Annotated in this window: 49 protein-coding genes and 1 riboswitch (1 of these 50 cut by a window edge); of the genes, 26 read left to right on the forward strand and 23 right to left on the reverse strand. The window is 62.6% G+C overall.

Annotated features, from left to right (window positions below; all coding sequences use genetic code 11):
• Nucleotides 1-228 precede the first annotated feature (228 nt).
• From ACT6VE_RS07290 to ACT6VE_RS07300, 3 genes are all read right to left on the reverse strand, one after another.
• Nucleotides 229-876 carry a MarC family protein gene (locus ACT6VE_RS07290; RefSeq protein WP_444797950.1) on the reverse strand — a complete coding sequence of 216 codons (648 nt, stop codon included), beginning with the start codon at nucleotides 874-876 and terminating at the stop codon, nucleotides 229-231.
• A gap of 165 nt (nucleotides 877-1,041) precedes the next feature.
• A complete protein-coding gene (locus tag ACT6VE_RS07295) occupies nucleotides 1,042-3,201 on the reverse strand; it encodes a mechanosensitive ion channel family protein (protein WP_444797951.1) in 2,160 nt (719 codons plus the stop codon).
• A 49-nt stretch (nucleotides 3,202-3,250) separates the two neighbouring features.
• Nucleotides 3,251-4,498 carry an alpha/beta hydrolase gene (locus ACT6VE_RS07300; protein ID WP_444798255.1) on the reverse strand — a complete coding sequence of 416 codons (1,248 nt, stop codon included), beginning with the start codon at nucleotides 4,496-4,498 and terminating at the stop codon, nucleotides 3,251-3,253.
• Nucleotides 4,499-5,104: 606 nt separating this feature from the next.
• On the opposite strand from ACT6VE_RS07300, the gene ACT6VE_RS07305 reads away from it, so the two are divergent.
• The 3 genes from ACT6VE_RS07305 to ACT6VE_RS07315 all read left to right on the forward strand — a co-directional run bounded on the left by ACT6VE_RS07305 (nucleotide 5,105) and on the right by ACT6VE_RS07315 (nucleotide 8,733).
• Nucleotides 5,105-6,211 carry an HlyD family secretion protein gene (locus ACT6VE_RS07305; RefSeq protein ID WP_444797952.1) on the forward strand — a complete coding sequence of 369 codons (1,107 nt, stop codon included), beginning with the start codon at nucleotides 5,105-5,107 and terminating at the stop codon, nucleotides 6,209-6,211.
• Nucleotides 6,201-7,226 (forward strand): DUF2955 domain-containing protein, encoded by a 1,026-nt coding sequence (locus ACT6VE_RS07310; RefSeq protein WP_444797953.1) that lies wholly within the window; start codon nucleotides 6,201-6,203, stop codon nucleotides 7,224-7,226. The genes ACT6VE_RS07305 and ACT6VE_RS07310 overlap by 11 nt, the downstream gene beginning before the upstream one ends.
• Before the next feature lie 316 nt (nucleotides 7,227-7,542).
• Entirely contained in the window at nucleotides 7,543-8,733 is a 1,191-nt protein-coding gene (locus ACT6VE_RS07315; protein ID WP_444797954.1) for a DUF3095 domain-containing protein, read from the forward strand.
• A gap of 35 nt (nucleotides 8,734-8,768) precedes the next feature.
• On the opposite strand, the gene ACT6VE_RS07320 is transcribed toward ACT6VE_RS07315, so the two are convergent.
• The gene (locus ACT6VE_RS07320) at nucleotides 8,769-9,245 is read right to left on the reverse strand and encodes an Lrp/AsnC family transcriptional regulator (protein WP_444797955.1); all 477 of its coding nucleotides are present in this window, start codon (nucleotides 9,243-9,245) and stop codon (nucleotides 8,769-8,771) included.
• A 103-nt stretch (nucleotides 9,246-9,348) separates the two neighbouring features.
• On the opposite strand from ACT6VE_RS07320, the gene ACT6VE_RS07325 reads away from it, so the two are divergent.
• Nucleotides 9,349-10,560, forward strand: coding sequence for a diaminopropionate ammonia-lyase (locus ACT6VE_RS07325; protein ID WP_444797956.1), 1,212 nt, complete (start codon nucleotides 9,349-9,351; stop codon nucleotides 10,558-10,560).
• The gene (locus ACT6VE_RS07330) at nucleotides 10,557-11,726 is read left to right on the forward strand and encodes a M20 aminoacylase family protein (protein ID WP_444797957.1); all 1,170 of its coding nucleotides are present in this window, start codon (nucleotides 10,557-10,559) and stop codon (nucleotides 11,724-11,726) included. Before ACT6VE_RS07325 ends, ACT6VE_RS07330 begins: the two co-directional genes overlap by 4 nt.
• Nucleotides 11,727-11,811: 85 nt before the next feature.
• Here the strand turns inward: ACT6VE_RS07330 and ACT6VE_RS07335 are convergent, their stop codons facing one another.
• The 5 genes from ACT6VE_RS07335 to ACT6VE_RS07355 form a co-directional block, all read right to left on the reverse strand.
• Nucleotides 11,812-12,528 (reverse strand): ABC transporter ATP-binding protein, encoded by a 717-nt coding sequence (locus tag ACT6VE_RS07335; protein ID WP_444797958.1) that lies wholly within the window; start codon nucleotides 12,526-12,528, stop codon nucleotides 11,812-11,814.
• Complete coding sequence (locus ACT6VE_RS07340; RefSeq protein WP_069062629.1) at nucleotides 12,525-13,343, reverse strand: ABC transporter ATP-binding protein; 819 nt, start codon at nucleotides 13,341-13,343, stop codon at nucleotides 12,525-12,527. Before ACT6VE_RS07340 ends, ACT6VE_RS07335 begins: the two co-directional genes overlap by 4 nt.
• Nucleotides 13,340-14,644, reverse strand: a complete 1,305-nt coding sequence (gene livM, locus ACT6VE_RS07345) for a high-affinity branched-chain amino acid ABC transporter permease LivM (RefSeq protein ID WP_444797959.1) — start codon at nucleotides 14,642-14,644, stop codon at nucleotides 13,340-13,342. Before livM ends, ACT6VE_RS07340 begins: the two co-directional genes overlap by 4 nt.
• Before the next feature lie 11 nt (nucleotides 14,645-14,655).
• Complete coding sequence (locus ACT6VE_RS07350) at nucleotides 14,656-15,573, reverse strand: ABC transporter permease subunit (protein ID WP_069062631.1); 918 nt, start codon at nucleotides 15,571-15,573, stop codon at nucleotides 14,656-14,658.
• Between the two features lie 81 nt (nucleotides 15,574-15,654).
• On the reverse strand, nucleotides 15,655-16,770 hold the full coding sequence (locus ACT6VE_RS07355) for a branched-chain amino acid ABC transporter substrate-binding protein (protein ID WP_444797960.1): 1,116 nt from the start codon (nucleotides 16,768-16,770) through the stop codon (nucleotides 15,655-15,657).
• Nucleotides 16,771-17,097: 327 nt separating this feature from the next.
• Here ACT6VE_RS07355 and ACT6VE_RS07360 point away from each other — a divergent pair, with 327 nt between their 5' ends.
• From ACT6VE_RS07360 to ACT6VE_RS07385, 6 genes are read left to right on the forward strand one after another with little or no spacing between them, the layout of a single operon-like run.
• Complete coding sequence (locus ACT6VE_RS07360) at nucleotides 17,098-19,179, forward strand: hydantoinase/oxoprolinase family protein (protein ID WP_444798256.1); 2,082 nt, start codon at nucleotides 17,098-17,100, stop codon at nucleotides 19,177-19,179.
• 11 nt (nucleotides 19,180-19,190) lie between these two features.
• A complete protein-coding gene (locus tag ACT6VE_RS07365; RefSeq protein ID WP_444797961.1) occupies nucleotides 19,191-20,849 on the forward strand; it encodes a hydantoinase B/oxoprolinase family protein in 1,659 nt (552 codons plus the stop codon).
• Entirely contained in the window at nucleotides 20,846-22,057 is a 1,212-nt protein-coding gene (locus ACT6VE_RS07370; protein WP_444797962.1) for a pyridoxal phosphate-dependent aminotransferase, read from the forward strand. Before ACT6VE_RS07365 ends, ACT6VE_RS07370 begins: the two co-directional genes overlap by 4 nt.
• Before the next feature lie 12 nt (nucleotides 22,058-22,069).
• Nucleotides 22,070-22,876: an NAD-dependent epimerase/dehydratase family protein gene (locus ACT6VE_RS07375; RefSeq protein ID WP_444797963.1), complete on the forward strand. Its 807-nt coding sequence runs from the start codon at nucleotides 22,070-22,072 to the stop codon at nucleotides 22,874-22,876.
• An 8-nt stretch (nucleotides 22,877-22,884) separates the two neighbouring features.
• Complete coding sequence (locus ACT6VE_RS07380) at nucleotides 22,885-24,078, forward strand: NAD(P)/FAD-dependent oxidoreductase (RefSeq protein ID WP_444797964.1); 1,194 nt, start codon at nucleotides 22,885-22,887, stop codon at nucleotides 24,076-24,078.
• 17 nt (nucleotides 24,079-24,095) lie between these two features.
• Nucleotides 24,096-25,781, forward strand: a complete 1,686-nt coding sequence (locus ACT6VE_RS07385) for a thiamine pyrophosphate-binding protein (RefSeq protein ID WP_444797965.1) — start codon at nucleotides 24,096-24,098, stop codon at nucleotides 25,779-25,781.
• A 24-nt stretch (nucleotides 25,782-25,805) separates the two neighbouring features.
• Here the strand turns inward: ACT6VE_RS07385 and ACT6VE_RS07390 are convergent, their stop codons facing one another.
• On the reverse strand, nucleotides 25,806-26,537 hold the full coding sequence (locus ACT6VE_RS07390) for a FadR/GntR family transcriptional regulator (RefSeq protein WP_444797966.1): 732 nt from the start codon (nucleotides 26,535-26,537) through the stop codon (nucleotides 25,806-25,808).
• A gap of 42 nt (nucleotides 26,538-26,579) precedes the next feature.
• The gene (gene ydiJ / locus ACT6VE_RS07395; protein WP_444797967.1) at nucleotides 26,580-29,627 is read right to left on the reverse strand and encodes a D-2-hydroxyglutarate dehydrogenase YdiJ; all 3,048 of its coding nucleotides are present in this window, start codon (nucleotides 29,625-29,627) and stop codon (nucleotides 26,580-26,582) included.
• 97 nt (nucleotides 29,628-29,724) lie between these two features.
• Between ydiJ and ACT6VE_RS07400 the strand changes: the two genes are divergently transcribed.
• The 7 genes from ACT6VE_RS07400 (at nucleotide 29,725) to nrdF (ending at nucleotide 35,984) form a co-directional block, all read left to right on the forward strand.
• Nucleotides 29,725-30,474 carry an SDR family NAD(P)-dependent oxidoreductase gene (locus ACT6VE_RS07400; protein ID WP_444797968.1) on the forward strand — a complete coding sequence of 250 codons (750 nt, stop codon included), beginning with the start codon at nucleotides 29,725-29,727 and terminating at the stop codon, nucleotides 30,472-30,474.
• Nucleotides 30,467-31,210, forward strand: a complete 744-nt coding sequence (locus ACT6VE_RS07405; RefSeq protein ID WP_444797969.1) for an SDR family oxidoreductase — start codon at nucleotides 30,467-30,469, stop codon at nucleotides 31,208-31,210. Before ACT6VE_RS07400 ends, ACT6VE_RS07405 begins: the two co-directional genes overlap by 8 nt.
• Nucleotides 31,211-31,225: 15 nt before the next feature.
• Complete coding sequence (locus ACT6VE_RS07410; protein ID WP_444797970.1) at nucleotides 31,226-31,420, forward strand: hypothetical protein; 195 nt, start codon at nucleotides 31,226-31,228, stop codon at nucleotides 31,418-31,420.
• 311 nt (nucleotides 31,421-31,731) lie between these two features.
• A riboswitch (cobalamin riboswitch) is annotated at nucleotides 31,732-31,949 on the forward strand.
• Nucleotides 31,950-32,196: 247 nt separating this feature from the next.
• A complete protein-coding gene (gene nrdH, locus ACT6VE_RS07415) occupies nucleotides 32,197-32,418 on the forward strand; it encodes a glutaredoxin-like protein NrdH (RefSeq protein WP_444797971.1) in 222 nt (73 codons plus the stop codon).
• Nucleotides 32,419-32,428: 10 nt separating this feature from the next.
• Nucleotides 32,429-32,836 (forward strand): class Ib ribonucleoside-diphosphate reductase assembly flavoprotein NrdI, encoded by a 408-nt coding sequence (gene nrdI, locus ACT6VE_RS07420; RefSeq protein ID WP_444797972.1) that lies wholly within the window; start codon nucleotides 32,429-32,431, stop codon nucleotides 32,834-32,836.
• Complete coding sequence (gene nrdE, locus ACT6VE_RS07425; RefSeq protein ID WP_444798257.1) at nucleotides 32,833-34,980, forward strand: class 1b ribonucleoside-diphosphate reductase subunit alpha; 2,148 nt, start codon at nucleotides 32,833-32,835, stop codon at nucleotides 34,978-34,980. Before nrdI ends, nrdE begins: the two co-directional genes overlap by 4 nt.
• A gap of 14 nt (nucleotides 34,981-34,994) precedes the next feature.
• On the forward strand, nucleotides 34,995-35,984 hold the full coding sequence (gene nrdF / locus ACT6VE_RS07430) for a class 1b ribonucleoside-diphosphate reductase subunit beta (RefSeq protein WP_444797973.1): 990 nt from the start codon (nucleotides 34,995-34,997) through the stop codon (nucleotides 35,982-35,984).
• A 279-nt stretch (nucleotides 35,985-36,263) separates the two neighbouring features.
• Here the strand turns inward: nrdF and ACT6VE_RS07435 are convergent, their stop codons facing one another.
• From ACT6VE_RS07435 to ACT6VE_RS07480, 10 genes are all read right to left on the reverse strand, one after another.
• Nucleotides 36,264-36,470 carry a hypothetical protein gene (locus ACT6VE_RS07435; protein ID WP_444797974.1) on the reverse strand — a complete coding sequence of 69 codons (207 nt, stop codon included), beginning with the start codon at nucleotides 36,468-36,470 and terminating at the stop codon, nucleotides 36,264-36,266.
• A 41-nt stretch (nucleotides 36,471-36,511) separates the two neighbouring features.
• Nucleotides 36,512-36,748: a 30S ribosomal protein S21 gene (rpsU, locus tag ACT6VE_RS07440; RefSeq protein WP_069062647.1), complete on the reverse strand. Its 237-nt coding sequence runs from the start codon at nucleotides 36,746-36,748 to the stop codon at nucleotides 36,512-36,514.
• Nucleotides 36,749-36,784: 36 nt separating this feature from the next.
• On the reverse strand, nucleotides 36,785-37,072 hold the full coding sequence (locus tag ACT6VE_RS07445; RefSeq protein ID WP_444797975.1) for a cold-shock protein: 288 nt from the start codon (nucleotides 37,070-37,072) through the stop codon (nucleotides 36,785-36,787).
• A gap of 131 nt (nucleotides 37,073-37,203) precedes the next feature.
• Complete coding sequence (locus tag ACT6VE_RS07450; protein ID WP_069062649.1) at nucleotides 37,204-37,413, reverse strand: cold-shock protein; 210 nt, start codon at nucleotides 37,411-37,413, stop codon at nucleotides 37,204-37,206.
• Nucleotides 37,414-37,712: 299 nt separating this feature from the next.
• Complete coding sequence (locus tag ACT6VE_RS07455) at nucleotides 37,713-39,761, reverse strand: putative bifunctional diguanylate cyclase/phosphodiesterase (protein ID WP_444797976.1); 2,049 nt, start codon at nucleotides 39,759-39,761, stop codon at nucleotides 37,713-37,715.
• Nucleotides 39,762-39,884: 123 nt separating this feature from the next.
• Nucleotides 39,885-40,955, reverse strand: a complete 1,071-nt coding sequence (locus tag ACT6VE_RS07460) for a DUF2218 domain-containing protein (protein ID WP_444797977.1) — start codon at nucleotides 40,953-40,955, stop codon at nucleotides 39,885-39,887.
• Nucleotides 40,952-41,821 (reverse strand): ABC transporter ATP-binding protein, encoded by an 870-nt coding sequence (locus ACT6VE_RS07465; protein WP_444797978.1) that lies wholly within the window; start codon nucleotides 41,819-41,821, stop codon nucleotides 40,952-40,954. The genes ACT6VE_RS07460 and ACT6VE_RS07465 overlap by 4 nt, the downstream gene beginning before the upstream one ends.
• Complete coding sequence (locus ACT6VE_RS07470) at nucleotides 41,818-42,855, reverse strand: FecCD family ABC transporter permease (RefSeq protein ID WP_444797979.1); 1,038 nt, start codon at nucleotides 42,853-42,855, stop codon at nucleotides 41,818-41,820. Before ACT6VE_RS07470 ends, ACT6VE_RS07465 begins: the two co-directional genes overlap by 4 nt.
• A gap of 2 nt (nucleotides 42,856-42,857) precedes the next feature.
• Nucleotides 42,858-43,871: a FecCD family ABC transporter permease gene (locus tag ACT6VE_RS07475; protein ID WP_444798258.1), complete on the reverse strand. Its 1,014-nt coding sequence runs from the start codon at nucleotides 43,869-43,871 to the stop codon at nucleotides 42,858-42,860.
• 26 nt (nucleotides 43,872-43,897) lie between these two features.
• Nucleotides 43,898-44,896, reverse strand: a complete 999-nt coding sequence (locus ACT6VE_RS07480; protein WP_444797980.1) for an iron-siderophore ABC transporter substrate-binding protein — start codon at nucleotides 44,894-44,896, stop codon at nucleotides 43,898-43,900.
• A 301-nt stretch (nucleotides 44,897-45,197) separates the two neighbouring features.
• On the opposite strand from ACT6VE_RS07480, the gene ACT6VE_RS07485 reads away from it, so the two are divergent.
• Entirely contained in the window at nucleotides 45,198-47,342 is a 2,145-nt protein-coding gene (locus ACT6VE_RS07485) for a TonB-dependent siderophore receptor (RefSeq protein ID WP_444797981.1), read from the forward strand.
• A 43-nt stretch (nucleotides 47,343-47,385) separates the two neighbouring features.
• On the opposite strand, the gene ACT6VE_RS07490 is transcribed toward ACT6VE_RS07485, so the two are convergent.
• Together ACT6VE_RS07490 and ACT6VE_RS07495 are read right to left on the reverse strand one after the other, a co-directional pair.
• Nucleotides 47,386-48,261, reverse strand: coding sequence for a helix-turn-helix domain-containing protein (locus ACT6VE_RS07490; protein WP_444798259.1), 876 nt, complete (start codon nucleotides 48,259-48,261; stop codon nucleotides 47,386-47,388).
• A gap of 215 nt (nucleotides 48,262-48,476) precedes the next feature.
• Entirely contained in the window at nucleotides 48,477-49,067 is a 591-nt protein-coding gene (locus ACT6VE_RS07495) for an amino acid synthesis family protein (RefSeq protein WP_444797982.1), read from the reverse strand.
• Nucleotides 49,068-49,231: 164 nt separating this feature from the next.
• Here ACT6VE_RS07495 and ACT6VE_RS07500 point away from each other — a divergent pair, with 164 nt between their 5' ends.
• The 7 genes from ACT6VE_RS07500 to ACT6VE_RS07530 form a co-directional block, all read left to right on the forward strand.
• Nucleotides 49,232-51,037, forward strand: a complete 1,806-nt coding sequence (locus ACT6VE_RS07500; RefSeq protein ID WP_444797983.1) for a helix-turn-helix domain-containing protein — start codon at nucleotides 49,232-49,234, stop codon at nucleotides 51,035-51,037.
• 144 nt (nucleotides 51,038-51,181) lie between these two features.
• The gene (locus tag ACT6VE_RS07505; RefSeq protein WP_444797984.1) at nucleotides 51,182-52,174 is read left to right on the forward strand and encodes a flavin reductase; all 993 of its coding nucleotides are present in this window, start codon (nucleotides 51,182-51,184) and stop codon (nucleotides 52,172-52,174) included.
• 1 nt (nucleotide 52,175) lies between these two features.
• Nucleotides 52,176-53,690: an aldehyde dehydrogenase gene (locus ACT6VE_RS07510; protein ID WP_444797985.1), complete on the forward strand. Its 1,515-nt coding sequence runs from the start codon at nucleotides 52,176-52,178 to the stop codon at nucleotides 53,688-53,690.
• A 21-nt stretch (nucleotides 53,691-53,711) separates the two neighbouring features.
• The gene (locus ACT6VE_RS07515; protein ID WP_444797986.1) at nucleotides 53,712-54,788 is read left to right on the forward strand and encodes an LLM class flavin-dependent oxidoreductase; all 1,077 of its coding nucleotides are present in this window, start codon (nucleotides 53,712-53,714) and stop codon (nucleotides 54,786-54,788) included.
• Nucleotides 54,789-54,790: 2 nt separating this feature from the next.
• Nucleotides 54,791-55,603 (forward strand): alpha/beta fold hydrolase, encoded by an 813-nt coding sequence (locus ACT6VE_RS07520; protein WP_444797987.1) that lies wholly within the window; start codon nucleotides 54,791-54,793, stop codon nucleotides 55,601-55,603.
• Complete coding sequence (locus ACT6VE_RS07525; RefSeq protein WP_444797988.1) at nucleotides 55,596-55,985, forward strand: carboxymuconolactone decarboxylase family protein; 390 nt, start codon at nucleotides 55,596-55,598, stop codon at nucleotides 55,983-55,985. The genes ACT6VE_RS07520 and ACT6VE_RS07525 overlap by 8 nt, the downstream gene beginning before the upstream one ends.
• Nucleotides 55,986-56,132: 147 nt before the next feature.
• Nucleotides 56,133-56,865: the 5' portion of a transporter substrate-binding domain-containing protein gene (locus ACT6VE_RS07530; protein ID WP_444797989.1), read on the forward strand. Its footprint extends 101 nt past the window's final position; only the first 733 of its 834 coding nucleotides appear in the window; the start codon lies at nucleotides 56,133-56,135; its stop codon lies off the right edge, out of view.

The raw sequence follows: 56,865 nt of genomic DNA on the forward strand, positions 1-56,865 counted from the left end.
CGGAACTGACGGACGTGGTTTTGAAGCGTGGCAGCGTGAGTGGCAGGAATTGATCGGCGACCTCGTCTCCGAGGTCGCCGAAGTTCGTGGGAAGAACGAAGGCTTCCGGAGAGAGCCAAAGAGTGATCACCAAAAAATGCCCCGAACGAAAAGCCGGGCCGATCTTTCTCGTCGGTTGGGGGCGCCGGGCCAAGCTGCCCGGCGTGCCACAAGCAGATCATGCAAGGTTCAGTGAACCGCGACCGCGGCAATGATCCCGAGTTTACCCAGCCCGGTTACGAACAATTGTACGGCGACTGCGGTGAGCAGAATCCCGAAGACGATTTCGGAGACGACCAGACTGGCAGGCTTCATGCGCTTGGCCAGTACATCGATATTGGTGAAGATGAGATAGTCGAACGCGGCGACCAGCAGGATCAAACCGATGACCATGGCGACGCCGGCAATCGATGAGACTTCCCCCGAGACGAGAATGATCACCGTGATGCCAACGGGGTTGAGCAGATAGGGCACAGCGAGCGGAAAGATGGCGATCTTTGCCGGATCGACCGGCAGTCCGATTTCGTCATGCGGCTTTTCGATCGGCCCGGCCGCCATCTTGATCGCGAGAAGTGCCAGGATGATGCCGCCGGCCACGGCGACGGCACCCCCCGAAATGTGGAGAAGCCGCATCAACAGAGCGCCGGTGGCGAAAAGCAGCAGAGCGGTAATCAGCGCCGCTATGACCATCTGGCGACCGATGCGCGCCTTGGTTTCGGCATCGAAGGCATGGGTCTTTTCCAGAAACGGCACGAGGGCAATTTTCGGCCCCATGCCGATGAGAAGGAGGAGGAGCAGGTTTCCGACGAGCGCGGCATTGATGACTGTGAAATCCATGGAGCGGTTCCTCTTGACGTTGTGACGCGTGGCAGCTCTCTAGCGAGGCGGTGCGTGATGATGGGCGCGCGGACCCGTGAGGCGAACAAGGGTGATGCGCTTTCCGGGGTCTTCCTTTCCTCCAACGTTCTCGTCTGTATGGTTCTTCCACAAGGGGTGGCGCTCTCACGCCGGGTTCGGCTCGAGCGCTGCTTTCTGCACGGCGAGCGCCTTCTGCGCGGCGGCGGCACCGTCGTCGTCCTTGCCCCCGGAAACCTGCACCGTCGGCACGGCGATCTTGATGCCGTTCTTGTTGAATGCCTCGCGAAGCATGGCATAGGCCCTGCGGCGGATGGCCGACTGCAAAGACGTGGGTTTCATGGTCATCCCGAAGCTGAGCTTGATGCCGTAGTCATTGATCTCCTCGACACCCTTCATCTTCAGGTTATCGATGATGAGCGGATTGAATTCGGGATCCTCACGCAAGGCCTTGCCAACGGCTTTCGTGATGCTCTTGACTTGCGGCACGTCGCAATCGTGGGAGACGGACAGGAAGAACTTAACGACCGACCAGTCACGGCTCATGTTCTGGACCGCGCCCAGTTCGCTGAACGGGACGATGTATATCGGGCCTCGATGATGCCTGAGCTTCACGGAGCGCAGGCTGAAAGCCTCGACGGTGCCCTTGTAGCTGCCGCTCTGGATGTACTCGCCGACCCGGAAGGCATCGTCGAGCAGGTAGAACATGCCGCTGATAATGTCCTTGACCACTGTCTGCGCGCCAAAGCCGATGGCAACGCCGACCACGCCGGCCCCGGCGATCAGCGGGCCGATCTCGATGCCGAGCGAGGACAAGGCCATCATGACGGCGACCGCTGCAAACAGGATCATCACGAGATTGCGCAATATGGGCAACAGCGTTCGCATGCGGGAACGCCGTCGCTCCTGCTCGCTGCCGATCTCGAACGCCTCCTGGTTGTCGCCGATCTTGTGGTCGATGAGCACCTTGACGATATTCCAGGCGAGATCGACGACCAGGAGAATGATACCTGCGCTCAACAGGCCCCTTCCGAGGCGCAGGGCGGGCGAATCCTGCATCGTCATTTCGGTGAGGCGGACGCCGAGCACATGGGCGAGAAAAACGATCGCTCCCACGATCAGCGCCGCCCTTATGCCGCGCTCGATGATCACCGATACGACGGTGCCCTTTTCCTGACCATCCTCCACTCCCGGCGAACGCAGGATGTTGCTGACGGACGCCCTGGTGAGCGCGATGGCGGCCGGCAGCGCCGCGCAGACGACGGCGATCCAGAACAGCTTTACCGCGCCGATGACCCAAAGCAGCCAGACAGCAACCAGATAGGCTGTCCAAAGGACCTTTCGGATCCGCAGGCCGGCCCGGCCGACGGGCATTGCGCGCGGGGCGCGCCAGACAGCTTCGATGCCGATTGCGAAGAGCACGAGGCCGAGGGAATAGGCGACGAGTTGACGGGTGGCTTCGGAAAAGCCGAGCGTGCCAAGCAGTCGGATGGTTACCGAGCCGAATGCGAACCAACCGATGGCATAACCCAGGCGCTTTGCCCAGAACCGCGCCATCTCGTTGGAAACCGGCACGAGGCGGAACTGGTTCTCGTTTTCCTGGACGGGTGCCAGAAATACGTCCAGGAGTGCCGTTGCGAGACGGAAGACGACGATCGCGAACAGGTACGCCACAACCACTTCGCGGATGAGCGTCGGCCACTCGAACAAAAGAAAGAACCCGATGCTGCCGAGCCCGAACGAGAGCACATAGCAGGCTGCCCATAGCAAGCGCGCTGCGACGGCGATCAACTTCTCCCGCACCGTCGCAAAGGATGCGCTCGCCATGCGGGCTCGCCAACCGGCGCTGATCCAACGGAACAGCCACTGCGCGCCGAGCCCGGCTGCGACGAACGCCGCGACCAGGAAAACCGGGCGCGTTCCGCCATTCGTCCGGATGTCGCGCTCGAGTAGCGCACCCGCGCGCAAAGTCTCCGAAGGGAGGGATTGCGCCGCGGCGAGAAGGGCCGCGATATGGTCGCGAAATTTCGTCGTAACGTCGGCAAAGGAAACCGTGTCGACCGATGCCGGCTGTGCCGGCTCAGCTTCCACCTTGGCTGGCGTGGCGCTTTTCTGTTGCTGCAAAAGCCACGCCTGTACGTCAGGATCCGCCAGCAGGCCAATGAAGTGCTGAACGTTCTCAGGCTGTGCCTTCGCTTCCGTGTTCTCCTGCGCTGCGGTCAAGGAAGCGCCCAGAAGAATGACGACCGCCAGCGCAGCCGCAGCGAGCATCGTGCCGACGGAGGCCATTTTCGGAATTGCTGCCATTACCTGCCCTTACCTGCCCTTAACTTGAATGACGTCGATCGGAGCCCCGCTACTTCCGGTTGCCGGTTTCACATGCCCTCTGCCCGCTCTCGCCGGCCATGCATTTCGATGGCCTTCCTTTCGTGCCGGCAGAGCCGGTAAGGCCGCTGACCTGCCCCGCGTAGTTGTCTCTCGTATCCGCATCGATGACGGCGACCGGCGCGGCAAGGATCAGGCCTGCCACACTGCCGACCGCCGCCGCCGTGCCCGTCGTTGCGGCAAGCAGCTTGTCGCCCAGCCCCTCCTTGCTGTCGGTCAATGTCTGCCCGTCGGAGATTCGCGCGCCGATGAGGCGCACGACGTCCGGGGATTCCGCGAACTTGCCGTGGTTGAGCTTGTCGCCCGCCTTGATCTTCGTAAGGTCGATCACCGTGATCTGGCTGTCCGCCAGTTCCTGTTTGAAGGGCTCTTGTTCGGGATCGATGGCGCCGAGCCTTGCAACGTCGCCCCACACCCTGCGCGATACCGCGAGCGCACGGTCGTCCTGCGAGACGAACAATGTGAAATTGGGATGCTGGTCGCCCATGTCGGCGATCTGCTGACGGAAGATGTCGACATCGACGTCCGGCGAGGCCAGCATCACGTTCTGGAACTTCGCCGGCAGCCGGCCATTGCGGATGGCCATCTGGCGTAGCGCTTCCAGCGCAAGCCAATTTCCCATGGAATGCGCGAGGATGGAGACTTCTTTCACATTCTGTTCCTTGGCGAGATGCTGGAAAAGCATCTCCAATGCGTTGCGCGTGTAGTTCGTGCTCTCCCTGTCGTATCCGTATGCAAGCAGGCTTCCGCGCGACGGCCACGTCACCAGCACCGGAGCGCTGTGGATGCCTGAATCCTGGACGATCTGCGCGAAGCGATAAACGGAATCTTCAAAGCGGTTGTTGAAGCCATGGATGAAGACCAGCACGCTGCCGTCGCCGCTTTTGAGGAGCGACGCATTCAGCCATTTCTGAGCATCTTCACGGGTGATCTCCTCGGCCTTCAATGTTGCGAAATCGGTTGCCGGATTGGCGGGAAGCTTCTTGGGCCAGGCAACTTCCCCCACTTTCCGGGCGTCACTGGGCGGGATGGAGACGGTGATATCCGCAAAGGCGGCGTTGCGGGCGCGTTCGCCCGTGAACATTTCGCCCTGAACCGCCGAGCGGCTGCGCGTTGTGGTCACGAGCATGTTCACCTTGGTGGATTTTTGTTCGCTGTCCGCAACAGGAACGAGCACGTTCCGGGCATGGCCGCCGCAGCCGCTGAGTATGATCAGCATGGCGCAGACAAGGATCGATTTCAGGCGGTGGGGAAGAACCCCGGGCTTCTGGTAGGCGACGCAACCCGCTCTGATCACCGATTGTTCCCCACGGCCGTCCTGCCATCGATCACTGTCGCCCCCCGGCGGTTGCAGTGATCGATAGACGCCAAGGTAAGCCTACGCGAAGGCGCGCGCGCTAGCCCGTAACATCGGGTAAGTTACATCCATTTCAGGGTGAATTGTGCGCCGTGCTGCGGATGAGGATTTGCGGAAATCGGGTTGGACGCTATCATGGTGTTTGCCCAAGATAGGCGTCGTTGGTGGGCGGTCGCCTCCGGACACACAATTGCGGAAAACCGCATAGACGTGAGCGTTCAACGTCAAAGCCTGACCAGCCGTTGAAAGTGACACGCCGCCAGCAAACGCCCTGTTGAGGCTGCGGTAGCAGGCGGTCATGCGGCTGTAGGCTACGGTAACTTACTCCACGACGCTGGCGTTCTTTAGCAAACATCGCAGCATCCCCGTCTGCTGTGCATGCGTGGCATGGCCTTGCTGATGAAAGCGCGACCGGAAATCGCCGTTGGACCACCGCCCATCGACCCCGTGCATTTGAAGGATGACAAAGTGGTTTCCGAGATTTCTGACGAGCCCGTCCCGTCACCGCCGCCCCGCAATCCGTTGCGCAGGATCGCCCTGGTCGTCGTGGCATTGGCGCTGGCCTTTTTCGTGTTGTCGATATTCATGGAACGACGCACACCGTCGACGTCGCAAGCCCAGGTCCAGGCCTATATCGTCGGGATCGCGTCCGAAGTCGCCGGCCGGGTGGTGGAGGTCGGCGTCGCCGACAATGCCCGGGTCGAGGCCGATCAGGTTCTTTTCCGCATCGATCCCACCCGCTACGAGCTTGCCGTCAGCGAGGCCGAGGCAGCGCTTGCCAGTGCCGGCCAGTCGATCGGCGCATCGACGGCGACCGTAGACGCTGCCCAGGCCAAGCTCGTGCAGATCCAGGTGGATCGGGACAATCTGCGCGACCAGTATGCCCGCGCCTCCGAACTGGTGCAGCGCGGCGTCTATTCCAAGGCACGGTTCGATGCGGCCAAGTCCGCCTACGACCAGGCGGAGGCGGCAGTTACGGGGGCACAGGCCGACCTCGCCAAGGCGAGAGAGCAGCTCGGTCCGACAGGCAAGGACAACCCGCAGCTCAGGGCAGCGCTTGCCGCGCTTGAAAAGGCCCGGCTCGATTTGCTCCATACGGTCGTAAAGGCGCCGTCGGCGGGGGTCGTCACCAATCTCCAGCTCACCATCGGTAAGGTCGTCTCGGCCGGCCAGCCCGCCATGACCTTCATCGATGCCGGCACGATCTGGATCAACGCGGCCTTCAAGGAAAACAGCCTCGAGAAGGTTGCGGTCGGCAACCGGGCGGAGGTGCTGTTCGATGCCCTGCCGGGACGGCTTTTCCCGGCGACGGTGGAAAGCGTCGGGTTTGGCGTGTCGCAGGGCGGAACGGACCCGAGCACCGGGCTGCCGACGATCAAGAACGACAGCGGCTGGGTCCGTGAGGCGCAACGCTTCCCCGTTCGCTTGACCATCGACGAGGCGGACAGGCCAAAGGGCGGCGTGCGCTACGGCTCGCAGGCAAATGTCGTCATCTATACCGGAGACAACCCGATCACCAATGCATGGGGATCGTTGCGGATGCGCATCATTTCGGTGCTGACCTATGTCAACTGACAGCGCCGCCGTCGCCGAGCAGAAGCGCAAGGGGCTGCGGGTCGCTTTCGCGGTCTCTGTCGGTTTCACGTTCGCGGTGTTTTCGGGCGCCATCGTTCCGTTTCTCGGGCCGCTGTTTGCTACGCAGTTCCTGTTGGGAAGCGCGCAGCCCATGCCGCTGCGAAAGACCATCGGAGCAGCGCTGGTGATCCTGCTCACGGGGATCGCGATGATGGCGTTGACGATCCTGACAGCCGAGCATCCCCTGGTACTCCTCCCGCTGTTGGGACTGGTCTATTTTTCGTGCTTCGTCGCGCAATCGACGGGGAAGGGTGGTTCGGCGGTCTTTCTCGCCCTCGTCGTCGCAATCATCGTGCCGCTGCTCGGAATCCTGAACAAGGAGCTTGCCAGCTCGATCCTCTTCATCCTCGTCAGCGGCGTGTTGTCCGCAACGGTCCTGGCGTGGATCGCCCATGTGATCTTTCCCGAGCCGCTAGCGCAGAGCGCCGATGTTCCGCCACCTGAGGAGCGGCCACCGGCCCTGGGGCGCGCGCTGGCCAATACCGCAATCCTCCTCGCATCGGTCGTGATCTGCCTGACGAACGACAATCTGAATGCCGCTGCGGTCATTCCCATAACCGTGGCATCGCTGCTCGGGCAACTCGACCTCGCGGCAAGTGGCCGGGCGGCGGTCGGGCTCGTGCTTGTCAATCTCTTCGGCGGCGTGCTCGCCTCCATTGCCTATGCGATCCTGGACCTGCGGCCCAGTCTTTTTACGATCTTCATCATCGTCCTGGTGGTCGCCCTTCTGCTTGGCGGGCGCGCTGCCGCGCCGTCGAAGGACGCACCGGTTTTCGCGGGCGCCTTGACGATCTTCCTGATCCTGTTCGGGCTGGGGGTGTCGCCGCTGCCGGGAAGCGCCGCTGAATCCTTCGCCACCCGCATCCTCTATGTCGGGATGGCCTTGATCTTCACACTGCTGTTTGCCGTGCTCCTAGCGCCGCGAAAATCGGGCATGAAGCAGATATCGGCATGACGATTTGCCAGCAGCTTGACGCGGCGCTTCAAAGCAAATTTGCCTTCTGGCCAAGCGGGTTTCCCATGCCTGCGGCTCGCCAAATGACGAAGGGCGCTCGACCCTTTCGGGGAGCGCCCTTCGGACCCGGACAGCTGCGAACGCGCGACAAATCTGTCGCTGCAGGCAATCATCATAACGGGCAGTGATCGGTAGATGGGGGCGCGCCGCCGCGAAATCAAGAGCGCCATCCTCCGTCTCGGATATCATGAGGAAGCCGGTTGATTGGTTGCCGAACCACGTCGCCTGTCCAGTGCGGATATGGTAGCCTCGCGGCATGAGCGAGCCTTCCAGCGAAACATTTTTCAGCACGCTTCCCGCCTTCGTCGATTTCGCCGGCGTTGCCGACAGCCGGAATTACCGGACGCTGCCAGCCGACTGGGCTTTGGCGACGGCCGACATCGTCGATTCCACCGGGGCGATTGAGGCCGGCCGCTACAAGTCGGTCAACATGGCCGGCGCCAGCGTCATCTCCGCCATCCTGAACGCGCTCGGCAACAACGACCTCCCCTTTGTGTTCGGCGGCGATGGCGCCCTGGTTGCCGTGCCGCCATCGGGGGTGGAAAAGGCATTGGCTGCACTTTCGGCGGTTCAAAGCTGGGTGGGCGAGGAGTTGCAACTGACGCTGCGTGCCGCTCTCGTGCCCGTTGCCGATGTCATTGCGGCCGGCCTGGAAGTCCGTGTCGCGCGCTTCCAGGTCACGCCGGATCTTTCCTACGCGATGTTTGCCGGCGGCGGATCGAGCTGGGCCGAAGCCCGCATGAAGGAGGGCCTTTTCACCGTTCCGCCGGCGCCGCCAGGCGCGCGCCCGGATCTTGCCGGCCTGTCCTGCCGATGGAACCCGATCAAATCCAGGCACGGCGACATTGTCTCGATCTTCGCGGTTCCTGCCGGTTCAGGCGCCGTGGAGGCCTTTCAGACGCTGGTCCTCGATATCGTCGCGCTGGCTGCCGGAGAAGAGCGGGAGGGGCATCCGATCGCGCCGGAGGGGCCGCAGTTGGGGTTGTCGGTTGCGGGTTTGTCGGCGGAAACGAGAACTGTCCCGAAGGGAAGACGCTTCCGGCATCGGCTGTTCATTCTGGGGCAATATCTGCTGACTGTCGGCCTCTATCGTTTCGGCCTGACGCTCGGTCGTTTCGACCCGAAGGTGTATCGGCAGGATGTTGGCCGCAACACCGATTTCCGCAAGTTCGACGATGGCCTGAAAATGACCATCGACATCGATCCGGAAAGGCTTCGCCAGATCGAAACCCGGCTTGAGGACGCCACGCGCGCCGGCATTTGCCGCTTCGGCCTGCACCGGCAGGATTCAGCGCTGATGACCTGCATCGTGCCGACAGCGCTCAGCCGCGATCACATGCACTTCATCGACGGCGCCGCCGGCGGCTACGCGATGGCCGCCAGCCGCCTGAAGAAGCAGATGTCTTCCATTCCGTCGGACACAGCCTTGCCTTTTCGCGCGACCTAAGCGCCTGATTTCTTCAGCTTCGCAAGTCGCGGCGCTCACCCCTCCACCACAACGCCAAGGCCCACCTTCACACGGTCCATCGCGACGAAGGTGCGGAACCGCTTGACGTTGTTGTTGCCGAAGAAGAGGCGCCGCGTCAGGGCCTCGTAGTCGGCCATGACCGGCACGGTGATGACGAGGATGAAGTCCGCCTCGCCGGTGACGTAGTAGCATTGCTGGATTTCCGGCGTGGCGGCGAAGGCGCGCTTGGCGGCCTCGATGTGCTCGGCCGTCTCGCTGATTACCTCCACCTCGACGAAGAGCGTGATGGACTGGCCAACCGCGGCGGGATCGACAATGGCGACATTCGCCCGGATGACGCCGTCTTCCGTCATGCGCTTGATCCGCCGCTGGACCGCGGGTGCCGAGAGATTGACCGCCTCGCCGATCGTGCGTTGCGGCGTGGTGTTGTCCTGCTGCAGGATGGCGAGGATTTTCCGGTCGAAGGCATCGAGGCGCGGCGGGGGTTGCATTGGGTGGCTCCAGACGAAACAAATTTGCAAACGACACGGCAAATATCAGCGCTTATTTCAGTCATGATGCAATATCGTTCAGCTTCAAACCGAGGAGGCCGCCATGTTCCTGAAGAATACCCATGCCGATTATCGCACGGCGCTCGACCCGCGCGATGCCGAAACGCTCGGCCTTGAAGCCGCCACCGAAGTGGAGCGCCATCTTTCCTTCCGGGACAATCACGCGGAAACGCCGCTCGTCGCGCTGCCGGGCCTGGCGCAACGACACGGGGTCGCGGCGATCCACGTCAAGGACGAGGGCCATCGTCTCGGTCTCGGCAGTTTCAAGGCGCTGGGCGGGGCCTATGCGGTGATCCGTCTCGTGTTGGAGAAGGCCGGCGAGAGGCTCGGCCGGACGGTGGACATCGCCGCGTTGCGCGCCCCGGAGGTGGCAGCCGTCGCGCGGACCATGACGTTTGCCTGCGCCACGGACGGCAATCATGGCCGGTCCGTAGCGCAGGGCGCCGAGCTTGTGGGCGCACGGGCGGCTATCTTCGTGCATGCCGGTGTCTCGGCCGAGCGCGTCGCAGCCATCGCCCGGTTCGGCGCGGAGATGATCCGTGTCGACGGCACCTATGACGATTCCGTGCGGGAGGCTGCGCGGGTGGCGGAGGAGAAGGGCTGGACGATCGTTTCCGATACCTCCTGGCCCGGCTACGAGCGTATTCCGGGGCTGGTGATGCAAGGCTACACCGCGCTGGTGCGCGAGGCGCTGCGAGCATTGCCGGCGCCGCCGACCCATGTCTTCGTGCAGTCCGGCGTCGGCGGCATCGCTGCGGCGGTGGCCGGCCATCTGGCGCTGGAATCCGGCGCGGCGCGGCCGGTCTTCACGGTCGTTGATCCAGCGCGGGCGGCCTGCCTGTTCGAAACGGCGCGCGCTGGCCATCCGGTGACGATCGCCCATGGTGAGCCGACCGTCATGGCCATGCTTGAATGTTATACGCCGTCGCTTGTCGCCTGGCGCATCCTGTCGCGTGCCGCTGATGCCTTCATGACCGTCGACGAGGAGGATGCCATCGCGGCGATGAAACAGCTCGCCAATCCTATCGCCGGTGACCCGGCCGTGGTTGCCGGGGAAAGCGGTGGTGTCGGCCTTGCCGGCCTGATGCGTGCCATCGCCGATCCAGCGGTGAAGGCCGATCTCGGCATCGATGGCCACTCGCGGATCCTTCTCATCAACACGGAAGGGGCGACGGATCCAGGAAAATACGAGGAAATCGTCGGGCTTTCGCCTGCTCTCGTTGCTGCGCGGAACGGGAAGGGAGAACCGGCATGACAATCGACAGAAACGCCCTTCAAGCCGAAATGACAGCCTGGCGGCGTGACCTGCACGCCCATCCCGAATTCGGCTTCGAGGAGACACGGACTGCGGCCTTCGTCGCGCAAAAGCTGCGCGAGTTCGGCCTCGATGAGGTCGCGGAAGGTGTTGGCGGAACGGGTGTCGTCGGAACGTTGCGGCGGGGGCAGGGCAACCGCTCCATTGCGCTTCGGGCGGATATGGATGCGTTGCGGATCACCGAGCAGGGGGAGAGGACCTATCGCTCCCGCAATCCGGGCGTCATGCACGCCTGCGGCCATGATGGGCACACGGCAATGCTGCTCGGCGCCGCAAAGATGCTGGCGCAGGAGGGCGGTTTCGACGGCACGGTGCGCTTCGTCTTTCAGCCGGCGGAGGAATGGGGCAAGGGTGCACTGGCCATGCTCGACGACGGGCTGATGCAGCATTTCGCCTTCGAGGAGATCTACGGCATCCACAACATGCCGGGCCTGCCCGTCGGGCATTTCGAGACACGCCCCGGCGCCATCATGTCTGCAGAAGACAATTTCGAGATTGTGCTCCAGGGTGTCGGCGGCCATGCGGCGCGGCCGCATTGGGGCAACGAGGTGCTGGTCGCCGCCTGTGCGCTTGTGACCAGCCTCCAGACCATCGTGGCACGACGGCTAAGCCCGACGGATGTGGGCGTGGTCTCGGTGACGGAGCTCATCACCGACGGCACGCGCAATGCGCTTCCCGGGCTGGCGCGGATCTTGGGCGATGCCCGTAGCTTCCGTCCGGAGGTGAGTGCGGCGATCGAAAGGCAGATGCGCATCATCGCGGAAGGCACCGCGCTGGCGCATAATGTAACCGCGAGCGTCAGCTATACGCGGGAATTCGTGCCGCTGCTGAACGACCCGGCCCTTGTCGACGAGGCCTTTGCCGTTGCACGCGCCATCCTACCGCCAGAGAATGCGAGGCTCGCCGCCGAGCCGATGACCGGTTCGGAGGATTTTGCTCATTTCCTCGCCCATGTGCCGGGCTGCTTCGTCTTCCTTGGCAACGGCATGGAGTCTGCGCCGCTGCACAACCCCGGCTACGACTTCAACGATGAGGGGCTTCTCCACGGCGTGGATTTTCATGCCGGTATCGTGAGGCGACGACTTTCCGGCGCGCTCGGCCAATAGCCGGGATCAAACATCAAGGACGAGCGCGCGGATGAACCGCCGGGCACCATTGCCGGCGATCGGGTTTCTGTGCGGCATTCTCCGTTCAGTGCAGGCCGAGATAGGCCTTGCGGACGTCTTCGTTGTCGAGCAGGGCTGCGCTTTCGCCGGAGAGGTGGATGCGGCCGTTGACCATGACGTAGGCGCGCTGCGAGAGTTTCAGCGCGTGGTTGGCGTTCTGCTCGACGAGGAAGATGGTCTTGCCCATCTGGGCGATCTCCTTCAGCACCTCGAAGACGCGCTTGACGACGAGGGGGGCGAGGCCGAGCGACGGTTCGTCGAACAGGATGAGTTCCGGGCGCGCCATCATGGCGCGGGCGATCGCCAGCATCTGCTGCTCGCCGCCGGACATGGTGCCGGCGGTCTGGCTGCGGCGTTCCTTGAGGCGCGGGAAGAGATCGAACATGGTCGCACGATCCTCGTCGAAGTGATCCATGCCGATCGGCGTCGTGCCCATCATCATGTTCTCTTCCACCGTCATGTCCTGGTATATCTGCCGGCCTTCCGGGACGAGCGCGATGCCGCGGCGGGAAATCCGGTTGGTCGCAAGGCGGGAAATGTCCTCGCCCTTGTGCAGGATCTTTCCCGCTGACGCACGCGGCGCGCCAAAAATCGAGGAGAGCAGCGTCGTCTTGCCGGCGCCGTTCGCGCCGATCAGGCTGACGATCTCGCCCTTGGAAACATGGACGTTGACATCCTTCAGCGCCTCGACGGGGCCGTAATGGGCATGAACGCCGGTAAATTCGAGCAGCCGAACGCTCATGCCTCAACCTCTTCTTCACTGACGCCGAGATAGGCGGCGACCACGGCAGGATCGTTCGCCACATGCTCGGGCGTTCCGTCGGAAATCACCTCGCCGTGGTCGAGCACGACGATATGCTGGGAAATGCGCATGACGAGCGCCATGTCGTGTTCGATGACGAGGACGGACTGGCCGTGCTCGGTACAGAGCCGCTGGATGACCTCGGAGAGTTCGCGGGTTTCCGACGGGTTGAGGCCGGCGGCCGGTTCGTCGAGGCAGATGAGCGTTGGCCCGGTGCACATGGCGCGCGCGATTTCGAGACGTCGTTGCCGCCCATAGGGCAACTCGCCGGCGAGGCGATTGGCGTCGTCGGCAAGGTTCATCTCGCGCAGCCAGTGATAGGCGCGATCGACGGCATCACGCTCGGCGCGGCGGAAGCCTGGCGTGCGGAATATGCCGCTCAGTAGATTGTTGGCGGTCACCAGATGCTGGGCGACCAGCAGGTTTTCAATGACCGACATTTCCTTGAACAGGCGGATGTTCTGGAAGGTGCGGGCGATGCCGGCGCGCGTCACGAGATGCGAACCGCCGGTGATGGGTTTTGTGATCAGCGTACCGATGTCGAGCGGGCCGTCGCGGCCGTTCAGCACGATTTCGCCTTCGCTTGCCCGATAGAAGCCGGTAATGCAGTTGAACATGGTCGTCTTGCCGGCGCCGTTCGGGCCGATCAGCGCCGTCACCGCGCCACGCTCCACCGAGAAGCTGACATTGCGGTTCGCGACGATGCCGCCGAAGCGCATGGTGACGTTGCGGATGTCGAGGAGGGGCGTGGTCATCGGGCTGCCTCCACCTTGGCGGCGAGCGGGAGTGTTCCGGCGTTCGTCGTGGTGCTCGGAAAGAAGGCCGGGCGTTTGATCCGCACGAGGCCGCGGGGTTTCCAGATCATCATGATGACCATGAGCACGCCGAAGATCAGTACGCGGTATTCGGCAAAGTCACGCAAGAGTTCCGGCAGGATGGTGAGGACGAGGGCGGCGGCGATCACGCCGACCGTCGAGCCGAGACCGCCGAGAACCACGATGGCGAGGATGAGGGCGGATTCGAAGAAGGTGAAGGATGTCGGGTTCACGAAGCCCTGGTGCACGGCAAAGAACACGCCGGCAAGCCCGCCCGTCGAGGCGCCGAGCATGAAGGCGGTGAGTTTCGTGAAGACGTGATTCACGCCGAGCGAGCGGCAGGCGATCTCGTCCTCGCGCAGCGCCTCCCACATGCGGCCGAGCGGCATGACGCGCAGGCGCTCCACGGCATAGATGACGAGGCAGACGACGAGGAACAGCACGAGGTAGATGAACCAGAATTTGTAGTCGGCGCTGTAGGGGATGCCGAGATAGTCGTGGATCGGCACGCCGCCCTGCTTGGCCGAGCGAGTGAATTCCAGGCCGAAAAGCGTCGGCGCGGGCACGGGCGCGCCATTCGGGCCGCCGGTGAATTCCAGCCAGTTGTTGAGCACGAGACGGATGATCTCGCCGAAGCCGAGCGTGACGATCGCGAGATAGTCGCCGTGCATCTTGAGGACCGGGAAGGCGAGGACCATGCCGAAGAGGCCGGCGAGGAAGGGGGCGATGACCAGCGCGCTCCAGAAGCCAAGCCCGAGATACTGATAGCCGAGCGCCAAAAGATAGGCGCCGACGGCGTAGAAGGCGACGAAGCCAAGATCGAGCAGGCCGGCAAGGCCGACGACGATGTTCAGCCCCAGGCCGAGCAGGCAGTAGATCAGCGCGAGGATCGCGATACCGAGAAAATACTTGTCCGCGAAGAAGGGCAGGCTGAGCCCGGCGAGGAACAGCAAGGCGAGGATCAGCAAGGGCGACTTTTCCGTGCCGGTCATCACGGTAACGCCGACACCGCTGTCGGCCAGCTTGCGGGTCAGCGCCTGGCCAGGGCTAGTCATCTGGACGAGTGAGATCGCGATACGCCCTGCGGTGACGATGGCGGCGAGCAGGACGGCGCGTGTCAGCTCATTGCGGAACGAGAACCCCTCGAGCACGAGGCCGGAGATCGGGCCGAACAGGATCAGCGAGACGGTGAAGGTGAGGAGCGCCTGCTTGAAGAGCGTGAGAAGACGGTTGGTTTGCATGGTCGTTCTCCTCACACTTTCTGGATTTCCGGCCGGCCGAGCAGGCCGTAGGGGCGGAAGAACAGCAGGGTGATGAGCAGCGCGAAGGCGAAGACGTCCTTGTAGTCGGTGCTGACATAGCCGGCGAACAGCGCTTCCGTCAGGCCAAGCAGGATGCCGCCGAGCACGGCACCGGGCAGTGAGCCGATGCCGCCGAGCACGGCCGCGGTAAAGGCCTTGATGCCCATGACGAAGCCGATGAAGAAGTTGAACGAGCCGTAGTTGAAGGTGACGAGCACGCCGCCGACGGCAGCCGTCGCGGCGCCGATGACGAAGACGGTCGAGATGATGCGGTCGGTGTTGACGCCGAGCACCGCGGACATACGGATGTTCTGCTGCGTCGCCCGGCATTCCCGGCCGATGCGGGTGTAGTTGATCACATAGGTGAGGATGCCCATGGCGATCAGCGAGGCGAAGAGGATGACCGTCTGCATGTAGGTGATCTGCGCGAAATGCACGCCGTCGCCGAAGCGGAAGGCGCCGCTGATCAGGGTCGGAACGCCCTGGTCGCGTGCGCCCTGCGAGATCTGCACGTAGCTTTGCAGCATCAGCGAAATGCCGATGGCGGAAATCAGCGGGGCAAGCTTGGTGGATCCTCGCAAAGGACGGTAGGCGACGCGCTCGATCGCCCAGCCGTAGACGGCCGTGACGGCGCAGGTGATCACCAGCACGGAAATCAGCGCGAAGGGCACGGACTGGATGCCGAAGAAGGTGAGTACGGCAAGGGTGATCGCGGCGATATAGGCCGAGACCATGTAGACGTCGCCATGGGCGAAGTTGATCATGCGGATGACACCGTAGACCATGGTGTATCCAACGGCGATCAGCCCGTAGATCGTGCCGAGCGTGATGCCGTTGAACAATTGCTGGACCAGGATGTAGACGTCCATGGCGAACCCTTCTCTTCAAATCTTGCGGGCATGGCGAAACCAGCCGGACGCCCATGTCCGGCTGGTCCGGGCAGGCCTGCCTTAGTTCACGAGAGCCGGGGTTCCCTTGTCGTCGAAGGTGTAGAAGACGAACTTGAAGTCCTTGATGTCGCCCTTTTCATCCCAGGTGATCTTGCCGATGGCGGAATCGACCGTGTTGGCACGCAGCCAGTCGGCCTGCGCCTTCAGGTCTTCGCCTGCCTTCAGCGCCGCCACGACCGCCTGTGCATTGGCGTAGCCGTAGAGCACGTAGTTTGCCGGCGTGACGTTGGCCTTGGTCAGGGCGTCCTGCACGTCCTTGGTCGACGGATCGGCCAGCGGATCGGGCGTTGCCGAATAATAGACGTCCTTGAGGTTGGCCCCGCCGCCGGCCGCAGCCACGAGTTCTGCCTGCGCGAAGGAATCACCGCTGACGAAGACGACATCGACGCCCTGTTCCTTGAGCTGGCGGATAAGCGGGCCGCCTTCCGGAATGAGGCCGCCGAAGTAGACGGCGTTCGCGCCCGTGCTCTTGATCTTGGTGACGAGCGCGTTGAAGTCGCGTTCGCCGCGCGTCAGGCCTTCATAGAGCACCGGCGTGATGCCGCGCGCTTCGATTGTCTTCTTCACGGCGTCGACCAGGCCCTGGCCGTAGGTGTCCTTGTCGTGGATCAGCGCGATCTTGTCCCGCTTCAGCGTGTCGAGGATGAAACCGCCGGTAACGACGGCCTGCTGGTCGTCACGGCCGCAGCCGCGGAACAGGTTGTCGAAGCCACGGTCGGTCACGGCCGGGTTGGTGGAGGACGGCGTCATTTCGAGGATGCCGGCGTCGTTGTAGATTTCGGAAGCCGGGATCGTGCTCGACGAGCAGAAGTGGCCGATCACGGCCTGGACCTTGTCCTGGTCGACGAAGCGGTTGGCGACGGCGACGGCCTGCTTCGGCTCGCAGGCGTCGTCGCCCTTCACCAGCTCGATCTGCTTGCCGTTGATGCCGCCGCTCGCGTTCACGCCGTTCACATAGGCCGAGACGCCATCGAAGACCTGCTCGCCAAATGTGGCGTTGGCGCCGGTATAGGGGCCGGCAACGCCGATCTTGATGGTATCGGCGGCAAAGGCCGGCGCAAGCAGGAGCGCGGATGCGATGGCGGTGGCAGCGAAGAGTTTCGAAATGGATGTCATGAAAGGCTTCCCTCTGGTTAAGCCGTTGATGTTCTTCGTTTCGACGCGTGTTTTTCCGCGTTCGGTCTTCTTATTGCGGCCGAGCCATTCGCCTTTTCTGGGCGTGCGGCGGCCGGCATCATGTCTTGATTGCGACGGTTTCTGTGTCGCGATCCGACTTCAATTTCAGTTGACACATGTATGATAAGTGATATATCCAAAATCCGTCAAGCGGAAATCTTGCATCGGCGCGCCGGGCATGAAAACCTGATGTGCCAGAGGTTCGACCGGCGGTCGCGCCGGATGGGATTCGATGCCGAAAGGTGCCTGAATGTGGGGAATGACATGGTGAGCAATGCGCCGCGGAACTGCCGGGTGGGTGTCGATATCGGGGGCACGTTTACGGACATCGCCCTCGATCTGGATGGCGTGCTGCATTCGACAAAGGTGCTGACCGATTATACCGGCCCCGAGCGGGCCATCCTGAAGGGGGTCGTCGCCGTCGCCGAATTGGCGGGCATCGCGCTCTCCGAGATCAATCTTCTGATTCATGGCACGACGCTCGCCACCAATGCGCTGATCGAGCGACGCGGCGCCAGGACCGCCTTCGTCACCACCGAGGGTTTTCGCGATACGCTGGAAATGCGAACGGAAAACCGCTTTGAGCAGTATGATCTCAACATCGTCCTGCCGCCGGCGCTCATCGCTCGCGCTGATCGTTTCGTGGTGCGCGAGCGCATGAACGCGGCTGGCAAGGTGCTGCTGGCGATCGATGACGCCTCCGTAGAGGCCGTCGTTTCGGCGATTGCGGCGGGCGGTTATGAGAGCGTCGCCATCGGCTTCATCCACGCCTATGCCAACGGCGCCCACGAGGCTGCCGTGCGCGACGCGATCCTCAAGCGCCTGCCGCATGTCTCCGTGTCGATCTCGTCTGAAGTCTCGCCGCAGATGCGCGAATTCGAGCGTTTCAACACGGTCTGCGCCAATGCTTACGTCAAGCCGGCGATCAAATCCTATCTCGACCGGCTCGTCGTCTCGCTGAAGGAGATCGGCGTCCGCTGCCCGGTCTTCATGATCCACTCCGGCGGCGGCATCGTCTCCGTCGAAAGCGCCTCCGAATTCCCGGTGCGCCTCGTCGAATCCGGCCCCGCGGGCGGCGCGATCTTCGCCGCCGACATCGCGCGACGCCACGGGCTGGACACCGTGCTCTCCTTCGACATGGGCGGCACGACGGCAAAGATTTGCCTGATCGAAAACCAGGTGCCGAAGACCGCAAAGACCTTCGAGGTCGCGCGCACCTACCGCTTCCGCAAGGGCTCCGGCATGCCGATCTCCATTCCGGTGGTCGAGATGGTGGAAATTGGCGCAGGTGGCGGCTCCATCGCCTCCGTGGATGGCATGCGCCAGATCCGCGTCGGCCCGCATTCGGCAGCCTCCGAACCAGGCCCGGCCTGCTACCAGCGCGGCGGCAAGAACCCGACAGTGACGGATGCCGATCTCATCCTCGGCAAGCTTGATCCCGACAATTTCGCCGGTGGCGCCATTCCGCTTTCCGTCGCGGCCAGTCGACAGGCAATGGCCGACGATATCGGTACGGTGATTGGCCTTGATCCGGATGGCGCCGCCTACGGCACCTGCGAGATGGTTGACGAGAACATGGCCAATGCAGGCCGCGTGCACACCGTCGAGAATGGCAAGAACATTGCCGATTTCACCATGATCACCTTCGGCGGCGCCGGCCCGCTGCATGCCGCACGGCTTTGCGAGAAGATGGGCATTTCCACCTTCCTCGTGCCGGCGGGTGCCGGTGTCGGCTCGGCCATCGGCTTCCTGCGCGCGCCCTTCGGTTATGAATCGGTCCGCAGCGCCGTCTTCAACCTTTCCAGCTTCGACTTTGCCGAGGCGAACAAGCTGGTCTGCTCCATGCAAGCCGAGGCCCTCGGCTTCGTCGAAGGTGGGCTCGATAGCGGCGCGCCGGTGATCGAGCGCACGCTCTTCATGCGTTACGCCGGGCAGGGCTGGGACATTCCGGTGCCGCTCGATGCGGAAAAGTTCGATGTCGGCAGTGCAGGGACACTCGCCGTGCGGTTCAAAACGGAATACGAGCGCTTCTTCGGTCGCGCCATCGAAGGCCTCGAGATCGAGATCGTCAGCTGGTCGGTCAAGGCGAGCTCGCGACTGCCCCCGGTCGACCGGGTCGCCGCCGTCAATGAAGGTAGCGTCGTGACGCCGGTCAAGACCCGCCGCCTGTTCGAAGCCGCGCAGGGGGCGTTCCTCGATGCCGGCATCCATGAGCGCGAGGGCCTGAAGCCCGGTGACGTCGTGAAAGGTCCCGCCATCGTCGTGGAGCGCGAAACCTCCACCATGCTCACCGCCGCCTTCAAGGCCGTCGTGCAGAACGACGGCTGCCTGCTCGTCACCCGGCTGTAAGGATAGAACCGATGAACCAGTCGATGATCGATATCCATATGCAGGTCATGTGGAACCGCCTGATCTCCGTCGTGGAGGAACAGGCGCAAACGCTGATCCGCACGGCCTTCTCCACCTCCGTCCGCGAGGCGGGCGACCTGTCTGCCGGCGTCTTCGACCTCGAAGGCCGCATGCTGGCGCAAGCCGTCACCGGCACACCCGGTCATGTCAACGCCATGGCCGAATCCGTCGCGCACTTCATCCGCGATATCGGCCCGGAAAACATCTTTGAAGGCGATGTCTACATCACCAACGATCCGTGGAAGGGTACCGGCCACCTGCACGACATCACCGTCGTCACGCCGTCCTTCCACCATGGTAAACTGGTGGGCTACTTCGCCTCCACCGCCCATGTGGTGGATGTCGGCGGGCGCGGCTTTGGGCCGGATGCGCGCGAGGTCTATGAAGAAGGCCTCTTCATCCCGATCATGAAGTTCTTCGAGCGCGGCGAACTGAACCGCACGCTCATCCATATCGTGCGCAACAATGTGCGCGAGAACGACAAGGTGGTCGGCGACTTTCATGCGCTTGCCGCCTGCAACGAGACCGGCCATCGCCGCCTCATCGACATGCTGACGGAATTCAACCTCGAAGACCTCTCGATGATCGGCGGCTTCATCCTCAAGCACAGCCGCGAAGCGACGCTGGAGCGCTTGAGGAACCTGCCGCACGGCACATGGTCCTACAGCCTCGATCTCGATGGCTACGACGAGCCGGTGCATCTCGCGGCAAAACTCACCATCGGGCCGGAGGGCGTGCTGGTCGATTTCGATGGCACTTCCGGCATGAGCAAGTTCGGAATCAACGTGCCGCTCGTCTATGCCAAGGCCTATGCCTGCTACGGCATCAAATGTGTCGTGGCGCCGGAAATTCCCAACAATGCCGCCTCGCTTGCGCCCTTCGATATAGCGGCACCCGAAGGCTGCATTCTCAACGCCAAGCGGCCGGCGCCCGTCGCCGTGCGCCATGTGCTCGGTCATTTCGTGCCGGACCTCGTGCTCGGCGCGCTGCACCAGGCGCTGCCCGGCCAGGTGCCGGCGGAAGGCGCGAGCGCACTGTGGAACCTGCATATGAGTGTACGCCCCGTTGCCGACCAGATCGGCGGCAAGGGTGCGGAAATCTTGATGTTCAACTCCGGCGGCTCCGGCGCGCGTGCCGCGCTGGACGGCCTCAATGCAACGGCCTTCCCGAGCGGCGTGCACACCATGCCGATCGAGGCGACGGAAAACGTTGGTCCGGTCATCATCTGGCGCAAGGAACTGCGCGAAGGCTCCGGGGGGGCTGGCGCGCAACGTGGCGGTCTCGGCCAGATGATCGAGATCGAGGCGGCCGAGGGCTATTCCTTCCGCTTCTCCGCCATGTTCGATCGCCTGAACCATCCGGCCCGCGGCCGCGATGGCGGCCTCGCCGGTGCGCCCGGCGGTGTGGCGCTCGATGACGGTACGGCATTGAAGGGCAAGGGCCTGCAGTTCGTGCCCGAAGGCCGGCGGCTGATTCTGTCGTTGCCCGGCGGCGGGGGCTATGGCGCGCCGGCGGCGCGTCCTGCTGACGCCGTCGCCCATGACGTCAAGCACGGTTACATCACAGAGGAACAGGCAGCGCTTTATGGCAAGGCGGGAGGAAAGGCATGAACATGATCGTGTTTGAAAGCGCGCGGGCATCCACCATCAAGTCGTCGCCATCCATGGCCGTCTCGATGGCCGCGAAGGCCATGCGGGCGAAGGGCGAATCCGTCATCGACCTCTCGCTCGGCGAACCGGATTTCGACACGCCCGCCCATATCGTGGAAGCCGCGGTTGACGCGATGAAACGGGGTATCACCCGCTACACCGCACCGGATGGCCTTTTAGAATTGCGCGAGGCAATCGTCAGAAAATTCAAGCGCGAGAACGGCCTCGACTATGCCCTGGATGAGATCTCCATTGGCAACGGCGCCAAGCAGATCCTGTTCAACGCCTTCCTCGGCACGCTGGAACCCGGCGACGAGGTGGTGGTGCCCGCACCCTACTGGGTGTCCTATACCGACATCGTCATCCTGCATGGCGGCGTGCCGAAGATCGTTGTCTGCGGCGTGGAGGACGACTTCAAGATCACACCGGAGCGGTTGGAAGCGGCGATCACGTCGAAGACCCGCTGGTTCCTTTTCAATTCGCCTTCCAATCCGACCGGTGCGATCTACACCGCCGACGAACTGAAGGCGCTGGGTGACGTGTTGGCGCGCCATCCCCGCGTCGCTGTCATGTCGGACGAGATCTATGAGCACATCGTCTGCGGTGATGTGCCCTTTACGTCCTTTGCAAATGCCTGCCCGGATCTGCGCGACCGCACGCTCATCATCAACGGTGTCTCCAAGGCCTATGCGATGACCGGCTGGCGGCTTGGGTATGCAGCGGGGCCGAAGAGCCTGACGAAGGTCCTGAACAAGATGCAGTCGCAGAGCACGACGTGCCCGTCGTCGATCACGCAGGCCGCGGCCGCGGCCGCGCTCAATGGGCCGCAGGACTTCGTGACGACGGCTGTCGCAGAATATAAGGCGCGCGGCGAACTCGTAACGAAGGGTTTTAGTGCCATTCCGGGTCTGGAGGTGCGTGCGCCTGAGGGGGCTTTCTACCTCTTCCCGAAATGCGCCACCTATATCGGCAAGACAGCACCGGACGGCACGATCATCGACAACGATACGGCGCTCGCCGCCTACCTGTTGACGGAAGGCAAGGTTGCGACCGTGCCGGGTGCCGCCTTCGGCGTCGAGCCCTATATCCGCCTTTCCTTCGCCACGTCGCGCGACAATCTCACGCTCGCCATCGACCGCATCGCCGATGCACTCGCCCGGCTTCGCTAGGAGGAACCGACCATGTCCCATTTCCAGAAAGTTCTTCTGACGGGTGCTGCCGGCGGCGTCGGCACGGCGCTTCGCCAGTCCGGCACGCGGCTCGGCAGGGTCGTGCGGCTGTCCGACCGCAAGCCCTGCGAAAACGTCGCCTCGCACGAAGAGGATTTTCCGCTCGAGCTTGCCGATTTCGATGCGGTTTCGGAGGCGGTGAAGGGGTGCGACGCCATCGTGCATCTCGGCGGCCAGCCGCTGGAAGCCGAATGGAAGACGATTCTCGATAGCAACATTTCCGGCGGCTACAACATCTACGAGGCCGCGCGCCAGCACGGCGTCAAGCGCATCGTCAATGCCAGTTCCGTGCATGCCATCGGTTACTACGAGCGCACGGAGACGATCGACGGCACCGTGCCGACCCGGCCGGACAGCCTCTACGGTGTGTCGAAAACCTTCGTGGAAAATCTCGGTCGCTACTATTTCGACAAATTCGGGATCGAGACGGTCAGCATCCGCATCGGCTCCTGCTTCCCGGAACCGACCGACCGCCGGCACCTCATTACATGGCTGTCTTATCGCGACTGCCGCCAGCTTGTCGAAAAGAGCCTGTCGGCCCCACGCGTCGGCTTCATGGTCGCCTATGGCATGTCGAACAATGCGCAGGCCTTCTGGGACAATCGCACTGCCGCTGTGCTCGGCTACAAACCGCAAGACAGCGCTGACGATTATGCCGACAAGGTTTTTGCCAGCACGGAACAGGGCGACCCGAACAATCCGGCGGTGCGCTACCAGGGCGGCAGCTTCTGCGCGGCCGGCCACTTCGAAGACAAGTGAGGGCGACGATGCAGGCTTCGAAGACATCCTATGACGTCGTTATTGTCGGCGGTGCCGTGGTCGGCAGCGCGACGGCCTATTTTCTGGCGACGAACCCTGATTTTACCGGCTCGGTGCTGGTGATCGAAAAGGACTGGACCTATCAGCGCTCGGCGACTGCGCTCTCGTCCAGCTCGATCCGCCACCAGTTCTCCAACGCGATCAACGTCAAGGTCTCGCAGTTCGGCACGGAGTTCATTCGCAACTTCCGCAAAAACGTCGAAGTCGATGACGATACGCCGGAAATCGGTTTCCACGAAAACGGCTACCTCTTCCTTGCAGGCGACGTGCGCGGTGCGAATGTGCTTCGTCGCAACCATGAAACGCAGGTCTCCTGCGGCGCCGACGTGTCGTTGCTCGATCCGGAAGGGCTGGGTCGCCGCTTCCAGTGGCTTAACGTGGAGGGTCTGACACTTGGCAGCACAGGCGAAAGCGGCGAAGGCTGGTTTGATAGCGTCGGGCTGCTGCAGGGTTTCCGCAAGAAGGCGCGCACTCTCGGCGCCGACTATATCGAGGACGAAGTCGTCGCGGTGAACCGGGAGGGTGACCGCATTGTTTCGGTGACGACAAAGAGCGGGCAAACGATCGCTTGTGGCACTTTGGTCAACACGTCCGGCACCAATGGCAAGCAGGTTGCGCGCATGGCCGGCCTCGACATTCCGGTCGAACCACGCCGTCGTTCGCTCTTCGTGGTGGATTGCCGCACGCCACTGGAAGGCAAGGTCGGCCTCACCATCGATCCGTCCGGCGTCTTCTTCCGCCCCGAAGGGAAATTCTATCTGATGGGCACCTATCCCAAGCACGACCCGGAGGTCGATCCGAGCGACTTTTCCGTCATGCACGACGAGTTCGAGGACGAAATCTGGCCGACGATCGCGGAGCGCGTGCCGGCCTTCGAGGCGATCAAGGTGGTGAACAGCTGGGCGGGGCATTACGACTATTGCACGCTCGACCACAACGTCATCCTCGGCCCACACACCGACGTGAAGAATTTTCTCTTCGCCAACGGCTTTTCCGGCCACGGCCTGCAGCAGTCGCCGGCAATGGGGCGCGGCCTGTCCGAACTGATCGCCTATGGGGGCTTCCGCACGCTCGACCTCTCGCCCTTCGGCTACGAGCGCGTCGTCGCGAACCAGCCCTTCCTTGAGGACGCCGTGATCTAACGGCTCAGGAGACGAACATGACAACCGAATATGAGACACGCAGCGGCGGCCAGATCCTGGTCGACGCACTGAAGATCCATGGCGTAGAACGGGTGTTCGGCGTGCCGGGTGAGAGCTATCTGGCGGCGCTGGATGCCTTCCACGATGCCGAGGATGCCATCGAGTTCGTCATCTGCCGGCAGGAGGGCGGGGCGGCCTACATGGCAGAAGCCTATGGCAAGTTGACGGGCAAGCCCGGCATCTGCTTCGTCACCCGCGGGCCGGGCGCCACCAATGCCTCGGTCGGCGTGCACACTGCCTTCCAGGATTCGACGCCGATGATCCTCTTCATCGGCCAGGTGGCGCGTGACCAGATGGAGCGCGAAGCCTTCCAGGAGATCGACTATCGCCGCATGTTCGGACAAATGGCGAAATGGGTGGTGGAGATCGAGGATGCGGCGCGCATTCCCGAACTCGTCAGCCAGGCCTTCCACCGCGCCGTCAACGGCCGTCCGGGGCCGGTGGTCGTGGCGCTGCCGGAGGACATGCTGACGGATGTGGCGGCCATTGCCGATACGCCGGCCTACAAGCGGGTGGAAGCCTATGCCGGGCCGCAACAGCTCGATGCGCTTGTGTCCTTGCTGGCCAAGGCAGAGCGCCCGATGGTGGTTGCTGGCGGTGGTGGCTGGACACAGCAGGCGGCTGCCGATCTGCGCGTCTTCTCGGAAGCCTTTTCGCTTCCCGTCGCTGCTTCGTTTCGCTGTCAGGATCTCTTCGACAATACGCATGGGAACTATGCGGGCGATCTCGGCCTTGCTGCCGGGCCGAAGCTGATCCAGCACGTCAAGGATTGCGACTTGCTGATCTCCATCGGCGCCCGTCTTGGCGAGATGACAACCGGCGCTTATACGCTGATCGACATTCCGGTGCCGAAGCAGACTTTCGTCCATATTCATCCCGGCGCGGAGGAACTCGGCCGCGTCTATCATGCCACGCTCCCGATCAATGCCAGCGTTGCCGGTTTCCTGACGCAGGCCGCAAAGCTGAAGCCTGCGGCGGCGCCGGCATGGCGTGAATGGACGGCGGCGGCCCATGCCGACTATCTCGAAAACATCAACCATCCGCAGGTGCCGGGGGCCGTCCAAATGGGCGAGGTCATGCAATGGTTGCGCGGCCATCTGCCGGCCGATGCAATACTGACGACGGGCGCCGGCAACTATTCCGCCTGGGCGCATCGCTTCTACCAGTACCGCACGTTCCGCACCCAGCTTGGGCCGACCAACGGCTCGATGGGCTATGGCGTGCCAGCGGCAATAGCGGCAAAAATCACAGCGCCGGAGCGCTCCGTGGTCGCCTTTGCCGGCGATGGCTGCTTTCTGATGAACGGGCAGGAGCTGGCGACGGCGATGCAATATGACGCCCGCGTCATCTTCCTTGTCATCAACAACGGCATGTACGGCACGATCCGCATGCATCAGGAGCGCAACTATCCCGGTCGCGTTTCCGGCACGAGGCTCACCAACCCGGATTTTGCCGATCTCGCCCGCTCGTATGGCCTGCACGCGGAGACGGTGGAGAGGACGGAGGAATTTGCCGATGCCTTCCTGCGTTCGGAGGCCTCCGGCAAGCCGGCGCTGATCGAAATCCGCATCGACCCGGAAGCGCTGACGCCCAAGATGAGCCTGACGCAGATCCGCGAACAGGCACTTGCAGCGGGCAAATGAGACGGGCGGGCGGCGGCGCGGCGGTCAGTCGCCCGCTTCGCTGCCCGCAGGCTCGTCCAGCATGGCGCGGTAGCGGGTGAGGCTTTCCTCCAGATGCGCGACCAGCGCCTGCTTGGCAGCCTTGGCATCGCCCTGCGTGATCGCCGCGAGGATGCCCGCATGCTCCTTGTTGATCTTCTTCAGATAGGCGTTGTAGGTGCGGCCGGACTGGCGATGCTTGAGCACCAGATCGAAGTTGATCTCGCCCATCACCGCGACAAGAAAACTCGGGAAATGCGGGTTGCGCGTGGCCTTGGCGATGGCAAGATGGAAATCGAAATCGGCGCGCGCCTCGATCTCGGGATCGTTCGTATCGAGGTTCTCGATATAGTCGAAGGCGCGGGCGATCTCGGCCAGCGCTTCCGGCGTGCGACGCTGCGCGGCAAGCGCCACGGACTGCATCTCGACGCCGAGGCGCAGTTCGAGGATCTGCATGGCGGAGCGGATGTCATCGATGCGGCTGATCTCGAAGTTCAGCGTCTTGACGTCCTTCTCCGTGACATAGACGCCGGCACCCTGCCGCGAGATGACCCGGCCTGCCACCTTGAGCGAGGTGAGCGCTTCGCGAATGACCGTGCGGGAAACGCCGAACTCCTCGCAGAGCTGGGCGCTTGACGGGATCTTTTCGCCGGGCGCATAAAGTCCGCTATCGATGCGCTCGGCAAGTTTGGCGACGACGATTTCCGCGAGATTGCCGCGCTGTGTTATGATCGACATGCCGGTCTACCCTTCGCCCCGAAAGTTCGCATTTATCACATATCATACATGGCGGGCTTCTCCAATGGCGGCTGCATGCGCCTGGAGAAGGGTGCGGATAGTTTGCAGGGGATGCGGAATGTGTCGCTGGGCCATCAGTTTCACCTGTGAACGGCAAGAATAGCCCGTCGCCATGACCACGTCATCCGTTCCCGCACTTGCGAGGGCTGGCTGCCAGCTCATGGCATAGAGTTTTTCCGAAAGCGCGCGGTTGCGCACCTCATGACCAAACATGCCTGCCATGCCGCAGCAGCCGGCCTCGATGACGGAAAGCTCGATGCCCAGTTTTGCGAAGACCGCACCCCATTGGCTGGCGGCCGCCGGCAGGTTGCTGCGTTCCGTGCAATGCGCCATCAGCCGGTAAAGCGGTCGGTCGCCCACGGCAACGGGTGAGGGCAGCCGCTCGATTGATTGCGCCAGCCATTCCTGCGGCAGCAGGACGCGAGCACGCAGCCGTGTCGCGCCATATTCGCTGCGATAGGCGAGCGTCATCGAGGGATCGATGCCAACCAGCGCCACTCCGGTATCGGCCATACGGTCGAGCTGCCGCGCCGTCCGCCCTGCTGCTCTCTCAAAAGCGCCAAGATACCCGAGCACGTGCAACGCCTTGCAGTTGCCGAGCGGCGGCGCGAGGAAGGGCCGAAACCCGAGGAGGGCCGCGACATCGATGGCGGCGGACAGTACCTGCGGGTCGAAATGTTCGGTAAAGGCGTCGGGCACGAAGATAACCGTGCTGGCCCGTTCCTTCCCGCTCAGGCTCGCGAGTGCCTGCGGTGTTGCAATGGCGACGCTGCGGCGAAGCGAAGGGGCGGGCAGGGCAGGAAGTGCCGTCAGGCCCACTATACGCATCGCCGTCCGGCCGATCGTGGAACTGACGACGAGATTGTAGAGCGGTCGCGTTCGCGCCATCAACGGCAACATCGTTTCGATGGCCGCGACGACCGGGTCTTTAAGGGGCCGCAGATAGCGTCCGTAATAGAGTTCGAGGAATTTGGAACGGAAGGCGGGTACGCTCACCTTGACGGGACACTGGCCGGCACAGGCCTTGCAGGCGAGGCAGGTATCCATCGCCTCCCGCACCTCATGGGAGAAGTCGTCGCGGTTTGCGGGGTTGAGCGAGTTCCACATGCGTCTTACCAGCACTAGGGCGGCGCTCGAGCGGCGCAGGCGTTCCGCCTCCCGGCGCGGATCGACGCCCTTTTCGGCAAGCCGGCGAAGCCATTCCCGCATCAGCGAGGCGCGGCCCTTCGGTGAAAACCGTCGGTCGCGTGTCGCCTTGTAGGAAGGGCACATCAGCCCATCGGCATCGAAATCGAAACAGGCGCCGTTGCCGTTGCAATAGGCCGCATTGTCGAAAGCGGCGCGGATGTCGTTGCCGATGATGCGGTCGAGGCCACCACGCAAAGGAATGTCGTCGATCTTCGGCAGAGCGCTGCCGGCAGGCGCAACGATCTTGCCAGGGTTTAATTGGTTGAGCGGGTCGAAGGCCTGCTTGATTTCCTGCAAGCGCGGATAGAGCGGGCCGAAGAAGGCCGGCACATATTCCGAGCGCACCCCCTTGCCGTGTTCGCCCCAGAGAACACCACCGTATTTTTGCGTCAGCGCGACGACGGCGTCACTGATCCGCCGTACGAGCGCAGCATGATCCGCGCGGGTCAGATCGAGCGCAGGGCGCACATGCAGCACGCCCGCATCCACGTGGCCGAACATGCCGTAGGTCAACCCTTCTCCATCGAGCAGTGCCCGAAATTCGCGAATATAGGCGGCGAGATGTGCCGGCGGAACGGCGGTATCCTCGACGAAGGGCACTGGGCGGATCGGGCCATCGACATTGCCAAGCAGGCCGACCGCCCGCTTGCGCATCGTCCAGATGGCGTCGATATCGGCCTTGCCATGCGTTGTGGTAAAGCCCTTCCGGCCGGGGAAGGGGGTACCTTCGAGTGCCGCGCGGACGACGGCGAGTTTTGCGGCAAGATCCCCCGAGGTGTCGGCCAAGACTTCGACAATGTTGATGCCGTTCGCCGGCCCGTCGGCATCGTCCGGAAAAAAGGCTGCGATACGCGGCCAGACACTGTCGCCCTTGGCAAGCCGCAGGACCGTCTCATCGATCGTCTCGACCGAGGCAACATTGAGAGCGACGAGCGTGCGGGCGTCTTCGAGCGCGGCATTGAAATTGTCGTAGCGGATGTTGATGAGCGCCGCGCAGGCGGGAATTGGTAACAACGCCAGTTCCGCCTCGGCGATCATCGCAAGCGTGCCTTCGGATCCGCAAAGCACCGCGTTCAGGTCGAAAAGACCATCCTCGCGCTGGAGATGGGCGAGGTCATAGCCGGTCATGAAGCGGTTGAGCTTCGGAAAAATCGCCTCGATCTGCTCGCGGTTGTCGGTTGCGATGCGAGCGAGCGTCCTGTGGATATGACCGATGCGGTCGCGCCGGGCCTGAAGCGCCCGCAATTCTTCTTCCCGCACGGGGCGGGAGAGAAAATCGGTGCCGTCCGTCAAAACCACGCGCAGGGCGAGGACGTGGTTGCTGGTCTTTCCGTAAAGGCAGGATCCCTGACCGCAGGCATCGGTCGAGACCATGCCGCCGATCGTCGCCCGGTTGGAAGTGGAAAGCTCCGGTGCGAAGAACAGGCCGTAAGGTTCCAATGCCTTGTTCAACTGGTCCTTGACGACGCCGGCCTCCACGCGTGCGGTTCGACGGACCGGATCGATCTCGATGATCCTGTTCATGTGGCGCGAGCAGTCGACAACGATACCGTTTGTCAGCGACTGGCCATTCGTACCCGTGCCGCCGCCGCGCGGCGCAATCGTGATGCTTGAGAATTCAGGTCGTGCGAGGGTCTTGGCAATGCGTTTGAGATCGTCGATTTTTTTCGGAAACAGCACGCCTACAGGCGCCACCTGGTAGATGGAATTGTCGGTGGAATAGACAGTGCGCTCCGAAGCATCGGTGCCCACGTCACCCTCGAACCCTGTGGAGGCGAGATGTTTGAAAAAGCCGGTATTGGGTGTCGAAACGCTCCGGTTGGTGTCGAGGCGGGGGATCATGGCGGATTCCAAAAACGGCTTGCGCTTCGCTAATGTTGGCATATAAGTGATAACATACCAATATGGCGGTGCAACCCGAAAACGCGAGGTTTGAAACTTGAAGAACCAGTCTGTTGTCATCGTCGGTGGCGCTTCGGGCCTCGGGCTCACGACGGCGAAGCTGATGGCCGCGCATGGCGCGACGAAGATCGGCCTCATCGATCGCAACGAGGCGCTGCTCACATCCGCTGCGGCGGAACTGCTGGCGCTCGGCGTCGAGGTAGCGACCGCGGTGGCGGATATTTCCCGTGCCGAAACGGCGCATGCCGGCTTCGATGCCGTTGCCGCCAAACTCGGCCGCGTCCATGCCCTCGTCAACAGCGCAGCAATCTACCCGCGCAAGGCTATTCTCGACATCACCGATGAAGATTGGGATCTCGAAAATGCGATCAATGTCAAAGGCACCTACCATATGATGGTCGCGGCCGTGCGCCACATGCGCCAGTTCGTGAGCGCGCCGGATGTCACTGGCCGTATCGTGAACATTACCTCGGTCGATGCGTTCAAGGCCCATCCGCAGAATGCGCATTATGCCGCGACCAAGGCCGCGGTCGTTAGCCTGACGAAATCCTTCGCGCAGGAATGCGCCAAGGACCAGATCCTCGTGAACTCCGTGGCGCCCGCCGGCTTTGCTACCGACCGCGCCAAGGAACTCGGCTTTCTGCCGGAACTGGCGAAAGCCAGCGCGCTCGGCCGCGCCGCCAAACCGGTTGAAATGGCCGAATGGATCGTCATGATGGCATCGAGCCGCAATACCTATGCGACCGGTGAGAATGTCGTGATCAGCGGGGGATATATCTATGTCTGACGTCTACCGCGTTGCCGTCGTCACGGGCGCGACCAGCGGCATCGGCAAGGCCATCGTGCCGATGCTGCGCAAGCGTGGGCTTGACGTCTACGCCATCGGGCGCAACGAGGCGCAACTAGCCGAACTGGCGAAGACAAGCGGCGCGATCCCCGTGCAGGCGGATGTACGCGATAGCGCGCGCATCGCCGACGCGCTGGCCGGCGTCGAGGTCGATATCCTCGTCAACAATGCAGGCATCCTCTCGACCCGTGCAGCCTTCCAGGACATCGACCCCGCCGAAATCGACGCGATGGTCGATATCAATCTCAAGGCGCCGATGCACCTGACGCGCATCGTCCTGCCGGGCATGGTTTCGCGCAAACGCGGACACCTCATCTATATAGGCTCCAGCGGCGGGCAGGCGGCGTTTCCGGGCATGGGTGCCTACGGCCCCTCGAAAGCGGGCCTCAGCCTCTTTTGCGATAATTTGCGCTGCGATCTGCTCGGAACCTCGGTCCGCGTCAGCGAGATCGTGCCCGGCCGCGTGCAGACGGCGCTGTATCGCACCTCGATCCCGGACAATCAGGCGAGCGCCGTGCTCTATGACGGCTATCGGCCGATCCAGCCGGAAAACATCGCGCAGATCGTCAACGACGTGATTGCGCTGCCCGTCTATGTCGACGTCGCGCGCGTCGAGGTTTTCCCGACCGACCAGGCGACCGGCGGTGGATCCATGGTAAGATTTCCGGCAAGCTGAGGTCCTGGAGGCGCCATGTCCGGCAACGACGACAAGAAAACGCGGGAAGAAAAGCCGGATCTCATCCGGCACTATCGCCCGGTTGCCATCCGTTCGGTTCTGGCTGCCCATGCGATGATCCCGAGAAAGCACGAACCCGTGCCCCCCGATCCCCCGGCGGGCACGGGTTTCGCCCTGCCATCAGGCTTTCACGCGGTTCCAGACGATTGAAATTTTAGGCCCGCGGGAGACCAGACCATATTCTGTGACCTGTGCGCGCGCCACCCGATCTCCGGTGGCCGCGCCCCCAAGCCGGCGTGACGTGAATGTGATGACGTGGCGCGGGTCGATACCTTCATCGCTCCCGGCCGGGATGCTAGCGCCGAAATCCAATCGAAAACGAGCCCGTTTGGGGATCAGCGCAATCGCCAAACAGGCGAATTCTGGTCGTAAAACCTGACGGCCAGCATCCACCCATTCCGACGCCGCATCGAAACCGTTGATAAGTCACCATAGCTGTTGACGCATTTTTTACCTCGTCTACTATATCTTGTGTTCGAGGTTCCTTCGATTCGAAAAGATCGAAGGCTAAGACGGGAATCCGGGGCGGCCATGATGGCCGCGTCAATCCGGAGCTGCCCCCGCAACTGTATGCGGCGAGCATTCGTTCGATGAAGCCACTGAGGCGTAAATGCCCTGGGAAGGTGAACGGATGCCGCGACCCGCAAGCCAGGAGACCTGCCTCGTACATGAATGTCCACGGGCGGGGTGTCCGGAAGGCGAGCGTTGGGTTGCGGAATGATGTCGCGCCCCGTCTCCCCGTATGCCTCGCATTATTGCTTCGGGGTGAAGTTATGTCGATCCTGTTTCCAGTGCATCCGCGCGAGTAAGCGGCGCTTCGTGCCCGGCCGTCTCAGGCGGCCATCTGCGTATCTCCAGTTTTTCGAGCGGCCATCGGCGGACGGCTGAACGATTTCCCATGCCCGCGCCAAACGACGAGGAAAATCATGTCTATTACTGTCTACTCCAAGCCCGCCTGCGTCCAGTGCACCGCAACCACCCGTGCGCTCGACCGCCAGGGCCTCGGTTACCGGATTGTCGACGTTTCAGAGGACGCCGATGCATTCGCCCTCGTGCAGGGGCTCGGTTATCGTCAGGTTCCCGTTGTCGTCGCCGGTGAGCGGCATTGGGCCGGCTTCCGTCCGGACATGATCAGCGCGCTTGCCTGAGCGTCACGCGGTGGCCGAGCTTATCTATTTTTCTACCCGGTCGGAAAACACCCATCGTTTCGTTCAAAAGCTCGGCCTCCCGGCCTCCCGCATCTCGCTTCGCACCGATGAGGCGCTCGAGGCAAAGGCGCCCTTCGTGCTCGTCGTGCCGACCTATTGCGGCGAGGACGGCAATGGGGGCGTCAAGGGCGCCGTTCCCAAGCAGGTGATCCGCTTCTTGAACGATGCGGAAAACCGCTCGCACCTTCGCGGCGTGATCGCCGCGGGCAACAGCAATTTCGGCGCGACCTTCGGGATCGCCGGCGACGTCATTTCCGCCAAATGCGGCGTGCCGTACCTCTACCGCTTCGAGCTTTTGGGCACGGCGGAAGACGTCGCCAACGTCAAACAGGGATTGGAACGATTTTGGACACGATGACGCTCGACAAGCCAATCAAGGCCCCGGAGATCACGGCGCTGGATTACCACGCGCTGAATGCGATGCTGAACCTCTACGACGAGGGAGGAAAAATCCAACTCGGCAAGGACCGGCTTGCGGCCAAGCAGTACTTCCTCCAACACGTCAACCAGAACACCGTGTTCTTCCATAACCTTCGGGAGAAACTCGATTATCTGGTGACCGAGGGTTACTATGAGCAGGAGGTGCTGGACCAGTATTCGTTCAACTTCGTGCGCGATCTGTTCGACCACGCCTATGACAAGAAATTCCGCTTTCCCACCTTCCTCGGCGCCTTCAAATATTACACGTCCTATACGCTGAAGACCTTTGACGGAAAGCGCTACCTGGAACGCTATGAGGACCGCGTCTGCATGGTGGCGCTGGCGCTGGCGCGCGGCAACGAGCAGATTGCCCGCGACCTCGTCGACGAGGTCATTTCGGGCCGTTTCCAGCCGGCGACGCCGACCTTCCTCAATGCCGGCAAGAAACAGCGTGGCGAGCTCGTTTCGTGTTTTCTGCTGCGGATCGAAGACAACATGGAGAGCATCGGACGGTCGATCAATTCTGCTTTGCAACTCTCCAAGCGCGGCGGCGGCGTGGCGCTCTCGCTGACGAACCTTCGCGAGATGGGAGCGCCGATCAAGCAGATCGAAAACCAGTCCTCCGGTGTCATCCCGGTGATGAAGCTCTTGGAAGATTCCTTCTCCTACGCCAACCAGCTTGGCGCGCGACAGGGCGCTGGCGCGGTCTATCTCAACGCCCATCATCCCGACATCATGCGCTTCCTCGATACCAAGCGCGAAAACGCCGACGAGAAGATTCGCATCAAGACGCTGTCGCTTGGCGTCGTCATCCCCGACATCACCTTCGAGCTCGCGAAGAACAACGAGGACATGTACCTGTTCTCGCCGCATGACGTGGAGCGCGTCTACGGCGTGGCCTTCAGCGAGATATCGGTGACGGAAAAGTACCGCGAGATGGTCGAGGACGCCCGCATCAAGAAGAAGAAGATCAAGGCGCGCGACTTCTTCCAGATCATCGCCGAGATCCAGTTCGAAAGCGGCTATCCGTACATCATGTTCGAGGACACGGTGAACCGGGCAAACCCCATCGCCGGGCGCATCTCCATGAGCAACCTCTGCTCGGAAATCCTGCAGGTCAGCGAGCCGAGCACCTTCAACGACGACCTCTCCTATGCGACGATGGGCAAGGACATTTCCTGCAATCTCGGCTCGCTCAATATTGCCGCGGCGATGGACAGCCCCGATTTTGGCCAGACGATCGAGACTTCGATCCGGGCACTCACGGCCGTCTCCGAGATGAGCCATATCTCTTCGGTTCCCTCCGTCGAGAAGGGCAATGACGACAGCCACGCCATCGGCCTCGGCCAGATGAACCTGCACGGCTACCTCGCCCGCGAGCGCATTTTCTATGGCTCGGAGGAGGGTATCGATTTCACCAATATCTATTTCTACACGGTGACCTTCCACGCCATCCGTGCCTCGAACCGGCTGGCGGTCGAGAAGGGTGTAAGCTTCAAGGGCTTCGAGAACTCGAAATACGCCTCCGGAGAATACTTCGACAAATACACCGAAGCGGAATGGCTGCCGGCGACGGAGAAGGTAAGGTCGATCTTCGAAGAGGCCGGTATCGCTATCCCGACGCAAGAGGACTGGCAGTCTCTGAAGACCGCAGTGATGACAGGTGGCCTCTACAACCAGAACCTCCAGGCCGTGCCGCCGACGGGCTCGATCTCCTACATCAACCACTCGACCTCTTCGATCCATCCAATCGTTTCGAAGATCGAGATCCGCAAGGAGGGCAAGATCGGCCGCGTCTACTACCCGGCCGCCTTCATGACCAACGACAATCTCGACTACTACCAGGACGCCTACGAAATTGGGCCGGAGAAGATCATCGACACCTATGCAGCGGCGACGCAGCATGTCGACCAGGGCCTGTCGCTGACCCTGTTCTTCCGCGACACCGCGACAACACGCGACATCAATCGCGCGCAGATCTACGCCTGGAAGAAGGGCATCAAGACCATCTACTACATCCGCCTTCGCCAGATGGCGCTGTCCGGCACGGAAGTGCAGGGCTGTGTCTCCTGCGCCCTGTGATATCGGTGATGAAAATGAACATCCAAGTGAAGACCAAGACCGCCAAGGCGGCAAGCCGCATCCGCGCCATCAACTGGAACCGCATCGAGGACGACAAGGACCTGGAAGTCTGGAACCGCCTGACGGGAAATTTCTGGCTGCCGGAAAAGGTGCCACTCTCCAACGACATTCCCTCGTGGGCTACCCTGAAGCCGGAGGAGCAAAAACTCACCATCCGCGTCTTCACCGGGCTCACCCTGCTCGACACGATCCAGAACGGTGTCGGTTCCGTGCGGCTGATGGAGGATTCCACGACCCAGCACGAGGAGGCGGTGCTCTCCAACATCTCCTTCATGGAGGCCGTGCACGCGCGCTCGTACTCTTCGATCTTCTCCACACTGTGCTCCACGCCGGACGTGGATGACGCCTATCGCTGGTCGGAGGAGAATGAGTTCCTGCAGCGGAAATCCGCGCTGATCATGGAGCAATACGCTTCCGGCGACCCCTTGAAGAAGAAGGTTGCCAGCGTCTTCCTCGAAAGTTTCCTGTTCTATTCAGGCTTCTACCTGCCGATGTACTGGTCGAGCCGTGCCAAGCTCACCAATACCGCCGATATGATCCGTCTCATCATCCGCGACGAGGCCGTGCACGGTTACTACATCGGCTACAAGTTCCAGCGCGCTCTGGAGTCGGTTTCGGAGGAGCGGCGTCAGGAGATCAAGGCGTTCGCCTTCGATCTGTTGTTTGAACTGTACGACAACGAGGCGAAATATACCGAGGAACTCTACGATGGCGTCGGCCTGACCGAGGACGTGAAAAAGTTCCTGCACTACAACGCCAACAAGGCATTGATGAACCTGGGCTACGAGGCGCTCTTCCCACCGGAAGCCTGCAAGGTAAACCCCGCAATTCTCTCTGCGCTCTCGCCGAACGCCGACGAAAACCACGACTTCTTTTCCGGTTCCGGCTCGTCCTACGTCATCGGTAAAGCGGTCGCCACCGAGGATGCCGACTGGGATTTCTGAGCGTGGATATGGTGGGTTTCGTATCGACGGCGTGGTGGGTCGGAAAGTGTGGGGCGACCGCTCCGGCCCGCCACCTATGGCTGGCCGAGGGATTCAACAGACTGTATTCCGCGTTTGCTGTTTCCCCGATAAATAGGTAAGCGGCCAATTCGATGGCTTGGCCGCTTTACCTTTTGAGACGTCGGAAATGCCCAATCGAAACTGGCTTGCCTTCGAACGTTTGGCGAGCTGTTTCGATGCTGGGCGTTTGCGCCTCTCGCACCATCGCCGGCTTTCCGGCTATTTGCGCTTTCGCTTGGGAGCCGGAACCGGTTGAACCGCCTCCGCATCCTGGGCCAGTCGCAAAGCGCGCAGTTTCTCGGTCTTCTTTTCGCGGGCGGCGGCTTCCTGCTCGATGATGCCTTTCGCGACAGAGTTTGTCTCAGCTGCCTTCGTGGCAGCTGTCGCCTTCGTCGGCTTGAAAAATTGCTGTCGAGTCGCTGTCATCGATCATTCCTCACCTGAGCCGGAAACTGGTCGCCACCCGATCACGCGCGGATGGGTTTCTTCTTGGGTGCCGGAAGCAAACCTTCTCGCTGTGCTTTCTTGCGGGCGAGCTTGCGCGCACGCCGGATGGCGTCGGCTTTCTCTCGTACTCTCCGCTCGGAGGGCTTTTCGTAGGCGCTGCGCGCCTTCATTTCCCGAAAAAGCCCTTCTCTCTGCATCTTCTTTTTCAGAACGCGGATAGCCTGCTCGATGTTGTTGTCCCTGACGAGAACTTGCAAATTATGTCCTTCCTTGGCGGGAGTGCCGCTGCTTGTTTACTTTTTGGTCCGGATGCTGGAGGCCTTGAACCAAGGCTCCTTTCCTCCGGAATGGGATGCGGGCGTTTTGGGCCTCGTCACCACCGGGGTGTCCTGTGCCTCGATGTCGCTTGCGAGAACGCGGCGTTCATGGGGCTCATCGCCGACACGAACGCGGTATTGCACTTCGCCACGATCAGAAGGCAGCACAGCGACGATCCGGCAAATCCTCTCGCTATCGGCAGGACGACGCTGATCCGTCTTGAGCTTTACCGCGTCACCGATTGCGAAGACATTCCGGCTCATGGGTGCCCCTTTCAGGTTCCGACTTCCCGAATGCGAAAAATAAAAAGGCCGGGCATCGACCCGACCTCTTCCCGTCGCTCTCCATTCGCTGCCAGTACATTCGTGGTCAGCGAAAAGGGGCAACAATTCTCTTATTCTGCGGTCAGGTTGTCGGCAGAAAGCTTGCCGGACTTGCGATCCTGAACCACTTCGTAGTTGACCTTCTGGCCTTCGGCGAGCGAGCGGAGGCCGGCGCGTTCGACGGCGGAAATATGAACGAAAATGTCGCTTGCGCCATCATCCGGTGCGATGAAGCCGTAACCCTTGGTGCCGTTAAACCACTTTACGGTGCCTGAACTCATAACGATGTCCTTTCAATCGTTGAAAACGCGACAAAATCGGTCGCAGATAAATCGACAATGAGAGGAGATCTGACCGAGCCGAAAGGCGGAAGACAAAGGTCGCAAGCAAAGTTCGATACCACGAGGATAAGTATGTTTACCGGCTTCGGCAACAAAATTCTCGCCACCGCCCGGGATTTCCCGGAAAAAGTACTGAAAAAACATCACGGAATCAGAGGTATGCCGTCGATTTTATTTTTTCTTTGCCCATGAATTTCTATCCTCAGCTGTAGGCGGCCTGAAATAATGGCCACCCCCTATCATGCCGCGACGTGTCCGGCGTCGGCAGCGGGCAACCGACCCACTTTGTCGGCGATCTTCGATAGCGGTTCCGGCCGGCCGTAGAAGAACCCCTGGGCCTCCCGGCACCCTTCCTCCCGCAAGAAATCTGCCTGGTCCTGCCGCTCGACGCCCTCAGCCACGACGGACATTCTGAGGCTGGAAGCGAGAAGGATCGTCGCCTTGACGATCGCCATCGAAACCTCGTTGGTCGTCACCGCCTCGATGAAGGAGCGATCCAGCTTGACCTTGTCGAACGGGAAGGTCTGCAACATGGAAAGCGAGGAGTATCCCGTGCCGAAATCGTCCATGGCAATGGTCACGCCCAGCGTCTTCAACTGGCGAATGATGCGCAGCGTCCGCTCCCGGTCCTCTATGAGGCTCGCTTCGGTTATCTCCAGTTCCAGTCGCGATGCCGGCAGGCCCGTAGATAAAAGGACCTCTTGAACGGACTTCGGCAGGTCTGCCTGTGCGAGTTGTGCGGATGCGATGTTGACGGCGATCCTGTATGGTTTGGCCCAGCGCGCGGCTTCCTCACATGCGGTTCTGAGCACCCAATCGCCGATCGGAAGGATCAGGCCGGTCTCCTCGGCGATCGGAATGAAGTCGGATGGCGGCACGAGGCCGCGCGTTCGGTGCTTCCAGCGCACCAGCGCCTCGTATCCGATGACCTCGCCGGATTGCAGGTTCAGCTGCGGTTGGTAGTGGAGCACAAGCTCATCGCGCTCGACCGCATTGCGCAGCTCCATGGCGAGAGAACTGCGCTCTCGGCGCCCTTCGTCCATGGACGGCTCATAATAGCAAACCGCGTCGCCAATCGCCCGCTTGGCGCGGTACATGGCGAGGTCTGCCCTTCCGATCAACTCCTCTGCATTGTCTGCATCGCCCGGGAAACGGCTGATCCCGATGCTTGCGCCTGCGGTGAGCGTCGTGGTGCCGCGCTGCACCGGTTCGGCAATGCAGTCACCGAGGCGCCGGGCGAATTCGTCCACATCGGCCTGTTCATGAACCGGATGCTTAATGGCGACAAACTCGTCGCCGCCGACGCGGGCTACGATCTCGCCTGCTGTCATCTGCAATGCGAACCGCTTTGCCAGCGTCTGCAGCAGGCAGTCACCGGCATGGTGCCCGTGAACGTCGTTGATCTCCTTGAAACGGTCGAGGTCGATGACCACCACCGCTGCCTGCGCGCTGCAATCCCGCGCCTGCGCCAGCATGGCGGGCAGATGTTCCGACAGATAGGCCCGGTTCGGCAATCCCGTCAGCGGGTCGTGCCGTGCCGCATGCCGGAAGCTGTCGATCAACTCTCGCTGGGAACGGGTGTCCATCATGTAGAGTATCCACCCGGCGATGACCGCCATCGTTGCCAGCACGAGCACGGCCAGGAATTCGTTGGACATCGTGTGCGTTGGGGCGGCGGCGGTGGCGTCCGGCAGCAATGTTGCCGCACCCATGGCGGTGAAATGCATGGTGCAGATCGCAAGCACCAGCGTGAGCATCGCCAAGAGCCGGCTGAGGCCCGAATGGTATCGTGCCAGCAGATGGGCCGTCAGGGCGCCGAAACCCAGCGCAAACAGCACGGCCGCCGTGACGAGGGTCTGGTCCCATTCGAGTTGCCCGGCATTTTCCAGGCCCGCCATGCCGGTAAAATGCATGGCGACGATGCCTATGCCGAAAACCAGGCCGCCGATCTCGGGGGGCAGGTTCCACGCCCGCTCCACCGTCATGTAGAAACCGCCGGCCGTGACGCTGATGGCAATGAGGAGCGAGCCGATCGTCAGGAATGCATTGAATGCGTGTTCCGCCGGAAGCTGAAAGCCCAGCATGGCGACGAAATGTGTGGTCCAGATGGCCGCGCCACCAGCCATGCCGGACAAGACAATCCACGAGAACCGGCGGGCCGTGGGGATGCGATCGGCTCTATCAAACAAGCGCACCGTCATGACCGACGTCACGATGCAGACAATTGCCGCCGCGATGACAAAGGCATAGTCGTGCTCGTAGGCTATACACGAAATAACTCTCAGCATGAGCTGGCCCCAGATCGCGTTGCAATCAAGGGTAAGCGCCTAATCGCAAACAAACTCTAAAGCTATTTCGCTCAAAGTAGGCACCGCCGACCGATATCTGGCCATCGCGCTCCAGCGCTCGGGCTAAGCCGCCGCCACTTCTCGCTCCCAGTACCAGGCAACATACATCCGCTTCCTGTCATGCTGCCGGCTCTTCAGGAAGCCGCGGATTATCCGCACGTCGTCTTTCTCGCACGCTACCCAGACGAAGGTCTCGCCATCGACGGCAGCAAGGGCCGCCTTCGCCGTTTCTGCGAGCATGTTTTTCGTGCCGGCGGGATAGGTCCCACGGTGCAACCAGCGCACGTCGAGCGTGCCGGCGGTGGGAAGCGGCTGCTCTTCCGCGGCATCCTGCACCTCGAGAATGGCTTGCATATGTGTGCCCGCCGGCGCTTCGGCGGCGATGCGGGCAATGGCGGGCAGGGCGCTTTCGTCGCCGACGAGGAAAATGGAGGCTGCTTCCGGCATATTGCCGCCGCCCGGCCCGAGCAGCGCCAATCGATCGCCCGGTTGCGCATCCCGGGCAAAGTCGGCGCCCGGGGTTGCGATGCCCGGCGTAGGATGTTGCAGGAAGTCGATCCACAGCTCCTGCCGTTCCACGTCGACAGCGCGGATCGTATAGACGCGGGACAGCAGCGTATCCTCGCCTTCCGGCCAGGCAATGCGGCCATCGTCGCGCAGACCCGGCCAGACCGGCTCCCGTCCCCTCGGCGGAATGAGCAGCCGCACATGCATGTCGCTGCTGACAAAGGGCGTGGCATCCGCACAGGCAACGATCACGCGCCGCATATGCGGTGTCACGTCCTTTGCCGACACGACCGTCACCTCGTGAAGGTTGGCGAGCCGCGTGCGCGGCGCCGGTTCGGACCAGGTAAGTTCGAACGGCTCGTCTCCGGCAAAGTAGAAGAGATGCTCGGCGATGACGGTGCGGCTGATCTGGAGTGCATCCTGCGTCGGGCAGGCCAACTCGATCAGAAGCTTGCCATCCTCCAGGCGCATATGCGCGGTGCCGGTTTCGCTCGTGAGCAGCGCGGTACCAGCGGTGCGCTGAACCTCTGCGTGTTCGACGAAGTGCTCACAGACCTCGTCGAGCATCCGTTCGGCATCCTTCGGCAGTGCCATGCCGGAAAGTTTGAATTCCGCGACTGCGGTCATGACGGGTCCTCGCTCTCGAATGCCCGGATCCGGGCGGTATCGTTCTTGCCGGCAGTACCGGCCTGCCCTGTGACCATCCGATGTCGTCCGATCGGCAACATGGTCGGCCGCCCGGATGTCGGGTCGGTGATGATGCGGCTTTCCAGGCCGAAGACCTGCCGCACGTTTTCTTCCGTCAGCACATCCTCCGGCCTGCCGGAGACATGCAGCCGGCCATCCGTCATGGCGACGAGGTGGTCCGCATAGCGTGCCGCCAGGTTTAGGTCGTGCAGCACCATGACGATCGTGGTGCCGCGCGAATGGTTGAGATCGGTCAGGAGGTCCAGCACTTCGATCTGGTGGCTGATGTCGAGAAAGGTCGTCGGCTCGTCAAGCAGCAGGAGTTCCGTTTGTTGCGCCAGCGCCATGGCGATCCAGACACGCTGGCGTTGTCCGCCGGAAAGCTCGTCGACCGGTCTTTCCGCGAGATCGACGGTGCGCGTTGCCGCAAGGGCGGCGGCAACGGCTTCGTCATCCTCGCGCGTCCAGCGGGAGAACACGCCCTGGTGGGGATGCCGCCCGCGGCTGACGAGATCGGCAACAGCTATGCCTTCCGGCGCAATCGGCGATTGGGGCAGGAGGCCCAGGGTGCGCGCCAACTCGCGGGAGGGGATGCGGTGGATCGATTTGCCATCGAGCAGCACATGCCCCTGCTGCGGAGACAAGAGGCGTGACATCGTGCGCAGCAGCGTGGACTTGCCGCAGGCATTGGCGCCGACGATCACGGTGATGCTGCCCGGGGGAATGGCGAGGTCCAGCCCCTCGAGAATGCGGGTGTCGCCATAGCCGGCGGAGAGCCGGCTTGCGACAAGGGCGTGGGGTTTCATAGCGACCCTCCGGATCGGTTGACGCGCACGATCAGGAAAATCAAGTAGGGGGCACCCAATGCGCCGGTGACCACGCCCACGGGATAACGGCTCGGCAGCAGGAACTGACCGCAATAGTCGCCCACCAGCACGAGCACGGCGCCCACCAGAGCGGCAGGAACGAGAAGCGATCCGTTGTTCCCGACGATCCGGGCGGCGATCGGCCCCGACAGGAAGGCGACGAAGGCGATCGGCCCGGATATGGCGGTGGCACTGGCGATCATGCCGACGGCGGCAATGATGATCAGCACCCGCGTTCGGGAGACCCGGACGCCCAGCGCTGCGGCGGTGTCATCCCCCAGTCTCAGGGCTTCGAGATCGCGCGTACGGCTCAGTAGCAGGCCGCCGAAGACGACGAGGGATGCTATCAGGGGCAGCGTCTGGCCGAGTTGTGCACCGTTGACGCTGCCGGTCAGCCAGCGCAAGGCGTCCTGCAGGCTCCAGGCCGGGGCGGTGGAGAGGATGTAGGCGATGACGCTTTCCAGCATGGCGGAGACGCCAATACCGACGAGAATGAGGCGCGTGCCGGCAACGCCGTTGCGGAACGACAGCCCGTAGACCAGGAGTGCCACGCCGAGCCCGGCGCCGACCGCGAGGATCGATACCATCGGTCCCCTCAGGCCGAGGACGACAATGGCGAAGACCGCCGCGGCGCTGGCGCCCCAGCTGATGCCGATAATGTCGGGGCTGGCCAGCGGATTGCGCAGCATGATCTGGAAGGCAACGCCTCCCAGCCCGAAACTGAGGCCTGCGAGGATTGCCAGAACCGCGCGCGGCAACCGGAGTTGGCCGACCGTGAACGCAACGCCCGCCACGTCTTCGCCCATCAGGACCCGCAGGATGTCCAGAGGCGGCGTGAACGATTGCCCAAACAGCAGGGTGATGACAAAGGCTGCGGCCAAAAGAGCGAGAAGAACGGCGACGACCAGCCTGTGCCGGCGGGTGCGGCGGCGGCGGTTGTCGACGATAGTGTCGGTCACGGGCGCAAGAAGCATGGTCACAGGTCCCGGACCCGCTGGCGGCGTACGATCCAGATGAAGAATGGTGCGCCGATGAAGGCGGTGACGATGCCGACATCGAGTTCGCCCGGCCGCGCTATGATGCGACCGACGATATCGGCGGCGAGCAGCAGGCAGGCGCCGCCGAGCGCGGAAAACGGCAGCAGCCATCGATGGTCGCCCCCGACCAGCAGGCGATTGAGATGCGGCACGATGAGGCCCAGGAAGGCGATCGGACCGCAGATCGCCGTTGTCGCTCCGCAAAGAAGGATAGCGCCGAACGCGGCGACCGCACGGGTGAGCGCGACGTGCTCGCCGAGGCCGGCAGCGACGTCGTCGCCGAGGGCAAGGGCGTTCAGCTTGCGCGCACAAAGCAGGCTGATGACAAAGCCCACCGCCAGGAAGGGCAGGACAGGGTAGATGCGCTCGAAGGTCGCGCCGCCAACGCCGCCGATCTGCCACGCCCGGATGCCGCCGGCGATATCGTTGCGCGGCAACACGACCGCGATGACCAACGACGAGAAGGCGACGGAGGTTGCGGCCCCGGCAAGTGCCAGCTTGAGCGGCGTCGCGCCGCCGCGCCCGAGCGAGCCTATGACATAGACGAAGACCGCTGCAGCGCCGGCGCCGAGGATTGCCGTGAAGATGTAGGCATGGATCGTATCGATGCTGAACCAGGCAACGCCGACCACGACCGCGAGCGAAGCCCCCATATTGACGCCGAGAATGCCGGGATCGGCAAGCGGATTGCGCGTGACACCCTGCATGATCGCACCAGCGAGGCCGAGCGCGGCGCCCGCCAGAAGACCGAGCAGCGTGCGCGGAATCCGCATGGCCACCGCTGCCTGGCCGATCGTCTCGACCTGCCCGCCGAGCGCGGCGGCAATATCGTCAAAGCCGACGTCGCGCGTGCCGACCGCGACGGACAGGGCTGAGAGCAGCACGAGCATGGCGGCAAGCGAGAACAGCCACAGGGCGTGCAGGCGACGCGAGCGCCCAGCAAGCCGCGGCATGCCCTGTGCCTTGGCAGCCTGCGCCGTCATTGCGCCTTCCCGGCGGCTTCGGCAAGAAGCCCGACATAGTCCTTCAGCACCCAGGAGATCGAAAGCGGTGTCGGGTTGGCGGCGGTTCCGACCGGATTCTGGGCAAGCATGACGAGGGCATCCTTGCGAACCGCGGGCATGTGCGAAAGAAGCAGGTCGCCTTTCACGGCGTCGAGCAGCGGCGTGCTGCCATAGCTCACCACGATGTCGACATCGCCGAAGGCATCGACCCGTTCGGCACTGACGCTGGCTGCAAACTGGCCCGGCTTCGTCGCCTCCAGCACGCTTTTCGGGGATACCAGCCCGAGGTCGGTGAAGAATTTTACCCGTGTGTCGTTGGCCGTATAGAAATTGACCGTGCTGAGGTTCGTCACGTCGAGATGGGTAACGAAGATGGCCGACTTGCCCTTCAGGACGGGGTAGTCCGCGACCGTATCGGCAATCTCTTTCTCGATGCGGCCGATCAGCGCTTCGCCCTCGGCAGCCAGGCCGAGGCCCGTGCTGTTGAGGCGGATCATCTCGCGCCAGTCCGTCGACCACGCGGAGCCGGGATAGGCCACGACCGGGGCGATCTGGCTCAGCGTATCGTAGTCCGACTGACTCAGTCCGGAATAGGCCGCGAGGATGACATCCGGTCTCGTCGCGGCGACCGCTTCGAAATCTATTCCGTCGCCCTCGTCGAACAGTACGGGCGCTGCGCCCTTCAAGTCAGCCAATTTGTCGGCAACCCAGGGAAGCAGCCCGTCGCCGTTGTCATCGCCGAAATTGGCTGCGGCAAACCCGACGGGCACGATGCCGAGCGCGAGCGGGACCTCGTGGTTTGCCCAGGCGACCGTCGCCACCCGCTCAGGCTTTTTCGTGATCGTCGTCGTGCCGAAGGCGTGTTTGATGACGATGGGATAGGTGGTGTCGTCAGAAGCCCGGGCGTTGCCGGAGGTGAGTGCCCAGAGGCATGCGATGAACAGTGCTGCGCAAAAACGCAAGAGCCGCGGCATTGGCGAAACCCTCCATGGTCCTTAAAGTGGAGTTTCCGTTTCAGGTTCACCGGGCGGCGTCAAGGCGAATGCCCATGTCTTTCCCGGAGAGCCGCGAAGTTTCCGTAGTTTCCTACAAAACCGGGGGAATCTACAATACTAGACTGGATATCTCAAGTTATTGACGCCCCCAAGGAACATCGCACCGCTGCACCGGTCTGAGAGGGGCTTGAGGCTGTGAGGGCAATTGTGTTCCGGCTGGTCTCGACATGCCAACGGTTTGCCGGCTGCCAGCGAGCGCAACTCAATTCTGGATTCGATGATGAACATCAAGCAAACTAGCGACGACAAGCGGCTGCATCTTACCCGGTGCAGAAACGTGATGCTTCTCGGCTGCACGGCCCTCGTCGCCCTGACACCGGCTTCTTTGCGCGCACAGCAGGCGGAGGCGGGCTCCGCAACGGTTCTGGAAACGATTGTCATCGAGGGCAACGGCACCACCGTAAACTACGACAATGATGCGAGGTCGATCGTGGCGACGAAGACCTCGAGCGGCAGCAAGATGGCGACCGAGATTCTCAATACGCCAGCGTCGGTTTCCGTGATTACCGCCAAGGAAATCCAGCAGCGTGGCGCAACGAGTGTCGAGCAGGTGCTGGACTACACCGCGGGCGTCACAACAGACTTTTACGGTTCGGACGACCGGTACGACTACTTCAAGATTCGCGGGTTCGACGCCTATACCTATCGCGACGGCCTCACGCTCGGCGCGCCGTTCGGCGGCATCCGGGAAGAGCCCTATGCCTTTGAGCGCGTCGAGGTTCTCAAGGGTGCCAACTCCACGGTCTTTGGTGTTTCCGATCCCGGCGGGGCGGTTAACTACCTCACCAAGCGCCCGAAGAGCGAACGGTTCGGCGAAGTCTACGTGACAGGTGGCTCGCCCCAACATGCGTCCACCGGGTTCGATTTCGGCGACAACCTCACCGAAGACGATACGTTGTCCTATCGCCTGACGGGCAAATTTCAGAATGGCGAGAAGGAATACGACTTCTCCAACGACGACGAAAAGTTCCTCATGGGCGGCCTGACCTGGCGCCCGACCGATGTGACGACGCTGACGGTTGTCTTCGACCACCTCAATAGGGACAGCGTGCCCGGCGGCGGCGGCCATCCGGTGGGCTACAATCTCGACAGGAGCCTTTTTCTAGGCGAGCCCAACTACAATTATGACGTCACCAACAGGAACACGGTAAGCGTCATGTTCGACCACGACTTTGGCTCCGGTCTGACGTTCAACACAAATGCGCGGTACAGCAAGTCGAAAACCGGCTTCGGCTACGCCTATGTCTATGAACCGGTTGATAACGGCGACACCAGAGCCGACCGATACTTCTTCGGCAATGCCGGCGTGGATTCCGAGTTTATCATCGATGCACACCTGCAGTACGACGCCAGTATCGATTTCGTCGACACCCGTACACTGGTCGGTGTCGAATACAGCCGGCGCGACGGAGACAATGATCTCTACTACGACGTAGCGCCGAGCATCGACTGGACCGACCCGGACTATAGCGGGCGGCCGACATATGCGGGGCCCTATAGCAGCACGAACAGCAAGCGGAATACGAAGGCTCTCTACCTTCAGCAAGACTTGACCCTCTGGGACAAGCTGACGGCCTCGATCGGCGTGCGCAACGACTGGATTGATGTTGAGGAGTACAACAAGCTCACGGCGGTCAACAGCCAGGGTGACTTCAGCGAACTGACCACCCGCGTCGGTCTGAGCTATAAGATCACGGACGAGCTTGCGCCCTTCATCAGCTATGCCGAATCCGTCGCTCCGCCGGATGTAGGCATCGAGCCGCAGCGTGGCGAACAGTATGAAGTGGGCATCAAGTACCAGCCATCAGGTTTCCCGGCGCTCTTCTCGGCATCCATCTTTGATCTGACGAAAAGCAATGTGACCGTTACCGTGCCAGGGACGCCGCCGGTGCGCGAGACGATCGGCGAAGTGCAGGTGCGCGGCGTCGAGCTGGAAGCGAAGGCGGAGTTCGCGAACAATTGGAGTGTGACGGCCGCTTATACCTACCTGGACTCCAAGATTGTGGAAGACGGCCAGCTGCCTGCGCTGAGCAACGAGGGCAACCGCTTTGCCATGGTGCCCGAACATATGGCCTCCCTATGGCTCAATTATCTTCTTGAGGGCGAAGGTGCGCGTGGCGACATGACCTTTGGTGTGGGCGCGCGCTACAAGGGATCATACTTCCTCAACGACGCGAACACGGCGAAGGCCGACAGCAGCATCGTGTTCGATGCGGCCTTTACCTACAAGGTCTTCGAGAACACGTCGTTCGAGTTGAATGCCAGCAACATATTCAACGAGAAGCATGTTGCAAACGGCGGCTTTGGTGCGGATTTTTACAATCCGGGCCGTGCGGTCTACGCGACGCTGCGCCAGACCTGGTGATGAATGCGCGCCGCCCGAAGCCTTTTGGGTGGGCGTGACGTCTCTAGTCGAACTGCTGCATCCGCCGCCACGCGGCGGGTGTTCCTCCGACGATCTGCCGGAAGGCTTTCGTCAGATGTGCCTGATCGGAGAAGCCGAGCTGGGCGGCGATGTCCGTTATGCTCAGTTGGCTCTCCACAAGCAGCTTTTGTGCAAGGTCGATGCGCCTGGCGAGCTGCCACTGTAGCGGCGTTTTGCCGGTCGTCTGCTTGAAGACATTGGCAAACCAGCTTTCGGAAAGACCGACCGTTTCGGCCATTTCGGCGACGCTCAGCCGGCCATCGCTGCGCGTGTTGACGTGCATGATGAGCTTGTTCAGCTGCGCCTGGGTCAACCTGCCATTGGGAAGTTCCGTTCCGTGGTCAGAAATATCGAGCAGACCGCTGACGATGCTGCCAACAAGGCTTTCCGCATAAACCGCGTGTTTCGTCGGGGTGGAGACCTCGTCGACCAGCAGGCCCGCCAATGTTTCGATCGCTCCGACATCCTGGATCTCGACCGGGCGGCGAAGGGCCGAGAGCGCGCAGGACATGCCGACCGAAGGCGACAGGAAGCGCAGCATCCGGTCCTTGTGAAGGTGCAGGTCCAGATGGGAAAAACGGTGCGAGGACGTGAAGCTGGTCCAGAGCGGCACGCCGGCAGGCACATAGACCGCCCGCGTCATGGGGCGGGCGTGCGCAGCCATTCCGCCTTCGCGGTTGGTCATCTGGATGAACGGCGACACGTCGCTGAAGAAAATCACGATGCGTGGATCGGGGGACAGATAGTATCCCTTTGCCCCGGATTGGCCTTCGGCATCCCAGAAAACGCCCACCAGACCATCAAGGCTGCGCCATTTGACCGGCGCGAGGACCTTGATGCCCTCGGTATAGCAGGTCATCGCGTGCAGATAACTCACCGTTTGAAGCCGTTCTTCTTCATCGAATGCCGTGCGCCTCGTCCATCTCGACTGGCTTAAAGATGATGAAAACTATCATGTTTCTATGTCGAGACAAGGAAAGAATGCGATCCGCCTGCGGCCAAGCGTCTTCGTCCCGGGTTATCAAGAGCGGCCGCCCGGGTAGGCATTTGCAGCAATGACGCCTTCAGGCACCCTCAAGGACGTGAGATTTCCGCCTCCATCTCTGCGATGTCCTGGAAGCGATCGGCAATGCGGGCGTGGGGACGCCCGCCGTCTGCGGCCGCGATGGCGACGACGATTTCGTCCGGGTGTGGGGCGTCGGCGATCTGATAGTTCGCAGTCAGGAAATGGGAACGCTTGCCGTTCTCGCTCTTGTGCATCATGGGCAGGGAAAGCAGCGCGCCGGGCGCGTTGCGCGTGTTGGCGAATTCCAGGTAGTTGGTGCCGCCGATCGCATCGCGGAACGGATTGCCGAAGCGAAGCGTGTGGATCATCGCCGAGGCATGTTCGATTTCGCCGTTGACGCCGACGGCGGCAGCTTTTCCGCAGGCTTCGATGGTCTCCGCCGGCATCTGCGCCAGCAAGCGGCGGGTCATTTCCGTGCTGAGCGGCCCGGCAATGCGGATGATCTCCGGCCGGAGGTCCTCGACGAAGCCCCGGCCGGCCCAGGGGTTGCGGATGATGGCGGCGACGACAACGACATTGAACGGCCGCGGCGCGGCTTTTCCGCCTTCGATATGGGTCTCCTCGAGGAAGGTGCAGATCTTTCGGATGTCGAGGGCCATGTCGTTTCCACCGTCTGTTGAACTTGCCGCAACCTAGCGTATGGCCGCGCCTGGTCTTCCTCGTGTCCAGAGGAGTGGAGCAGCATGTCCTCCTCTGAAAACAAGTAGATTTCAACGCCGCCGCGCCGCATTATCACTGTCCTGCAACGAGGATGCGCGGCGCGTTGGATCAGAAATCACGGATACTGTCGCTTCGCGATGTCGCGAGCCAGATCAACAGCGGTGGCGATCTGTCGACCGTGCTGCAGCATCTCATCGCGGCCGCCTGCCGGCACGCCAACTGGGCGCTCGGCTCCATCATGGGAATCGATGCGGCGCACGGCTATGCCCATGTGATCGTGCGGCATGATCCCACACTCCTCCAGCGCGACCTGCCGGACCGCTGGGAGCTGGCGACCAGCCCATCGCTCATCGCGCTCCAGCGCAACGAACCCGTCTATATTCGCGATGCGCGGGAGAGCGAAGAATTCCCCGGCTATCGCAAGGAGGCATTCGAGCGCGACTACCGGACGGTGCTGGTCATGCCGATGGACTGCGCGGATGCGGAAGGCCGACCGATGGTGCTGAGCGTCATCGCCCGCACGGTGACCGAGGTCACGGAGGACGACCTCGCCTTCCTCGGAACGATCATCCACCTTGGCGCGATCGCCGTCGAAAAGCAGCACCGTCTTGCGGCGGAAAAGCGCGGGTCGGAGCGGCTCGTCCGGGCGCTTGCGGCACATACCTCGCTGTTGGAGCACGTGCTCAGCGACGGCTCCGTCTCATCGCTCGCAGCGATGGTGGGAAGGCTGTTGCCCAACCCGCTCGTCGTCGTGGATTTTACCGTCAACCAGGTGATCGCCGGGCGCTCGCCGCTGGCGACGGATTTCGACGATGCCGCCTGGCAGGCGGCGGCGCCGACGATCTTTGCCCGCGTGCTCATACGCGCGGCGCGGGAGGCGGTGGAGCGCGGCAGCACCGAAACCACACCGATTTTCCTTGAGGATGGCGTGCGGCGGCTGCGCGTCTCCGCCCGCGTAGAACCGCTGATGGTCGACCGCCAGCTGGTCGGGGCGCTGGTGATCTTCCCCTTCGCGGCTGCTGAAGGCGAGCTGGACCAGTTAATGCTGGACAGTGCGAAATTCGCACTCAGCGTCCAGATGATGCGCAGCTTCCTGCGTTTCCGCTTCGAGACGCGCACGCAAAGCGAGCTTTTCTTCGAGATCGTCGAGCGGCGCTGGCGTGATGCGGCCGATATTGGCCAGCGTGCCGCGCGGCTCGGGCTTGATCTGTCGCTGCCGCAGCAGATGATTGTGGTCGATTTCCCGGAGCGGGCCAAGGCTTTCGGCGGTGGTTCCATCGATGTGGAGCACACGCTGTCGCGCATCATGCAACAGGCCTCGATCGAGGCCGGACTTGTGGCGATCGATGGCGGCGTCGTCTGCCTCATGAAACATGAGGCTGGGCCACGGCAGGAGCGCACCACGAAACTCATGCGCCGCATCGCCGACGAGCTTGGCCGCTATCTCGGTGAGCCGCCGATCGTGGTTGCCGGAAGCCGTTGCAGCGGTCTCGATGATTATGCCACGGCCTGGGAACGATGCACCCGGATGATCCGCATCGGCCGCTCCTTCGGGTTGACGGGCGCGCTCTCCACGCAGGATTTCGGGCCGTTGCCGATGCTTGTTTCCGCTGCCGATGTCGGCGACGTGCGCAGTTTTGTGCGCGATAGCGTCGGGGCGATCGCCGAGCACGACCGGGAGAACGGCACGCCCTATCTGGAAACACTTTCCGCCTATCTGGAGGAAGGCTGCCGCAGCCAGGCCTGCGCGGACCGCCTCGGCCTGCACGTCACGACGCTGCGCTACCGGCTGGCGCGCATTCAGGAACTCTTCGGCATCGACGTGGAAACGCCGGAACGACGCTTTTCCGTGGAACTTGCGCTTCGTCTCCACAGTGTCATCGACAATCACGCCTTCGGTGAGCGCTGAACGCGCAAAGGCCTTTGCCGCCCCTATTGTCTCTCCTCCGAACCGCAGCAGAACAACACCATCGTCTCCTCTGTTCAGCGGGAAGAGCCCGCCGCCCGCGCCGGGTAGCGTCCTCCCAACGAAATGAGGAGAGAGATTGCGGGCATGGCGGATGAGGCGACAGCACAGGACGCACCGATCGACCCCGTCGCGCTTCGCCGCGCCTTCGGCACCTTCGTCACCGGCGTCACGGTCCTCACCACCTGCGAGGCCGACGGCACGCCGCGTGGCATGACGGCCAATTCCTTCACCTCCGTCTCGCTAGATCCGCCGCTCCTGCTCGTCTGTGTCGCCAAGTCGGCGTCCAGCTATGCCACCTTCACCGCGGCGAACTGTTTCGCAGTCAACATCCTGCATGAAGGTCAGGTCGATGTCTCGGCGACCTTCGCCTCCAAGTCGCCGGACAAGTTCCAGTCCGTCAACCATGACCGGGTACATACGGGTGCGCCGGTGCTGACCGACAGCCTGACCTGGTTCGATTGCAGTCTCACCAGTTCCGTCGATGCGGGCGATCATGCGATCCTGATCGGCCAGGTGCGCGCCTTTGGCACCAGCCCGACAGCACCGCTCGGCTTCTGTCGCGGGCGCTATGCCAGCGTGAAGGACCCGCTGCCGGCCGGCTGGCTTGCTTCACACGGCATGATCATCGGCTATCTCATCGAGGCTGGCGACGGGTTGTTGCTGTGCTCGGACGGCAAAGGGGGGTGGGTGCTGCCCTCTGCGCGCCGCCGCAAGGCCGACCGCGAACTGGTGCTGGACGGCGGCGATGCGCTGCGCCTCGTGCCGGAGGAAACCTTCCTTTATTCCGTCTTCGACGTTGCCGACAGCGATCCCGGATATCTCGTCTACCGGGCGCGGCTGGCCGGCGAGGGTCCGCAGATCAGCCTGCCCGACACCCTGCGTTTCTTTCCCGTCGAGGACCTGCCTTACGACGCAATCGCCACCCACGAACTGCGCTCCATGCTGCGGCGCTATGTGCAGGAGCGCCAGGCGGGTCGTTTCGGCATCTACATGGATTCCGACGACGGCGGCCGCGTCGCGATGATTGACGGGCGGGCTCGCGCCTGGCTCCAGGCCTCCCAAGACCAAGGACAATGACATGAAGACGACAGTCAGCACCATCGAAGGTTCGCGCCAGCAGCTGTTCATCGGCGGTGAATTCGTGGCGCCAAAGGGCGGCAATTATATCCGGAGCTATGATCCGACGACGGGCGAGCCCTGGTACGAATTTGCCGAAGCCGATGCGGATGATGTGGCGATCGCTGTCGCCGCCGCAGGCGCAGCCTTCCTCAATCCCGATTGGCGGCGCATGACGCAGACCGACCGCGGTGCTCTGCTGCGGCGCCTCGCCGAACTCGTCCGCGCCAATGCCGATGCGCTCGCCGAAATCGAGACGCGCGACAATGGCAAGCTCCTGAAAGAGACGCGCGCCCAGATGCGCGCCATGCCGGACAGCTATCACTATTTCGCCGGCATGGCCGACAAGCTGCAGGGCGATACGATCCCGATCAACCGGCTCGACACGCTGAACATCAACCTGCGCGAACCGCTCGGCGTCGTCGGCATGATCACGCCGTGGAATTCTCCGCTGATGCTTTTGACCGGCACGCTGGCGCCGTGCCTTGCCATCGGCAACACCGTCGTCATCAAGCCGTCCGAGCATGCCACGGCGTCCACGCTGGCGCTTGCCGAACTGATCCACGAAGCGGGCTTCCCGGCGGGTGTGGTCAATGTGGTGACGGGCACTGGCCAGAGCGCAGGCGAAGCGCTGACCCGTCATCCGGGCGTTGCGAAATACGTCTTCACCGGCAGCACGGCGACGGGCCGGCGCATCGCCGGCAACGCAGCACAGAACCTAGTTCCCTGCTCCATGGAGCTTGGCGGCAAGTCGCCCCACGTCGTCTTCGGCGACGTCGATATCGAACATGCGGTCAACGGCGTCGTCTCCGGCGTCTTTGCCGCGGCGGGCCAGACCTGCGTCGCCGGCTCGCGCTGCTTCGTCGAGGCGAGCGTCTACGACAGGTTCATCGATGCACTCGTTGCCCGCACACAGCGCATCCGGGTGGGCCTGCCAACGGTCGAGGATACCGATGTCGGCCCGCTGGCGCTTGCCGACCAACTGTCGAAGGTCGCGGCCTATGTCGCCTCGGGCGTGAAGGAGGGTGCGAAAGTCGCCGTCGGCGGCGGGCGACCGCAGAAGGCCGATCTTGCGCCGGGCGGCTGGTATTTCGAGCCGACGGTCATGGTCGATGCCCAAAACGACATGGCCTTCATGCGCGACGAGCTCTTCGGCCCCGTCGTGGGCGTCATGCCCTTCCGTGACGAGGCGGAGATGATCGAACTGGCCAACGACACGCGCTACGGCCTCGCTTCCGGCATCTGGACGAAGGACATCGACCGGGCGCTGCGCTTTGCCAACCGCATCGAGGCGGGGACGGTCTGGATCAACACCTACCGCTCCGCCTCCTTCATGTCGGCCAATGGCGGCTTCAAGGAAAGTGGCTACGGCCGGCGCGGCGGCTTCGAGGTCATGCACGAGTTCTCGCGGCTGAAGAACGTCATCATCGACTATTCCGGCGCCATGCAGGATCCCTTCGTCATCCGCCTCAAATAATCAGCATCGAAAGGCAGAACCATGAAGTTCGCAGTCTCGCTCACGATGGAACGCTTCTCGCCGGATGTGCCGATGGCCACGGTGAAGAACAACCTCCTGACGCTGGCCCGCATGGCAGACGAGGGCGGTTTCGAGATGCTCTGGACGGCGGAGCACCACACGCTCGAATGCACGATCTCGCCGAACCCGTTCCAGACGCTCGTCTGGCTGGCGCAGCACACGGACAATATCCGGCTCGGCACTTCGACGCTGGTCGCGCCCTACTGGAACCCGATCCGGCTCGCCGGCGAATCCGCGCTCTGTGATCACCTGACGAACGGCCGCCTGGAATTCGGCATCGCGCGCGGTTCCTACCAGTACGAATTCGACCGGATGGCTGGCGGCATGCCGCAGCAGGAGGGTGTCGCCTATCTGAAGGAGCTGGTGCCGGCGGTGAAGAAGCTGTGGGCCGGCGACTATGCCCATGACGGACACTACTGGAAGTTCCCGGTGACCGCCGCCGTGCCGAAACCGTTGCAGCAGCCGCATCCGCGCATCTGGGTCGCCGCGCGTGACCCCGGCACCTTCGACTGGGCAATCGCCAACGGCGCCAGCATCCTTTCGACGCCGCTTTCCGCTCCGGCCGCGGAAATCCAGGTTCTTTCCGACAAATTCCACCGGGCCGTGGCGGACCATCCGGAGGTGCCGCGTCCTCGTTTCATGATGCAGCGGCGCACCTGCGTCTACGATCGGCCGGACGGCTGGGAGAGGGCCGTGCAGCACAGCATGGATTATGGCCGCGCCTTCGAGAACCTGATGCAGAATGTCGGTACCGTGCAGGACGGTTTTCCGGAGGCTGTGCCGTATGAATCCGTGCGGGGCAAGGAAAACTACAATCCGGAAAACATCCGCAAGAACCTGATGTTCGGCACGCCGGACGAGGTGATCGAGAAGCTGATGGTCTTCGAGGCGGCTGGTGTCGATCAATATTGCCTCGGCCTCACCTTCAACCTGCCCTTCGAACTGCAAAAGCGCACGATCGAGCTTTTCGTGAAGGAAGTCATGCCCGTCTTCGCCGCGCGCGAAAATGAGCGCAAACGGGCAGTTGCGGGGCGTTGACGATGGGGAAGGCGCTGGAGCACAGGGTCGGCGAGGTTACGCTCAACTATCGCCTCGATGGCAACGGCGGCGAACCGCTCGTCTGCATTCATGGGGTCGGTTCCTATCTGGAGGCTTGGTCGGGCGTGGTGGAGCGACTGAAGGACCGCTTCACGATCCTCACCTTCGATCTCAGGGGACACGGCCGGTCGAGCCGCATCAAGGGACGCTACGAGATTGATGATTTCGTCGCCGAGACGCTGGCGCTTGCCGACAAGGCCGGTTTCTCGACCTTTAACCTTGCCGGTTTTTCGCTCGGCGGCCTGATCGCCCAGCGCCTCGCGCTGACGCATCTTCCGCGGCTGCGGCGGCTTGTGCTGCTCTCCACGGTCGCCGGCCGGACGCCGGAGGAGCGCGAGCGCGTTCTGGCGCGGCTCGCGGCCCTGCAGGCCGGTACGCCATCCGACCATCACAATGCCTCGCTGTCCCGCTGGCTGACGGAAGGTTTCCAGGACGCGCACCCCGACACCATCGCCTGGCTTCGGGCGCGCGATGCGGAGAACGACCCGGATTGTTACACTTCCGCCTACCGGGTGCTCGCAGAAACGGATTTCGGCGGTTTTCTCGACCAGATCCGCTGCCCGACCCTGATTGCAACCGGTGAGGACGATGTGGGCTCCAATCCGCGCATGGCCCGTTACATGCACGAGCGCATTCCCGGTTCGACGCTCGCCATCTTCCCCGGCCTGCGCCATTCGATCCTGATCGAAGCCCCGGACGTCGTGGCAGACACAATGGCTACGTTCCTGACAGAGGCGGAGGCAGACCATGGATGAAGCGCTCCGCAAGCAGGGCGAGGCCGTGCGGCGACGCGTGCTCGGCGATGACTATGTGGACCGCGCCACAAAAGGCGCGGATGCCTTCGCCGCGCCCCTGCAGGATCTCTTGAATGAATATTGCTGGGGCATGGCCTGGACGGATGACGGCCTCGATCTCAAGCAGCGCAGCCTCCTCAACCTCGGCATGCTGGCGGCAAGCAACCGCATGCACGAATTCGGCCTTCATTTTCGCGGCGCGATCCGCAATGGCCTGACGGACAGGGAACTCCAGGCGGCGCTGGTGCAGATCGCGGTCTATTGCGGCGTGCCAGCCGGCGTCGAGGCCTTTCGTGTGGCGCGCGCCGTGCGGGCCGAGATGGCCGGGGAGGGCGCGGCTTGATTTCCGTCATTTCGGCGGAGCCCGGCGGCAGGCGCTGCTTGGGAACGCCGGAAGACCGGATCGGCCACAGGCCGCAAGATTATTCACAACGGCGGGAAGAGGAAGCCGCGCCGTCCACGAAGCAACAATAGACAGAGGGAACAACACATGATGAAAATTTCGACAGTTGCGGCACTCGCCGCCTCCATTGCTCTTTCGCTTGCCGCCGTGCCCGCCAAGGCCGGCGAAGTGCTGGACCGCGTGCTCGCCGCCAAGACGCTGAAGATCGCTACCGACGCCAACTGGGCGCCGCAGTCCTTCGTCAACGACAAGAACGAGATGGATGGCTTCGACATCGATATCGCCAAGGAGATCGGCAGGCATCTCGGTGTTTCCGTCGAATTCGTAACGCCGGGTTGGGACATCATCACCGCCGGCAAGTGGCAGGGCCGCTGGGACATGCATGTCGGGTCAATGACGCCGACCAAGGCACGCGCCGAACTCTTCGATTTCCCGGCCGTCTATTATTACACCCCCGCAGCTGTCGCCGTGTACAAGGACAGCAAGGCTGGAAAGCTGGAGGATCTCGAGGGCAAGAGGGTGGGCGTGACGGCGACCTCGACCTTCGAGGCCTATGCCAACCAGGACCTGACGCTGGATGCCGCCGGTGCGCCGGCCTTCACCTACGCGTTCAAGCCAAGCGAGGTGAAATCCTACGCCAACACGACGACCGCCTTCGATGACCTGCGCCTTGGCGATGGCACACGTCTTGACGCCGTCGTTTCTTCGTTGCCGAGCATCCTCGATGCTGAAAAGGCCGGCTATCCGATCAAGCAGCTCGGCAAGCCGGTGTTCTTCGAGCCGCTGGCGGTCGCTGTCGAACACGGCGACACGGAGTTGA

This window comes from Shinella sp., from assembly GCF_052438155.1.
Lineage (GTDB): Bacteria > Pseudomonadota > Alphaproteobacteria > Rhizobiales > Rhizobiaceae > Shinella.

Excerpts from the sequence above, each read along its gene's own strand:
- ACT6VE_RS07460 (WP_444797977.1), bottom strand. The coding sequence starts at position 40,955 with ATGACCGCAGTCGCGGAATTCAAACTTTCCGGCATGGCACTGCCGAAG.
- ACT6VE_RS07380 (WP_444797964.1), top strand. The coding sequence starts at position 22,885 with ATGCAGGCTTCGAAGACATCCTATGACGTCGTTATTGTCGGCGGTGCC.
- nrdE (WP_444798257.1), top strand. The coding sequence starts at position 32,833 with ATGACGCTCGACAAGCCAATCAAGGCCCCGGAGATCACGGCGCTGGAT.
- ACT6VE_RS07325 (WP_444797956.1), top strand. The coding sequence starts at position 9,349 with ATGTTCCTGAAGAATACCCATGCCGATTATCGCACGGCGCTCGACCCG.
- ACT6VE_RS07495 (WP_444797982.1), bottom strand. The coding sequence starts at position 49,067 with ATGGCCCTCGACATCCGAAAGATCTGCACCTTCCTCGAGGAGACCCAT.
- ACT6VE_RS07385 (WP_444797965.1), top strand. The coding sequence starts at position 24,096 with ATGACAACCGAATATGAGACACGCAGCGGCGGCCAGATCCTGGTCGAC.
- ACT6VE_RS07335 (WP_444797958.1), bottom strand. The coding sequence starts at position 12,528 with ATGAGCGTTCGGCTGCTCGAATTTACCGGCGTTCATGCCCATTACGGC.
- ACT6VE_RS07480 (WP_444797980.1), bottom strand. The coding sequence starts at position 44,896 with ATGCCGCGGCTCTTGCGTTTTTGCGCAGCACTGTTCATCGCATGCCTC.
- ACT6VE_RS07355 (WP_444797960.1), bottom strand. The coding sequence starts at position 16,770 with ATGACATCCATTTCGAAACTCTTCGCTGCCACCGCCATCGCATCCGCG.
- ACT6VE_RS07515 (WP_444797986.1), top strand. The coding sequence starts at position 53,712 with ATGAAGTTCGCAGTCTCGCTCACGATGGAACGCTTCTCGCCGGATGTG.
- ACT6VE_RS07505 (WP_444797984.1), top strand. The coding sequence starts at position 51,182 with ATGGCGGATGAGGCGACAGCACAGGACGCACCGATCGACCCCGTCGCG.
- ACT6VE_RS07310 (WP_444797953.1), top strand. The coding sequence starts at position 6,201 with ATGTCAACTGACAGCGCCGCCGTCGCCGAGCAGAAGCGCAAGGGGCTG.
- livM (WP_444797959.1), bottom strand. The coding sequence starts at position 14,644 with ATGCAAACCAACCGTCTTCTCACGCTCTTCAAGCAGGCGCTCCTCACC.
- ACT6VE_RS07330 (WP_444797957.1), top strand. The coding sequence starts at position 10,557 with ATGACAATCGACAGAAACGCCCTTCAAGCCGAAATGACAGCCTGGCGG.
- ACT6VE_RS07295 (WP_444797951.1), bottom strand. The coding sequence starts at position 3,201 with ATGGCAGCAATTCCGAAAATGGCCTCCGTCGGCACGATGCTCGCTGCG.
- ACT6VE_RS07375 (WP_444797963.1), top strand. The coding sequence starts at position 22,070 with ATGTCCCATTTCCAGAAAGTTCTTCTGACGGGTGCTGCCGGCGGCGTC.
- ACT6VE_RS07465 (WP_444797978.1), bottom strand. The coding sequence starts at position 41,821 with ATGAAACCCCACGCCCTTGTCGCAAGCCGGCTCTCCGCCGGCTATGGC.
- ACT6VE_RS07410 (WP_444797970.1), top strand. The coding sequence starts at position 31,226 with ATGTCCGGCAACGACGACAAGAAAACGCGGGAAGAAAAGCCGGATCTC.
- ACT6VE_RS07525 (WP_444797988.1), top strand. The coding sequence starts at position 55,596 with ATGGATGAAGCGCTCCGCAAGCAGGGCGAGGCCGTGCGGCGACGCGTG.
- ACT6VE_RS07300 (WP_444798255.1), bottom strand. The coding sequence starts at position 4,498 with ATGCTGATCATACTCAGCGGCTGCGGCGGCCATGCCCGGAACGTGCTC.
- ACT6VE_RS07320 (WP_444797955.1), bottom strand. The coding sequence starts at position 9,245 with ATGCAACCCCCGCCGCGCCTCGATGCCTTCGACCGGAAAATCCTCGCC.
- ACT6VE_RS07390 (WP_444797966.1), bottom strand. The coding sequence starts at position 26,537 with ATGTCGATCATAACACAGCGCGGCAATCTCGCGGAAATCGTCGTCGCC.
- ACT6VE_RS07365 (WP_444797961.1), top strand. The coding sequence starts at position 19,191 with ATGAACCAGTCGATGATCGATATCCATATGCAGGTCATGTGGAACCGC.
- ACT6VE_RS07510 (WP_444797985.1), top strand. The coding sequence starts at position 52,176 with ATGAAGACGACAGTCAGCACCATCGAAGGTTCGCGCCAGCAGCTGTTC.
- ACT6VE_RS07485 (WP_444797981.1), top strand. The coding sequence starts at position 45,198 with ATGAACATCAAGCAAACTAGCGACGACAAGCGGCTGCATCTTACCCGG.
- ACT6VE_RS07350 (WP_069062631.1), bottom strand. The coding sequence starts at position 15,573 with ATGGACGTCTACATCCTGGTCCAGCAATTGTTCAACGGCATCACGCTC.
- ACT6VE_RS07405 (WP_444797969.1), top strand. The coding sequence starts at position 30,467 with ATGTCTGACGTCTACCGCGTTGCCGTCGTCACGGGCGCGACCAGCGGC.
- ACT6VE_RS07340 (WP_069062629.1), bottom strand. The coding sequence starts at position 13,343 with ATGACCACGCCCCTCCTCGACATCCGCAACGTCACCATGCGCTTCGGC.
- ACT6VE_RS07475 (WP_444798258.1), bottom strand. The coding sequence starts at position 43,871 with ATGCCGCGGCTTGCTGGGCGCTCGCGTCGCCTGCACGCCCTGTGGCTG.
- ACT6VE_RS07520 (WP_444797987.1), top strand. The coding sequence starts at position 54,791 with ATGGGGAAGGCGCTGGAGCACAGGGTCGGCGAGGTTACGCTCAACTAT.
- ACT6VE_RS07470 (WP_444797979.1), bottom strand. The coding sequence starts at position 42,855 with ATGCTTCTTGCGCCCGTGACCGACACTATCGTCGACAACCGCCGCCGC.
- ydiJ (WP_444797967.1), bottom strand. The coding sequence starts at position 29,627 with ATGATCCCCCGCCTCGACACCAACCGGAGCGTTTCGACACCCAATACC.
- nrdH (WP_444797971.1), top strand. The coding sequence starts at position 32,197 with ATGTCTATTACTGTCTACTCCAAGCCCGCCTGCGTCCAGTGCACCGCA.
- ACT6VE_RS07445 (WP_444797975.1), bottom strand. The coding sequence starts at position 37,072 with ATGAGCCGGAATGTCTTCGCAATCGGTGACGCGGTAAAGCTCAAGACG.
- ACT6VE_RS07455 (WP_444797976.1), bottom strand. The coding sequence starts at position 39,761 with ATGCTGAGAGTTATTTCGTGTATAGCCTACGAGCACGACTATGCCTTT.
- ACT6VE_RS07490 (WP_444798259.1), bottom strand. The coding sequence starts at position 48,261 with ATGACCTGCTATACCGAGGGCATCAAGGTCCTCGCGCCGGTCAAATGG.
- ACT6VE_RS07435 (WP_444797974.1), bottom strand. The coding sequence starts at position 36,470 with ATGACAGCGACTCGACAGCAATTTTTCAAGCCGACGAAGGCGACAGCT.
- ACT6VE_RS07315 (WP_444797954.1), top strand. The coding sequence starts at position 7,543 with ATGAGCGAGCCTTCCAGCGAAACATTTTTCAGCACGCTTCCCGCCTTC.
- ACT6VE_RS07370 (WP_444797962.1), top strand. The coding sequence starts at position 20,846 with ATGAACATGATCGTGTTTGAAAGCGCGCGGGCATCCACCATCAAGTCG.
- nrdF (WP_444797973.1), top strand. The coding sequence starts at position 34,995 with ATGAACATCCAAGTGAAGACCAAGACCGCCAAGGCGGCAAGCCGCATC.
- ACT6VE_RS07450 (WP_069062649.1), bottom strand. The coding sequence starts at position 37,413 with ATGAGTTCAGGCACCGTAAAGTGGTTTAACGGCACCAAGGGTTACGGC.
- ACT6VE_RS07290 (WP_444797950.1), bottom strand. The coding sequence starts at position 876 with ATGGATTTCACAGTCATCAATGCCGCGCTCGTCGGAAACCTGCTCCTC.